Source organism: Micromonospora sp. NBC_00389, assembly GCF_036059255.1.
Classification (GTDB): domain Bacteria; phylum Actinomycetota; class Actinomycetes; order Mycobacteriales; family Micromonosporaceae; genus Micromonospora.
In genome coordinates, this window is record NZ_CP107947.1 from 5019195 (window position 1) to 5076865 (window position 57671).

General features: G+C 71.5%; 51 protein-coding genes (2 of these 51 cut by a window edge). 38 read left to right on the top strand and 13 right to left on the bottom strand.

Going from position 1 to position 57671, the window contains the following annotated elements; genetic code table 11:
• Positions 1–542, bottom strand: partial view of a glycoside hydrolase family protein gene (locus OG470_RS23790; RefSeq protein ID WP_328415590.1) — the 5' end (the start) only. 556 nt of this gene lie to the left of the window's left edge; 542 of the gene's 1098 nt are visible here — the first part of the coding sequence; its start codon is at positions 540–542; its stop codon lies off the left edge, out of view.
• Positions 543–790: 248 nt separating this feature from the next.
• On the opposite strand from OG470_RS23790, the gene OG470_RS23795 reads away from it, so the two are divergent.
• Together OG470_RS23795 and OG470_RS23800 are read left to right on the top strand one after the other, a co-directional pair.
• The gene (locus OG470_RS23795) at positions 791–3547 is read left to right on the top strand and encodes a family 78 glycoside hydrolase catalytic domain (RefSeq protein ID WP_328415592.1); all 2757 of its coding nucleotides are present in this window, start codon (positions 791–793) and stop codon (positions 3545–3547) included.
• A gap of 65 nt (positions 3548–3612) precedes the next feature.
• Positions 3613–8253, top strand: a complete 4641-nt coding sequence (locus tag OG470_RS23800) for a family 78 glycoside hydrolase catalytic domain (RefSeq protein WP_328415594.1) — start codon at positions 3613–3615, stop codon at positions 8251–8253.
• A gap of 70 nt (positions 8254–8323) precedes the next feature.
• Here the strand turns inward: OG470_RS23800 and OG470_RS23805 are convergent, their stop codons facing one another.
• The 3 genes from OG470_RS23805 to OG470_RS23815 all read right to left on the bottom strand — a co-directional run bounded on the left by OG470_RS23805 (position 8324) and on the right by OG470_RS23815 (position 11199).
• Positions 8324–9355, bottom strand: coding sequence for a LacI family DNA-binding transcriptional regulator (locus OG470_RS23805; protein WP_328415596.1), 1032 nt, complete (start codon positions 9353–9355; stop codon positions 8324–8326).
• Positions 9356–9558: 203 nt separating this feature from the next.
• Positions 9559–10782 carry an RNA polymerase sigma factor gene (locus OG470_RS23810; RefSeq protein ID WP_328415598.1) on the bottom strand — a complete coding sequence of 408 codons (1224 nt, stop codon included), beginning with the start codon at positions 10780–10782 and terminating at the stop codon, positions 9559–9561.
• Positions 10783–10788: 6 nt separating this feature from the next.
• On the bottom strand, positions 10789–11199 hold the full coding sequence (locus OG470_RS23815; RefSeq protein WP_328426566.1) for a YciI family protein: 411 nt from the start codon (positions 11197–11199) through the stop codon (positions 10789–10791).
• 256 nt (positions 11200–11455) lie between these two features.
• Between OG470_RS23815 and OG470_RS23820 the strand changes: the two genes are divergently transcribed.
• The 5 genes from OG470_RS23820 (at position 11456) to OG470_RS23840 (ending at position 16645) form a co-directional block, all read left to right on the top strand.
• Positions 11456–12979 carry a sugar ABC transporter ATP-binding protein gene (locus OG470_RS23820; RefSeq protein WP_328415599.1) on the top strand — a complete coding sequence of 508 codons (1524 nt, stop codon included), beginning with the start codon at positions 11456–11458 and terminating at the stop codon, positions 12977–12979.
• Positions 12976–14037 (top strand): ABC transporter permease, encoded by a 1062-nt coding sequence (locus OG470_RS23825; RefSeq protein WP_328415601.1) that lies wholly within the window; start codon positions 12976–12978, stop codon positions 14035–14037. The genes OG470_RS23820 and OG470_RS23825 overlap by 4 nt, the downstream gene beginning before the upstream one ends.
• Positions 14027–15082 carry an ABC transporter permease gene (locus OG470_RS23830; protein ID WP_328415603.1) on the top strand — a complete coding sequence of 352 codons (1056 nt, stop codon included), beginning with the start codon at positions 14027–14029 and terminating at the stop codon, positions 15080–15082. The genes OG470_RS23825 and OG470_RS23830 overlap by 11 nt, the downstream gene beginning before the upstream one ends.
• A 37-nt stretch (positions 15083–15119) precedes the next feature.
• Positions 15120–16205 carry a rhamnose ABC transporter substrate-binding protein gene (gene rhaS, locus OG470_RS23835; RefSeq protein ID WP_328415605.1) on the top strand — a complete coding sequence of 362 codons (1086 nt, stop codon included), beginning with the start codon at positions 15120–15122 and terminating at the stop codon, positions 16203–16205.
• 65 nt (positions 16206–16270) lie between these two features.
• Entirely contained in the window at positions 16271–16645 is a 375-nt protein-coding gene (locus tag OG470_RS23840) for an L-rhamnose mutarotase (protein ID WP_328415607.1), read from the top strand.
• 102 nt (positions 16646–16747) lie between these two features.
• Here the strand turns inward: OG470_RS23840 and OG470_RS23845 are convergent, their stop codons facing one another.
• The gene (locus tag OG470_RS23845) at positions 16748–17860 is read right to left on the bottom strand and encodes an RNA-guided endonuclease InsQ/TnpB family protein (RefSeq protein WP_328415608.1); all 1113 of its coding nucleotides are present in this window, start codon (positions 17858–17860) and stop codon (positions 16748–16750) included.
• A 100-nt stretch (positions 17861–17960) separates the two neighbouring features.
• Here OG470_RS23845 and rhaI point away from each other — a divergent pair, with 100 nt between their 5' ends.
• Genes rhaI through OG470_RS23875 form a run of 6 tightly spaced genes read left to right on the top strand, consistent with a single transcriptional unit; the run spans position 17961 to position 25517 of the window.
• Positions 17961–19142, top strand: coding sequence for an L-rhamnose isomerase (rhaI, locus tag OG470_RS23850; RefSeq protein WP_328415609.1), 1182 nt, complete (start codon positions 17961–17963; stop codon positions 19140–19142).
• A gap of 36 nt (positions 19143–19178) precedes the next feature.
• The gene (locus tag OG470_RS23855) at positions 19179–21212 is read left to right on the top strand and encodes a bifunctional aldolase/short-chain dehydrogenase (RefSeq protein WP_328426568.1); all 2034 of its coding nucleotides are present in this window, start codon (positions 19179–19181) and stop codon (positions 21210–21212) included.
• Positions 21213–21242: 30 nt separating this feature from the next.
• The gene (locus OG470_RS23860) at positions 21243–22682 is read left to right on the top strand and encodes a rhamnulokinase (protein ID WP_328415611.1); all 1440 of its coding nucleotides are present in this window, start codon (positions 21243–21245) and stop codon (positions 22680–22682) included.
• 2 nt (positions 22683–22684) lie between these two features.
• Positions 22685–23467, top strand: coding sequence for a (Fe-S)-binding protein (locus OG470_RS23865; protein ID WP_328415613.1), 783 nt, complete (start codon positions 22685–22687; stop codon positions 23465–23467).
• Between the two features lie 17 nt (positions 23468–23484).
• Positions 23485–24918: a LutB/LldF family L-lactate oxidation iron-sulfur protein gene (locus tag OG470_RS23870; protein ID WP_328426570.1), complete on the top strand. Its 1434-nt coding sequence runs from the start codon at positions 23485–23487 to the stop codon at positions 24916–24918.
• Positions 24915–25517 (top strand): LutC/YkgG family protein, encoded by a 603-nt coding sequence (locus OG470_RS23875; protein ID WP_328415615.1) that lies wholly within the window; start codon positions 24915–24917, stop codon positions 25515–25517. Before OG470_RS23870 ends, OG470_RS23875 begins: the two co-directional genes overlap by 4 nt.
• A 23-nt stretch (positions 25518–25540) precedes the next feature.
• Here the strand turns inward: OG470_RS23875 and trxA are convergent, their stop codons facing one another.
• The 3 genes from trxA to OG470_RS23890 form a co-directional block, all read right to left on the bottom strand.
• On the bottom strand, positions 25541–25885 hold the full coding sequence (trxA, locus tag OG470_RS23880; RefSeq protein WP_442930956.1) for a thioredoxin: 345 nt from the start codon (positions 25883–25885) through the stop codon (positions 25541–25543).
• Positions 25858–26247, bottom strand: a complete 390-nt coding sequence (locus OG470_RS23885; RefSeq protein WP_328415617.1) for a MerR family transcriptional regulator — start codon at positions 26245–26247, stop codon at positions 25858–25860. The genes trxA and OG470_RS23885 overlap by 28 nt, the downstream gene beginning before the upstream one ends.
• Before the next feature lie 72 nt (positions 26248–26319).
• Positions 26320–27525, bottom strand: a complete 1206-nt coding sequence (locus OG470_RS23890) for a D-alanyl-D-alanine carboxypeptidase family protein (protein WP_328415619.1) — start codon at positions 27523–27525, stop codon at positions 26320–26322.
• 257 nt (positions 27526–27782) lie between these two features.
• Here OG470_RS23890 and OG470_RS23895 point away from each other — a divergent pair, with 257 nt between their 5' ends.
• Entirely contained in the window at positions 27783–28241 is a 459-nt protein-coding gene (locus tag OG470_RS23895; RefSeq protein ID WP_328415621.1) for a YdeI/OmpD-associated family protein, read from the top strand.
• Positions 28242–28279: 38 nt separating this feature from the next.
• On the opposite strand, the gene OG470_RS23900 is transcribed toward OG470_RS23895, so the two are convergent.
• Both OG470_RS23900 and shbA read right to left on the bottom strand, forming a co-directional pair.
• Positions 28280–29158: a hypothetical protein gene (locus OG470_RS23900; RefSeq protein WP_328415623.1), complete on the bottom strand. Its 879-nt coding sequence runs from the start codon at positions 29156–29158 to the stop codon at positions 28280–28282.
• Complete coding sequence (gene shbA / locus OG470_RS23905) at positions 29155–29733, bottom strand: RNA polymerase sigma factor ShbA (RefSeq protein WP_328415625.1); 579 nt, start codon at positions 29731–29733, stop codon at positions 29155–29157. The genes OG470_RS23900 and shbA overlap by 4 nt, the downstream gene beginning before the upstream one ends.
• Positions 29734–29898: 165 nt before the next feature.
• Between shbA and OG470_RS23910 the strand changes: the two genes are divergently transcribed.
• The 13 genes from OG470_RS23910 to OG470_RS23970 all read left to right on the top strand — a co-directional run bounded on the left by OG470_RS23910 (position 29899) and on the right by OG470_RS23970 (position 43376).
• Positions 29899–30915 carry an ABC transporter ATP-binding protein gene (locus tag OG470_RS23910; RefSeq protein ID WP_328415627.1) on the top strand — a complete coding sequence of 339 codons (1017 nt, stop codon included), beginning with the start codon at positions 29899–29901 and terminating at the stop codon, positions 30913–30915.
• Positions 30912–31682 carry an MlaE family ABC transporter permease gene (locus OG470_RS23915; RefSeq protein ID WP_328415629.1) on the top strand — a complete coding sequence of 257 codons (771 nt, stop codon included), beginning with the start codon at positions 30912–30914 and terminating at the stop codon, positions 31680–31682. The genes OG470_RS23910 and OG470_RS23915 overlap by 4 nt, the downstream gene beginning before the upstream one ends.
• 1 nt (position 31683) lies before the next feature.
• A complete protein-coding gene (locus tag OG470_RS23920; RefSeq protein WP_328415631.1) occupies positions 31684–32487 on the top strand; it encodes an MlaE family ABC transporter permease in 804 nt (267 codons plus the stop codon).
• Between the two features lie 2 nt (positions 32488–32489).
• The gene (locus OG470_RS23925) at positions 32490–33773 is read left to right on the top strand and encodes an MCE family protein (protein ID WP_328415633.1); all 1284 of its coding nucleotides are present in this window, start codon (positions 32490–32492) and stop codon (positions 33771–33773) included.
• Positions 33770–34801, top strand: coding sequence for an MCE family protein (locus OG470_RS23930; RefSeq protein WP_328415634.1), 1032 nt, complete (start codon positions 33770–33772; stop codon positions 34799–34801). Before OG470_RS23925 ends, OG470_RS23930 begins: the two co-directional genes overlap by 4 nt.
• Entirely contained in the window at positions 34798–35781 is a 984-nt protein-coding gene (locus OG470_RS23935) for an MlaD family protein (RefSeq protein WP_328415635.1), read from the top strand. The genes OG470_RS23930 and OG470_RS23935 overlap by 4 nt, the downstream gene beginning before the upstream one ends.
• On the top strand, positions 35781–37031 hold the full coding sequence (locus tag OG470_RS23940; RefSeq protein ID WP_328415637.1) for an MCE family protein: 1251 nt from the start codon (positions 35781–35783) through the stop codon (positions 37029–37031). Before OG470_RS23935 ends, OG470_RS23940 begins: the two co-directional genes overlap by 1 nt.
• On the top strand, positions 37028–38446 hold the full coding sequence (locus OG470_RS23945; protein WP_328415638.1) for an MCE family protein: 1419 nt from the start codon (positions 37028–37030) through the stop codon (positions 38444–38446). Before OG470_RS23940 ends, OG470_RS23945 begins: the two co-directional genes overlap by 4 nt.
• A complete protein-coding gene (locus OG470_RS23950) occupies positions 38443–39699 on the top strand; it encodes an MlaD family protein (protein WP_328415640.1) in 1257 nt (418 codons plus the stop codon). The genes OG470_RS23945 and OG470_RS23950 overlap by 4 nt, the downstream gene beginning before the upstream one ends.
• On the top strand, positions 39696–40484 hold the full coding sequence (locus OG470_RS23955; RefSeq protein ID WP_328415642.1) for a hypothetical protein: 789 nt from the start codon (positions 39696–39698) through the stop codon (positions 40482–40484). Before OG470_RS23950 ends, OG470_RS23955 begins: the two co-directional genes overlap by 4 nt.
• A gap of 35 nt (positions 40485–40519) precedes the next feature.
• Entirely contained in the window at positions 40520–41026 is a 507-nt protein-coding gene (locus OG470_RS23960) for a hypothetical protein (protein WP_328415643.1), read from the top strand.
• Between the two features lie 282 nt (positions 41027–41308).
• Positions 41309–42400, top strand: coding sequence for a PP2C family protein-serine/threonine phosphatase (locus OG470_RS23965; protein WP_328426574.1), 1092 nt, complete (start codon positions 41309–41311; stop codon positions 42398–42400).
• A gap of 34 nt (positions 42401–42434) precedes the next feature.
• Complete coding sequence (locus OG470_RS23970; RefSeq protein WP_328415644.1) at positions 42435–43376, top strand: sensor histidine kinase; 942 nt, start codon at positions 42435–42437, stop codon at positions 43374–43376.
• An 810-nt stretch (positions 43377–44186) separates the two neighbouring features.
• On the opposite strand, the gene OG470_RS23975 is transcribed toward OG470_RS23970, so the two are convergent.
• Positions 44187–45149 (bottom strand): AraC family transcriptional regulator, encoded by a 963-nt coding sequence (locus OG470_RS23975; protein WP_328415645.1) that lies wholly within the window; start codon positions 45147–45149, stop codon positions 44187–44189.
• Between the two features lie 224 nt (positions 45150–45373).
• On the opposite strand from OG470_RS23975, the gene OG470_RS23980 reads away from it, so the two are divergent.
• From OG470_RS23980 to OG470_RS23995, 4 genes are all read left to right on the top strand, one after another.
• Positions 45374–46912, top strand: a complete 1539-nt coding sequence (locus OG470_RS23980) for a flavin-containing monooxygenase (RefSeq protein ID WP_328415646.1) — start codon at positions 45374–45376, stop codon at positions 46910–46912.
• Between the two features lie 431 nt (positions 46913–47343).
• A complete protein-coding gene (locus OG470_RS23985) occupies positions 47344–47517 on the top strand; it encodes a hypothetical protein (protein WP_328415648.1) in 174 nt (57 codons plus the stop codon).
• Positions 47518–47530: 13 nt separating this feature from the next.
• Positions 47531–48730 (top strand): low temperature requirement protein A, encoded by a 1200-nt coding sequence (locus tag OG470_RS23990; protein WP_328415650.1) that lies wholly within the window; start codon positions 47531–47533, stop codon positions 48728–48730.
• Between the two features lie 200 nt (positions 48731–48930).
• A complete protein-coding gene (locus tag OG470_RS23995; protein WP_328415652.1) occupies positions 48931–49881 on the top strand; it encodes an acetyltransferase in 951 nt (316 codons plus the stop codon).
• Positions 49882–50026: 145 nt separating this feature from the next.
• Here the strand turns inward: OG470_RS23995 and OG470_RS24000 are convergent, their stop codons facing one another.
• On the bottom strand, positions 50027–50701 hold the full coding sequence (locus OG470_RS24000; protein ID WP_328415654.1) for a TetR/AcrR family transcriptional regulator: 675 nt from the start codon (positions 50699–50701) through the stop codon (positions 50027–50029).
• 122 nt (positions 50702–50823) lie between these two features.
• Here OG470_RS24000 and OG470_RS24005 point away from each other — a divergent pair, with 122 nt between their 5' ends.
• Complete coding sequence (locus OG470_RS24005; protein WP_328415656.1) at positions 50824–51342, top strand: hypothetical protein; 519 nt, start codon at positions 50824–50826, stop codon at positions 51340–51342.
• Positions 51343–51360: 18 nt separating this feature from the next.
• Here OG470_RS24005 and OG470_RS24010 read toward each other — a convergent pair whose 3' ends face one another.
• Positions 51361–52464 (bottom strand): aldo/keto reductase, encoded by a 1104-nt coding sequence (locus tag OG470_RS24010; RefSeq protein ID WP_328415658.1) that lies wholly within the window; start codon positions 52462–52464, stop codon positions 51361–51363.
• A gap of 156 nt (positions 52465–52620) precedes the next feature.
• On the opposite strand from OG470_RS24010, the gene OG470_RS24015 reads away from it, so the two are divergent.
• The 6 genes from OG470_RS24015 to OG470_RS24040 form a co-directional block, all read left to right on the top strand.
• On the top strand, positions 52621–53226 hold the full coding sequence (locus OG470_RS24015; protein WP_328415660.1) for a TetR/AcrR family transcriptional regulator: 606 nt from the start codon (positions 52621–52623) through the stop codon (positions 53224–53226).
• 83 nt (positions 53227–53309) lie between these two features.
• Positions 53310–53465: a hypothetical protein gene (locus OG470_RS24020; protein WP_328415662.1), complete on the top strand. Its 156-nt coding sequence runs from the start codon at positions 53310–53312 to the stop codon at positions 53463–53465.
• Between the two features lie 235 nt (positions 53466–53700).
• Positions 53701–55353, top strand: a complete 1653-nt coding sequence (locus OG470_RS24025) for an ABC-F family ATP-binding cassette domain-containing protein (RefSeq protein ID WP_328415664.1) — start codon at positions 53701–53703, stop codon at positions 55351–55353.
• A gap of 76 nt (positions 55354–55429) precedes the next feature.
• Positions 55430–56521 carry a LacI family DNA-binding transcriptional regulator gene (locus OG470_RS24030; protein WP_328415665.1) on the top strand — a complete coding sequence of 364 codons (1092 nt, stop codon included), beginning with the start codon at positions 55430–55432 and terminating at the stop codon, positions 56519–56521.
• The gene (locus OG470_RS24035; protein ID WP_328415667.1) at positions 56518–57453 is read left to right on the top strand and encodes a carbohydrate ABC transporter permease; all 936 of its coding nucleotides are present in this window, start codon (positions 56518–56520) and stop codon (positions 57451–57453) included. The genes OG470_RS24030 and OG470_RS24035 overlap by 4 nt, the downstream gene beginning before the upstream one ends.
• Before the next feature lie 58 nt (positions 57454–57511).
• Positions 57512–57671, top strand: the 5' end (the start) of a protein-coding gene (locus tag OG470_RS24040; protein WP_328415669.1) for a carbohydrate ABC transporter permease. The gene runs 680 nt beyond the window's last position; 160 of the gene's 840 nt are visible here — the first part of the coding sequence; it begins with the start codon at positions 57512–57514; its stop codon lies off the right edge, out of view.

The following is a 57671-nucleotide window of genomic DNA, read 5'->3' on the forward strand; positions in this document are numbered from 1 at the left end:
AGATTGCTGGCAGTGACGCTCTTCGCCCCCCAGATCATCGGGACGAACTCGCTGCCCTTCGGGGTGGTGACGCCCTGGTGGCCCACGTTCCACGTGTAGTACCAACTGGCCGTCGAGTTGGCCAGTGCCTGGCTGACGCCGTCGAACGTCCAGACGCCGACGCCCTTCTTCTTCGAGGTCACCCCGGGCGCCGCCGGGGCGGCCGGGCGCGCGGTCGTCGGCTTCGGCGTCGGGGTGGTCGGGGTCGCCGTCGGGGTCGCAGGGCCGGCGGGGGAGGTGGCGGTGGGTGGGCTGGCCGGCGGGGTCGTCGATGCCCTGGCATCGACCGCCTGCGTCGCGGCCGGGGCGGGTGCGGATCCGGTCGGTTGGACCACGACGAGCACCCCGATCACCAGTACGGCGACCACGGCGGCCACGGAGATCGGCCACAGCACACGCGTCGCGCCGAGCGGGAGGCGGCTGCGCAGCCCGCGTCGACGTTTCGCGTGGTTGCCCCTGGTCACCGCTCCGGTGTCGGCTCCACCCTGACCGGGTCCGCGCATCGTCTCGTCTCCTTCACGTGGTCGTGTCTGGGAGCCGGTGAGGGCAAGCCCGCCATCGCCTCCCTTCAGGAGACTGGCCGGCCGGACCGGGATAACAGTTTCCGGCGCGGCTGGAACCGACCGCAGTGAACATCTTCACTTGACCACAACGAGCGCGTAGCCTGCCTGAAACGATTCATTGAGCGGAGGCCCGCGTGACTCGTCATATTCTCGGATTTCAGCCAGCGGCTCGACGGCGCCGAACAGCGGTGCTCCTGGCAGCGACGACGGTCGTGGCGGTCGTCCTCACCGGAGCCCCACCTGCGCTGGCATCCCGCGGCCACGCGCCGGGCGCACCGGTCTCGCTGACGGTCGGCGACCGAAGTCGCCCGCTCAACGTCGAGGGCGTCCCCAGGTTCGGCTGGCTGCCCCGGGACGCCGATCCCGGTGAGACGCAGACCGCGTACCGGATCACCGTTACCGCAACCGGCGGCGACCGGGTCTGGGACTCCGGCAAGGTCGCGTCCGACCAGCAGTCCTACGTGGCGTACGCGGGGCCTGCCCTGCGCCCGGGCGCGGCGTACGAGTGGACGGTCCGCACCTGGGACCGCACCGACCGGCAGTCCCCGCCCGCGACCGGCGCCTTCGAGACCGGCATCGCCGACACCCAGTGGGAGGGCGCGAGCTGGATCCGGCGCGCCACCACCGAGGCCGACGACTACACGCTGGCCCGCATCGAGGTACGCCCCAACGCCAGCCGCGTGGTCCGGGCCCGCGCCTACACGGCCGCCGACCACACCTACGAGCTCTACCTCAACGGCACGCGCGCCGACCGGGGCACCTCCTTTGCCTACCCGGGGGAGGACTACTACCAGGCCGCCGACGTCACCAGGCTGGTGAAAGCCGGCAAGCCGCTCGTGATCGGGGCGCGCTACCACTGGTACGGCAGCGGCCAGGGCCGCCCGACCGGTGCCCGTGGCCTGCTGGTGAAGCTGGTCGTCGAGCACGCCGACGGCACCCGGGAGGTGTACGGCACCGACGGCTCCTGGCGGGTCGCCCGGGACACGCAGTTCGTGGCGAACGCGGAGCGCCGCAACGGCGAGGGTGACCGGGTCGAGCGGCAGGACGCCCGCGCCGAGGTCGCCGGCTGGATGCGGCCCGGCTACGACGACAATGCCGCTGGCTTCACCGCCGCCGAGGTGCTCGGTGCACATCCGACCGCGTCGTCTCCGCACCTGATCGGGCAGGAGACCCGGCTGACCGAGACCAGCGCCGCGCCGGTCGCGCTGCGCACCGCCGCCGACGGCACGGTGGTCGCCGACTTCGGCGTGGTCATCCCCGCCCGTCCGGTCGTCCGGTTCGACGCCGGCGTGGCCGGGCGCACCGTCGACCTACGGGCCGGCTACACCCTCACCGACACCGGCCGGGTCGCCACGTCCACCCTGGAGTCTCAGGGCACCGCCATGAGCTTCCCCTACCTCCAGAAGGACGGGTCGCAGGAGTTCCGGGCCTTCACCCACCTCGGCTTCCGCTACCTGGAGATCCCCGGCGCCGGTGAGGAAATCTCGGCGCGCGACGTCTCCGCAGTCGTGGTGCACACCGACGTCCCCGCCGGTCGGGAGGCGAGCTTCACCAGCTCGAACGCGACCCTCGACGCGGTGTGGACGATGATGAAGCGGTCCGCGATCTACTCCGTGCAGGAGGCGTTCGTCGACACTCCCACCCGGGAGAAGGGCCAGTTCCTCGGCGACGCCGCAAACATCTCGTACGCCACGATGGCCGCCTTCGGCGAGCGCGACGCCACCCAGCAGGCCATCCGCGAGTTCCTCCGCTCGGCCTCCCGCTACTGGACCGCCGAGGCCGACCGTGGCCGCTACAACGCCGTCTACCCCAACGGCGACGGCAAGCGGGACATCCCCGACTACTCGCTGATGTTCGTCGACTGGGTGTGGCGGTATTGGACCGAGACCGGCGACCGGGAGTTGCTGGCCGAGGCGTACCCGGCCATCCGCGACACCGCCGAGTACGTGCTGCGCCACATCCCGGCCACCGGCCCCACCGCCGGCCTGGTCACCGACCTGTCCGGCGGGAGCGGCGCCTACCGCTACGGCATCATCGACTGGCCCGAACCCGGCCGCTTCGGCTACGACATGACGACCGCCGCCCGGACCACCATCAACGCTCAGGGCGTCGACGTGCTGCGGACCACCGCCCGGATGGCCGAGGCCCTCGGTCGGCCCGCCGAGGAGGTGACCGCGTACGACGGGCGGGCCGCCGACCTCACCGACGCGGTCAACATCGCGCTGCGCGCCGCCGACGGCAGTTATGTCGACGGGCTGTCCGCCACCGGCGAGCGCAGCGGCCACGCCGGGCAGCACGCCACGTCGTACGCCATCGCCCATGGGCTGGCCCCTCGGGTCGACCTGCCGGCGCTGGCCGACCACGTCGCGTCGATGGGCATGAAGCAGGGGCCGATGACCGCCCACTGGCTGCTGCGGGCGCTCGCCGACGCCGACCGGCCCGACGCGGTGCTGCGGCTGCTGACCAACCCGGACGACCTGGGCTGGGCGAACATCCTCGCCCAGGGCGGCACCTTCACCTGGGAGGCCTGGACCCTCGATCCCGGCAGCAACTTCAGCCAGTCGCACGGCTGGGGCGCGCAGGCGGTGGTCGACGTGCAGGAGACCCTGCTCGGCGTTCGCACCGCCAGCCCGGGAGCCGCGGTGGTCGACGTCGTCCCGCCCGCCGTCGGGCTCGACCGGGCGAGCGGCACGGTGCCGACCCAGCGCGGCCCGGTCCGTCTCGACTGGCGACGTACCGGCGCGGGCCTCCGCGTCGACCTCGACGTGCCGGTCAACGCCACCGCCCGGGTCGCGCTGCCCGTCACCCCCGGAAAGTCCTACCGGGCCGCTGGTCCGAGCAAGGCCACCTTCGTCGGGATCGAGGACGGTCGCGCCGTCTTCCAGGTGGGCTCCGGCCGGTCCAGCTTCCACCCGGTCGCCGGTCCGGCGGCCCAGCCCCGCTGACTCCCGTTCGGGGCCGACCATCGGCCCAGCCACCACACCACCACCAAAGGATGAGGACTGGAATGATGCGCACGACGCGGCGCCGCGCCGCACTCTCCTCGCTTCTCGTGCTACTGCTCGGCCTGACGCCGATGGTGGTGCCGGGCCCGGCCACTGCCGCCCCGGCCCCGGCGCTGACGGCGACCGGCCTGACCACGGAACGGGCCACCGATCCGATCGGGCTGGACGTGGCGAAGCCCCGCCTCGGCTGGCGGATCGAAGCCACCGCCCGGGGCATGCTCCAGGAGTCGTACCAGGTGCGGGTCGCCACCAGCCCGGGCCGGCTGGGTGACGCCGACGTCTGGGACAGTGGCCGGGTCCGGTCGCGGGAAAGCACCCTCGTCCCGTACGCCGGCCCGCAGCTACGACCACGGACCCGGTACGCCTGGCAGGTCCGGGTCTGGGACGCCGCCGGCCGCGCCTCCGGGTGGAGCGCGCCAGCGTCCTGGGAGACCGGCGTACGGGGTGGCGACGGCTGGCAGGCCGACTGGATCGGAATGCCGTCGCCCACCGAGTCGTGGACCGACTACACGGTGCAGACGACGGTACGGCTGGAACGCGACGCGGCCGGGATCTACCTGCGCGCCAGCGGCCCGGCGAATGCGTACATGTGGCAGTTCTCCAGCACCGGCGGCAGTGCCAAGCTGCGCCCGCACGTACGGGTCAACGGCGCCTGGACCCTGCTCAAGGAGGTGCCGCTCGGCGGGGTCGTACCGGCCGACAAGCTGACCGCACCGCACACCCTGCGCATCACCGCGGCCGGTGACACCATCACCACCTGGGTCGACGGCACCCAGGTCGACGTCACCCAGAGCACCGCGCACCGGGCGGGTTCGGTCGGCCTGCGTACCAACGGGTTGGAGACCGGCGTGTTCTCCGACTTCTCGGTGACCAGCGGCAGCGAGACCCTCTTCGCGGCGCCGCTCACCGACGGCGCGAACCCGTTCGGCGCGGGCACGGCCACCGAGGGCGGCCTGCGGGTCAGCGGCGACACCGAGGCCATGCTCACCGCGCTGGACGCGAATCCGCTGCTGCGTCGGGGCTTCCGGGTCGACGGCAAGGTCGCCCGAGCCCGGATCTACGCCACCGCGCTCGGTGTCTACCAGTTGTCGCTCAACGGTCAGCGGGTCGGCGACCACGAACTGGCACCCGGCTGGACCGACTATGCCAAGCGGGTGCAGTACCAGACGTACGACGTGACCGGTCAGCTCCGCTCGGGCGACAACGCTCTCGGCGCGTTGCTCGGCGACGGCTGGTACGCCGGCAGCATCGCCTGGTTCGGCAGCGGCATCTACGGCTCCCGGCCGCACCTGAGCGCGCAACTGCTGATCGACTACACCGACGGGCGCAGCGCGACGATCGGCACCGACGGCTCGTGGCGTGCCACGGCCGGGCCGTTCGTGCAGAGCGACCTGATCCACGGTGAGACCTACGACGCGCGGCTGCTGCCGGCTGGCTGGGACCGGCCCGGGTTCGACGACTCCGCCTGGTCGCCCGCCACCGTCGACGACGTCGACGCCACCGACCGGATCGTCGCCCAGGTCGACCCGCCGGTGCGGGTCACGCAGGAGTTGCCGGCCCGGGCGCTGACCCAGCCCACCCCCGGCACCTGGATCTTCGACCTCGGCCAGAACATGGTGGGCAAGGTCCGGCTGAAGGTCGCCGGCGCGGCCGGCGCCACGGTACGCATCCGGCACGCCGAGGTGCTCAACCCGGACGGCACCGCCTACACGGCCAACCTGCGTTCGGCCCGGGCCACCGACCACTACACGCTGCGCGGCGGCGGGGCGGAGGTCTACGAGCCCACGTTCACCTTCCACGGCTTCCGCTACGTCGAGCTGACCGGCTATCCGGGCACCCCCGACCTGTCCTCGGTGACCGGCCTGGTCATGCACACCGACGGGGAGCTCACCAGCGAGTTCGAGACCTCCAACGCCATGGTGAACAAGCTGCACAGCAACATCACCTGGGGACAGCGCGGCAACTTCCTGTCCATCCCCACCGACACTCCGGCCCGGGATGAGCGGCTCGGCTGGACCGGAGACATCAACGTCTTCGCCAACACCGCAACGTTCAACATGGACAGCCTGACGTTCCTCACCAAGTGGTTGCAGGACCTGCGGGACGCGCAGTCGGCCAACGGCGCCTACCCCGACGTCGCCCCCCGCGCCTGCTGCGGGGACGGCGCGACCGGATGGGCCGACGCCGGGATCACCGTGCCGTACGCGCTCTGGCAGCGCTACGGTGACACCCGGGTGGTCGAGGACCACTACGCGTCGATGGTGCGGTACGCGTCCTGGTTGGAGAGCACCAGCTCGGGCAACCTGCGGACCAACGCCGGCCCGTACCTCGACTGGCTCAACCTCGACGACCCGACGCCCGCCGGTGTCGTCGGCACCGCCTACTACGCCTACAGCATCCGGCTGTTGGCCCAGATGGCCGGCGCCCTCGGCAAGGACGCCGACGCCGCTCGGTACACGGCGTTGTCCAAGGACATCGCGCAGGCGTTCGTCGATGAGTACGTCTCGGCCGACGGCACGGTGCAGGGCGACAGCCAGACCGGGTACGTGCTGGCCATTGGCATGGGCCTCCTGCCGGACCCGGTGCGGGCCAAGGCCGCCGACCGGCTGGTCGCCAACGTGCAACGGCACGACTGGCACCTCTCCACCGGCTTCCTCGGCACTCCGGACCTGCTGCCGGCGCTCAGTGACACCGGGCACCTGGACGTCGCGTACCGGCTGCTGCTCAACGACACCTATCCGTCGTGGGGTTACGAGATCGCCAAGGGCGCGACCACGATCTGGGAGCGGTGGGACTCGATCAAACCCGACGGCAGCTTCGGCGACGTGGGGATGAACTCCTTCAACCACTACGCGTACGGCGCGGTGGGCGACTGGATGTACCGGACCGTGGCCGGCATCGCCCCCGACGCCGGCAACCCCGGGTACTCGCACCTCACGTTCGCCCCCCAGCCGGGTGGTGACCTCACCTCGGCCAAGGCGACGTACCGCTCGGCGTACGGGTCGATCGGCAGCGACTGGGCCCTCGACGAGCGCGGGGACATGCGGCTGCGCCTCACCCTGCCGGCGAACACCACGGCGACGGTACGCCTGCCGGCACCCGGGCGGAACGCGGTCACCGAGGGCGGCCGGCCGGCTGAGCGGGCCGACGGTGTGCGGTTCGTCCGGATGGACGGCACGGTCGCCGTCTACGAGATCGGGTCCGGCAGCTACTCCTTCGCCATCGACCGGGTGCTCGGCGACCTGGGCGACGCCAACGACACGGCACGGGAGCTGGTGACGCTCACCGACCAGCTCGCCGGTGAGCTGGGTCGACCGACGGCCGAGTACCTGCGGGGCCGGTTCGGCCGACTGTCCGCCGAGACGACGGCGGCGCGGACGGCGTACCTGGCGGGCAACTCCCGTTCCGCCGCCGGTGACGTGCATCGGGCCCTGGCGACCGCCGCCGACACGGCCCGGTGGCTGCGGACCCAGGTCGCGGCGGGTCGCCTCGACCAGGCCGACGCCGACCGGTTCACCGTGCTGCTCACCCGGGTCGACCAGCGGCTCTCCGCGGCGTCGTCGACCCTGGTCGGCGCCGTGGTCAAGCTCGACCTGCCGGTGGGGGAGCGGCTGCCCGGCGAGGTCGTACGCGCCACCGTCGCGGTGGCCAACGGCGGGCGGGACCCGCTGACCGGGGTGACCTCCGACCTGCGGGTGCCCGACGGCTGGACGGTGACCCCGGTCGGCAAGCGGGCCACCACGGTCGCGCCGGGCGGCACCGTCAGTCACCGCTACGACCTGCGGATCCCCGCCGGTCAGGCACCGGCGACCTGGTCCGTCGACGGCTCGGCCAGCTACCGCCACCGGGGCGGCACGGCCACCCTGCCCGTCGCGGGAACGGTCGTCGTCGCGCCGACGGTGCAGATCGTGTCGGCGGCCCCGGTCCCGGCCGACGTCACGCCGGGCGCGGCGACGACGGTCGGCACGGTGCTGCGCAACCGGGCCGGCGTGCGGGTGACGGGGCAGCTCGCCGTCACCGCGCCGGACGGCTGGCGGGTGGCCCCGGCCAGCGCCGGGTACGACCTCGCCCCGGGCGCGGAGACCACCGTGTCGACCGTCCTCACCGCGCCGGTGTCGGTGACGCAGGGGCCGGTGGAGGTCACGGTGGCCACCGGCGCCACGGCGGCCGAACGGCGTGCCCTCACGGTGCCGGTCCGGTTCGACAACCCGCCGCCGGGTGCGTACGACCACGTCGACCTCGGTGACGCGGCGTCCGAGCAGGCGCACCGTCTCGCGGCCTCGACCTACTCGGCCACCAGCAGCGAGGCCGGGCTGACCCGCCGGTACACCGACACGACCCGTCCCGGCGGCTGGTTCGAGTTCGACCTCGCCGTCCGGCCCGGCGAGCCGTTCGTGCTGCGGGCGATCGAGACGTACGACGGGCCGCAGTTGAAGGACTACGAGGTGGTGGTGGACGGGGTGGTGGCGCACACCCGCTCGTGGCAGCGCACGGTGGGCGGGGCTGGCACGGTCAGCTACCAGTTCGTCGTCGACCTGCCGGAGGCCACCGGCGACGGGGCCGTGCGGGTGCGGTTCCGGGACACCGGTGTCGGCTACGACCCGTCGATCGCCGACGTCTGGGCCACGGCCGTCCCGGCGGGCTGACCCAGGCGCGCGTTGACAAGGAGCCGGGCGGGCAACCGCCCGGCTCCTCGTCGTCGAGGAGCGGCCGTCGTCAGCGCCGGGCGCGCCGGGGTTGGTCGCTGGAGCGGCGGACGACCAGCTCCGGCTGGAACACCACGTGCCGGTGCTGGTGCCTGTCGCCGGCCTCGGCCTCCTCCAGCAGCAGCTGCGCGGCGGTACGGCCGAGCTGGTCGCGGGGCTGGCGCACCGACGACAGCGGCACCGCGGCCGCGTCGGCGAACTCGATGTCGTCGTACCCGACGATGGCCACGTCGGCCGGCACCCGCAGGCCGCGCGCGGTCAGCTCCTGGAGTACGCCGAGGGCGATCAGGTCGTTGGCGCAGAAGACGGCGGTGGGGCGCTGCCGGGCCGGCAGCGTCAGCAGCTCCTCGGCGGCGCGCCGCCCGGCGGCGACGGTCAGGCTGGTGGTCACCGCCACCCGGAGTTCGGCGTCGCTGCCCCGTTCCTCCAGGGCTGCGGCGGCGCCGGCGTGCCGGTCGGCGACCTGGGCGATGGAGAGCGGGCCGCCGAGGTAGGCGATGCGGTGGTGGCCCTGGTCCAGCAGGTGGTCCATGGCGAGCCGGCCGCCGAGGACGTCGTCGACCGCCACCGAGCACCGGTTCACCCGGCCGGTGCCCCGGTCCACCAGCACCACCGGGATGCCCCGGTCGATGAGCCTGTCCAGGTTGGGTTGGGGGCCGTGGTCGACGGGGGTGATGAGCACACCACGGACCCGCTGCTCCTCCAGCAGCTCCAGGTGGCGGCGCTCGCGGGCGCCGTCCTCGCCGCTGTTGCAGACGACGAGCATGGCGCCGGCTTCCTCGATCACCTGTTCGGCGCCCCGGACAACGTCGGTGAAGAACGGGTTGGCCACGTCCAGCACGACGATGGCGACGGTGCGGCTGTGCCCGGCGCGCAGTTGACGCGCGGAGTCGTTGCGGACGTAGCCGAGGGTGGTGATGGCGTCGAGCACCCGCTGGCGGGTGGCCGGGGCGACCATGTCGGGCCGGTTGAGCACGTTGCTCACCGTGCCGAGAGAGACGCCGGCGTGCCGGGCGACCTCCTTGATGTTCGCCGTTGCCATGGCTCCCTCGACGCTCCGTACGGTGGTCGCGGCCCCACGCCCGGCGCGGGCTTCGCGGTCGCGGCGACCCCCGAACACGTCGCGCGGGACGGCTCGACCGGGTCGCCCCGGCAGTGTATAGCTGCTAAAACGTTTCATCCAGCCGAGTCGCGCCGCCGCGCAGCGGATCGCACGTCTTCATCTCGACCGCCGATCGTCCGACATCACGTTCCGCGAGCCGATCCGCTGGCGGGACAAGCTCGCGCGTGGGCGGCCTGGCGGACCAGGTGGTCGCGCTCGGCGACGTTCGTGGCCCGGCGGGCCGCCTCTGCGTACGCCGAGGCGGCGGCGGGCAGGTCGCCATCGAGCTCGTGCAGGTGCCCGCGCACGGCGTGCCACCGGTGCCGCTCGCCGATCACCTCGCGCAGCCGGTCCGTCTCGCGCAGCCCGGAGGCGGCACCGAGGACGTGGCCGACCGCGACCGCGCGGCCGAGTACCGCGGCGGGGTCCTGGCGCACGGGGTCGTCGGTCAGCGCGACGAGGTCGTCGTACCAGGCGAGGATCTGCGGCCAGTCGGTCTCCTCGGCGCTCGCCGCGTCGTCGTGCAGGGCGGCGATCGCGGCCTCGACCTGGTAGCGGCCCGGGCGCCGCTCTTCGGTCTGCATGGCGAGCGCCGACTGCAGGACGCGCACGCCCTCGGCGATCTCGCGCGTGTCCCACCGGCCGCGGTCCTGCCGGTCGAGCGTGACGATCCGGCCCTCGGGATCGAGCCGCGCCGGGAGCCGGGCGTGGTTCAGCAGCATCAGCGCGAGCAGCCCACGCGCCTCGGGCTCCTCCGTGGCCAGGGTGAGCTGACGGGCGAGCCGGATCGCCTCGCCGGCCAGGTCCACCCGGCCCGCGTGGCCGGCGGTGTAGACGAGGTAGAGCACGCGCAGCACGACGGCGAGGTCGCCGGGCTGGTCCAGGCGGCGCCCGCGCAGGGTGCGCTTGGCGCGGCTGATCCGCTGCGCCATCGTCGCCTCGGGGACGTAGAAGGCGTCGGCGATCTCCCGGGTGGTGAGGCCGCCGACGGCGCGCAGGGTCAGCGCCACCTGGGACGTGGGCGCGAGGTCCGGGTGACAGCAGCAGAAGAGCAGGAAGAGGGTGTCGTCGCCCTCCTCCGTGGCGGCCGGCCGCGGCTGCGCGTACGTCGTCTCCTCGCGGCGGTGTCGGGCGGCCTCGCTGCGGTGGGCGTCGACAAGCCGCCGCGTCGCGACCGTGGTCAGCCACGCGCGCGGGTCGCGAGGCGGATGCTCGGGCCAGACCCGGAGCGCCTCCAGCAGCGCCTCCTGGAGCGCGTCCTCGGCGGCGTCGAAGCCCTCGCCCCGGCGGACCAGGCCCGCGAGTACCCGCGGGACGAGGGCACGCAACGCGCCCTCGTCCCGTCGGTGCACCGGTTCGTCGGTCACGCCGGGTCAGTCCTCCGACGGCGTTCCGGACATGACCTCCCGGACGTCGATCCACTCGTACAGCGGCGTGCCGCCGGGGCCGGGCTCGGAGGACACGTACGCCGCGAGCTCGACCGCGCGCTCGTGGGACTCGACATCGATCATGTACCAGCCCGCAGCCAGGTCGCTGGTCTCGGGGTGCGGGCCGTCGGTGGTGACGGGCGCCGCGTCCGGACCGCCGTAGCGCACCCAGGTGCGTGCCGGCGTGAGCGCCTGCGCGTCGACGTACTCGCCGTTCTTCTCGAGCAGCTCGCTGACGTGCCGGAGGAAGGCCATGTGCGCCTCCACGTCCTCGGGCGCCCACTGGTCCATCGGGGGCACGGGACGGTGCGGCTCCGGGCCGCCGCGGTAGTGCTTGAGGAGCAGGTACTTCGGCATCGTGGTCTCCTGGTGTCGTGGGCCGCGCCCGTCGAGGCCCTTCATCTGGTGAGCGGAGCCGGCCGGCGCTTCTCGACATCATGCCGCTCGTAAAAAGCGAAGAGCTGACGAACAGTCCCGGTCGGCCGCCGCCGATGCCGGCGGAGGCACGGTGCATCAGCAACAGGGAAGAAATCACGGCGAAACTCTTGACGCTCTCGAAGGCCGGCCCCTACGGTCCATGCACGACTCATGAAACGATTCAGGAGGGGATCGGATGACCGCCGACGCACCAGGCACGGACAGCGCTCCGCTGCTGGTCCTCGACGGCGTGACGAAGTCCTTCGGGGCCGTCGCCGCGCTGCGCGGGGTGCACCTGGCGCTGCACTCCGGTGAGGCCCACGCCCTGGTCGGCGAGAACGGGGCGGGCAAGTCCACCCTGGTGAAAATTCTGGCCGGCGCGCACGCACCGGACTCCGGCGGGATGACCCTGGACGGGCAACCGCTGCGGCTGCGCGGTCCCGCCGACGCCCGGGCCGCCGGCATCGCGGTCATCTACCAGGAGCCGACGCTCTTCCCGGACCTGTCCGTGGCGGAGAACATCTTCATGGGCCGGCAACCGCTGCGCGGCCTGCGTCGCATCGACACAGCGGCGATGAACCGCGACGCCGAGCGACTGTTTCAGCGGCTGGGGGTCCGGATCGACCCGACCCGCCCCGCGCGTGGGCTCTCCATTGCCGACCAACAGCTCGTCGAGATCGCCAAGGCGATCTCGTTCGACGCGCGCGTCCTGGTCATGGACGAGCCCACCGCCGCGCTCTCCGGTGTGGAGGTCGAGCGGCTCTTCGCGGTCGCCCGGTCGCTCTGCGAGGGTGGGGCGGCGGTGCTGTTCATCTCGCACCGGTTCAACGAGGTGTTCGACCTGTGCCATCGCATCACCGTGCTGCGCGACGGCGCCTGGGTCTCCAGCGACCACGCCGCCGACCTGAGCGTCGACGAGGTGGTGCGGCGGATGGTCGGCCGGGACGTCTCCTCGCTCTACCCGAAGCAGGACGCCGAACTGCGGGACACCCTGCTCGAGGTCCGTGGGCTGACCCGCGCCGGTGTCTTCACCGACGTGTCGTTCTCCGTCCGCGGCGGGGAGATCGTCGCACTCGCCGGGCTGGTCGGCGCCGGGCGCAGCGAGGTCGCCCGCGCCGTCTTCGGCGTCGACCGCTACGACACCGGCGAGGTGCTGGTCGCCGGCCGGGCCGTCCCGGCGGGGAACCCGGGCCGGGCTATCACCGCTGGCATGGCGCTGGTCCCCGAGGACCGACGGCAGCAGGGCCTGGTCATGGAGCTGTCGGTGGAGCGCAACGCCACCCTGGCCCGCCGCCGGGCACTGAGCCGGCTGGGCCTGCTGCTCGGCGGTGCGGAGCGTGCCGAGGCCCGCCAGTGGACGCGGCGGCTACAGGTGAAGGCCTCCCGGCTCGGCGCGCCCGTGGCCACCCTCTCCGGAGGCAACCAGCAGAAGGTCGTGCTCGCCAAGTGGCTGGCCACCGAACCACGGGTCCTGATCATCGACGAACCCACCCGTGGCATCGACGTCGGCACCAAGTCCGAGGTGCACCGGCTGCTCTCGGAGCTGGCCGGCGAGGGCCTGGCGATCCTCATGATCAGCAGCGAACTGCCCGAGGTGCTCGGCATGGCCGACCGGGTCCTGGTCATGCACGAGGGACGACTGGTCCGCGAGCTGCCCCGGGCCGAGGCGGACGAGACCTCCATCATGTTCGCCGCCACCGGTCAAGGAGCGACCGCATGAGCCTCACCGACGCCGGCGCTCCCGAACGGGCCGCCGGGAACGCCCCGACCGACCCCGGTCGGCAGCGCCGTGGCCTCACCGAGCGGCTGCTCGCCGTACGCGAGCTGAGCCTGCTGATCGCGCTCGGCGTGCTGGTCCTGGTGACCACCCTGCGCAATGATCGGTTCCTGAGCGGCCAGAGCATCAAGGACCTGCTGCTGGGCTGCGCGATCCTGGTGATCCTGGCGGTCGGCCAGACCCTGGTCATCGTCACCCGCAACGTCGACCTCTCGGTCGGCTCGATCCTGGGTCTGGTCGCCTTCGCCACCGGCTCGCTGTTCCTCTCCGCACCCGGTACGCCGTGGCCCGTGGCGCTCGTCGTGGGTGTCGCGCTGGGCGCGCTGTGCGGCGCGGTCAACGGCGGCCTGATCGCGGTGGCCCGGGTGCCCGCCCTGGTGATCACGCTCGGCACCCTCTACGCCTTCCGCGGCGTCGACTACTACTGGGCGTCCGGCCGGCAGATCAACGCCGCCGACATGCCCCCGTCGTTCCTGCGGCTGGGCAACCAGACGGTGCTCGGCGTACCGGTGCTGTTCCTCGTCGCGCTGGTCGTCGTCGTCGCCGTCGGCTTCTACCTGCGCTCCTACCGCAGCGGCCGGGAGCTGTACGCGATCGGTTCCGAACCGGCCGCCGCCCGGCTCTCCGGCATCCCGGTGGGTCGACGGGTGTTCGCCGTGTTCGTCGCCAACGGCGCGCTCGCCGGGCTCGCCGGCGTGCTGTACGCGGCCCGGTTCGGCACCCTCGACGCGGCCGCCGGCACCGGCCTGGAACTCCAGGTCGTCGCCGCCGCCGTGGTCGGCGGGGTGGCGATCTTCGGCGGCAGCGGCAGCGCCTACGGCGCGGCGCTCGGCGCCGTGCTGCTGACCACGATCGGCAGCTCGCTGGCCGTCCTGCGCATCGATCCGTTCTGGCAGCAGGCCGTGGTCGGCGCACTCATCCTCGCCGCCATCGGGCTGGACCGGCTCCTGGCCCTGCGGGTGGCGGCCCGGCTCCGAGGGAGAAGCGCGCATGGCGCATGACAGCCTGTACGCCGCACCGCCCACCGCCGAGGCTGAGCCCGGCGCGGGCCGCCTCGCCAGCCTGCGCGGGCTGCTCGGCTCCTGGGACGCGGTGATCGTCGCCGCCCTCGTGGTGGCCGTGCTGGTCGCCAGCCTGACCGTGGAGAACTTCGCCACCGGCCGCAACGCCCAGTTCCTGCTGCTCGACCTGATGCCGTTGGCGCTCATCGCGCTGCCGATGACCCTGATCGTGATCACCGGCGAGATCGACCTCTCGGTGGCCAGCATGGTCGGCCTGTGCAGCACCCTGATGGGGCAGCTCTGGCTCTCCAGTGGACTGTCCCTGGAGCTGATTTGTGTCCTCGTGGTGCTGCTGGGCGCCGTGCTCGGCGCGGTGAACGGCCTCTTCGTCACCGGCTTCGGCCTGCCGTCGCTGGCGGTGACCATCGGCACGCTCGCCCTCTACCGGGGGCTGTCCTTCGTCGTGCTCGGCGACCAGGCGGTCGCGGACTTCCCGGCCGACTGGACCGCCGCCGTGGTGCGCAACATCCCCGGCACGTCGATCCCGGTCGTGGTGGTGCCGCTGCTGGTGCTCGCCGTGATCTTCGGGGTCGTGCTGCACGCCACCGCGGCCGGTCGCGCGCTCTACGCCATGGGCAACAACGACCAGGCCGCCACCTTCACCGGCGTCTCGGTGGCCCGGACGAAGTTCTGGCTCTTCGTGGTCTCCGGTGCGGTGTGCGGGCTGGTCGGCATCCTCTGGACCCTGCGGTACGCCAGCGCCCGTGGCGACAACGCCACCGGCCTGGAGTTGACCGTGGTGACCGCCGTGCTGCTCGGCGGTGTCTCGATCTTCGGCGGTCGGGGCGCGCTGCTCGGTGTGCTGGCCGGCGTGCTGCTCCTCGGCGTCCTGCGCAACGCGCTGCAACTCGCCGACGTCGACGCCAACGCGCTGACGATCGTCACCGGCAGCCTGCTCATCGCATCCGTCGTGCTGCCCAACGCCGTCGCGGACATCCGCGCCCGGCTGCACCGTCGACGACAGCGGCACCCCGTCGCTTCGTGACGTCCCCCGCGTACCAACCACCCCCGGAAGGATGACGATGTCCGCGTACCGCAGAGGCCTCCGTGTCGGGGCCACCAGCCTCACCCTCGCCGCACTGCTGCTCAGCGCCGCTGCCTGTGGCGGCACAACCCGGGACAACTCCAACAACGATGCCGGCGCTGGTAACCAGGCGAGCGGCGCCGCCAATCCCGACGCCGCCATCAAGGAAGGGCTGAAGATCGCCTTCCTGCCGAAGGCGCTGAACAACCCCTACTTCACCGTCTCGGACAACGGCGGCAAGGACGCGGTCACCGAGATCAAGGGCGAGTTCAAGGAGGTCGGCCCCTCCGAGGCCAGCGCCTCGTCCCAGGTCAGCTACGTCAACACCCTGTCCCAGCAGGGCATGGACGTGATCGTCACCTCGGCCAACGACCCGAACGCGATCTGCGGGGCGCTCAACCAGGCCAAGGCGGCCGGCGCGAAGATCGTCACCTTCGACTCCGACACCAAGCCGGAGTGCCGCCAGATCTTCGTCAACCAGGTGACCGCCGAGGGCATCGCCGAGAACCAGGTCAAGCTCATCTCGCAGCAGATCGGCGGCGAAGGCGAGATCGCCATCCTCTCCGCCACCGCCAACGCGACCAACCAGAACGCCTGGATCGCGCTCATGAAGGACGAGCTGAAGAAGCCCGAGTACAGCAAGATCAAGCTGGTCACCGTGGCGTACGGCAACGATGACGACCAGAAGTCCTTCCAGGAGACCCAGGGTCTGCTGCAGTCGTACCCCAACCTCAAGGGCATCATCTCCCCGACCACGGTCGGCGTCGCGGCGGCCGGCCGCTACCTCAGCGGGTCGCAGTACAAGGGCAAGGTCAAGCTGACCGGGCTGGGCACCCCGAACCAGATGCGCCAGTACGTCAAGGACGGCACCGTCGACGCGTTCGCCCTGTGGAGCCCGGCCGACCTCGGTTACCTCGCGGCGTACGCCGGAGCGGCACTGGCCTCCGGCCAGATCACCGGCGCCGAGGGCGACAAGTTCAAGGCCGGCAAGCTCGGCGAGTTCACCGTCGGCAAGGACGGCGTGGTCATCCTCGGCCCGCCCACCGTCTTCGACAAGAGCAACATCGACCAGTTCCAGTTCTGACCGCCCTCCCGGTCGGTGCCGGCGCACGCCGCGCCGCACCGACCGGGGGAGCCGACGGGAGAACCATGCCCCGCGTCTGCTTCACCCTCCAGGTCGACCCGGACCGACTGGACGAATACCGCGCCCGCCACTCGCGGGTCTGGCCGGAGATGCTCACCGCCCTGGCCGAGAGCGGCTGGCACGACTACTCGCTCTTCCTCCGCGAGGACGGCCTGCTCGTGGGCTACCTGGTAACCGACGACTTCGCGGCGGCCCAGGCCGCCATGCAGGAAAGCGACGTCAACGCCCGCTGGCAGGCGGAGATGGCGCCGTACTTCGTCGACCTCGACAACGGCGCCCCCGACCGCGCCATGCGGCCGTTGGACGAGGTCTTCAACCTTGAGGCGCAGCTCGCCGCGCAGAGAGACGGGAGAAACACCTTGACATCCTCCCGGCCCTAAAGAGCCGGGATTCCCCACGGTCACCCGTGAGGGTTCCTGTTTCATCGCCGACTGCCCGCGAGGAGAACTCCTTTGAGGTCTTACGTCAGCTCCACAGGCGTTTTACCTCTCCGCCAGCCCGGCGGCGAGGATGTTCTTGGCTGCGTTGACGTCCCGGTCATGAACCGCTCCGCACCCGGGGCAGGTCCACGACCGGACGGCAAGCGGCATGGTGGTGTTGATTCGGCCACACGTCGAGCAGGTCTTGGACGACGGATACCACCGGTCGATGGTGACCACCTTGCGCCCGTACCAGGCGGCCTTGTACTCCAGCATCCCGCGCAGGTCCGACCAGGCCGCGTCGGAGATGGCGCGGGCCAGGCTGTGGTTGCGGAGCATGTTGCGCACGCTGAGGTCTTCGATCACGACCGTTTGGTTCTCGCGGACGAGTCGGGTGGTCAGCTTCTGCAGGTGGTCCCGTCGCCGGTCGGCGATCCGGGCGTGCACGCGGGCGACCTTGACCCGGGCCTTAGCCCGATTCTCGGAGCCTTTGGCCTTGCGGGCCAGGCTCCGTTGGGCCTTGGCCAGCTTCTTGCGGTCGGCCCGCTCGTGCTTGGGGTTGGCAACCTTCTCCCCGGTGGACAGGGTGACCAGGGTGGCGATCCCGGCGTCCACCCCGACGGACGACCCGACCGCCGGCAGGGGCTGCACGGTGGGGTCCTCGACGAGCAAGGACACGAACCACCGGCCGGCGGCGTCGCGGGACACCGTGACCGTGGACGGCTCCGCACCATCGGGCAGCGGTCGGGACCAAACGATGGAAAGAGGCGTGTCCATCTTGGCCAGGGTGAGCTGCCCGTCGCGCCACCGCAACGCCGACCGGGTGTACTCGGCCGACGCACGGGACCTGCGCTTGGACTTGAACCGCGGGTACCGGGATCGCTTGTCCCAGAATGCGGCGAAGGCGCCCTGGAGATGCCGCAAGCTCTGCTGGAGCGGGACCGAGGACACGTCGTTGAGGAACGCCAGATCCTCGGTGCGCTTCCACTCGGTCAGCATCGCGGAAGTCTGCACGTAGGTGGTCCGTTCGCGGTCCACCGCCCATGCCCGGGTCCGCGCCTCCAGCGCAAGGTTGTAGACCTTGCGCACGCACCCGAACGTTCGGTTCAGCTGATCGGCCTGTTCGCGGCTCGGATAGAAGCGGTACTTGAACGCACGCTTCACCAGCTCACCCACGCCTCACACTGTAGCAATGCATTCTGTAAGCCGAGACTTGAGAGGGGGGAGCGGCGTTTCCTCCCGGCCCTGAACGGCCGGGCTCCACGCCGCGAACCAGATGACGCAGCCTGACGCCCAGACCTTCGAGCGGGTCAAGCAAGCCCTGCGCGGCCAGCGCATCGAAACCCCGTCCTGGGCGTACGCCAACTCCGGAACCCGGTTCAAGGTGTTCCCGCAGGAGGGCGTTCCGCGCAATCCGTACGAGAAGATCGCCGACGCGGCGGTCGTGCACCAGCTCACCGGCGTCGCGCCGACGGTGGCCCTGCACATCCCGTGGGACCGCGTCGACGACTACGCCGACCTGGCCGCGTACGCGGGGGACTACGGAGTCAGCCTGGGCGCGATCAACGCCAACGTCTTCCAGGACAACGACTACAAGCTGGGCAGTGTCACCAACCCGGATCCGGGTGTGCGCCGCAAGGCGATCGACCACCTGCTCGAGTGCGTGGACATCATGGACCGCACCGGCTCCCGTGACCTGAAGCTCTGGTTCTCCGACGGCACCAACTACCCGGGCCAGGACGACATCCGGGCCCGGCAGGACCGGCTCGCGACGGCGCTGCGCGAGACCTACGACCGGCTCGGCGACAACCAACGGCTGCTGCTGGAGTACAAGCTGTTCGAGCCGGCCTTCTACGCCACCGACGTGCCGGACTGGGGCACCGCGTACGCGCACTGCCTGGAGCTGGGCCCGAAGGCGCAGGTGGTCATCGACACCGGGCACCACGCGCCGGGCACCAACATCGAGTTCATCGTGGCGATCCTGCTGCGCGCCGGGAAGCTCGGCGCCTTCGACTTCAACTCCCGCTTCTACGCCGACGACGACCTGATGGTCGGTTCCGCAGACCCGTTCCAGCTGTTCCGGATCATGCACGAGATCATCCGCGGTGACGCGCTGGCGCCGGAGGCCGGCATCGCCTTCATGCTCGACCAGTGCCACAACATCGAGCCGAAGATCCCGGCCATCATCCGCTCGGTGCTCAACGTGCAGGAGGCGACGGCCAAGGCGCTGCTCGTCGACCCGGACGCGCTCGCCGCCGCGCAGCGGGCCGGCGACGTGCTCGGCGCCAACGCCGCGCTGATGGACGCGTACAACACCGACGTCCGGCCGCTGCTCGCCGAGCTTCGGACGGACCTGGGTCTGGACCCGGACCCGATGGCCGCGTACGCCCGCTCCGGATACTTCGACAAGATCCGCGCCGAACGCGCCGACGGCCAGCAGGCCGGCTGGGGCGCCTGACCACACCGAAGAACGCAGACTGGGGACGTGAGAAAGATGCAATCCGAGGTTCAGGCGCTGATCGCGCGCAGCAACCGGCTCGGTGCCGACCCGACGACGACGAACTACGCCGGGGGCAACACCTCTGCCAAGGGCGAGGACACCGATCCGGTTACCGGCGGCCCCGTCGAGCTGCTCTGGGTCAAGGGCTCCGGCGGTGACCTCGGCACCCTCACCCGGGCCGGTCTGGCGGCGCTGCGGCTGGACCGGCTCCGGGCCCTCGTCGACGTCTATCCCGGCATCGAGCGGGAGGACGAGATGGTCGCCGCCTTCGACTATTGCCTGCACGGTCGGGGCGGGGCGGCGCCGTCCATCGACACCGCGATGCACGGACTGGTCGACGCGGCGCACGTCGATCACCTGCACCCCGACGCCGGCATCGCGATCGCCGCGGCCGCCGACGGGCCGGAGTTGACCAAGGAGGTCTTCGGCGACCGGGTGTTGTGGGTTCCGTGGCGGCGGCCCGGCTTCCAGCTCGGCCTGGACATCGCCGCGGTGGCGCGGGCCAACCCGCAGGCGATCGGTGTGATCCTCGGCGGGCATGGCATCACCGCGTGGGGTACGACCAGCGACGAGTGCGAGCGCAACTCGCTGGAGATCATCCGGTCCGCGCAGGCGTTCCTCGACCAGCGGGGAAAGGCCGAGCCGCTCGGCCCGGTCATCAGCGGCTACGAACCGCTGCCAGCCGACGAACGACGGCGGCGGGCGGCGGCGCTGTTCCCGGTGTTGCGTGGCCTCGCGTCCACCGATCGACCGCAGGTGGGTCACTTCACCGACAGTGACGTGGTGCTGGACTTCGTGGCGCGGGAGAGGCACCCCGCGCTCGCTGCCCTCGGCACCTCCTGCCCGGACCACTTCCTGCGCACCAAGGTCCGCCCGATGGTGCTCGACCTGCCACCCGCGGCGCCGCTCGACGACGTGATCGCCCGTCTCAAGGAGCTGCACGCCTCCTACCGCGACGACTACCGCGGCTACTACGAGCGGCACGCCACCCCGGACAGCCCTCCGATGCGCGGTGCCGACCCGGCCGTCGTCCTGGTGCCGGGTGTGGGCATGTTCAGCTTCGGTGCCAACAAGCAGACCGCCCGGGTCGCCGGGGAGTTCTACGTCAACGCCATCAACGTGATGCGTGGCGCGGAATCGGTGTCGAGGTACGCGCCGATCGACGAGGCCGAGAAGTTCCGGATCGAGTACTGGGCGCTGGAGGAGGCGAAGCTCCAGCGCATGCCGAAGCCGAAGGCCCTCGCCACGCGGATCGCGTTCGTCACCGGCGGTGGCTCCGGCATCGGCCGGGCGATCGCCCACCGGCTCGCCGCCGAGGGCGCCTGCGTCGTGGTCGCCGATCGGGACGCGGGGGCGGCCGCCGCCGTCGCCGCGGAGATCGGCAGCACCGACGTGGCGGTCGCCGTCGCCGCCGACGTCAGCGACGGTGACGCCGTGGCCGCCGCCCTGCGCGAGGCGGTGCTGGCCTTCGGCGGGGTGGACCTGGTCGTGAACAATGCCGGGCTGTCGCTGTCCAAGTCGCTGCTGGAGACGACCGAGGCCGACTGGGACGTCCAGCACGACGTGATGGCGAAGGGCTCCTTCCTCGTCTCGCGGGAGGCCGCGCGGGTGCTGCTGGCGCAGGGGATGGGCGGAGACCTCGTCTACATCTCCAGCAAGAACTCCCTGTTCGCGGGCCCGAACAACGTGGCCTACGGTGCGGCCAAGGCCGATCAGGCCCACCAGGTCCGGCTGCTCGCCGCCGAACTCGGCGGCCACGGCATCCGGGTCAACGGCGTCAACCCGGACGGGGTGGTCCGCGGCTCCGGTATCTTCGCCGGTGGTTGGGGTGCGCAGCGGGCGGCCGTCTACGGCGTGCCGGAGGAGAAGCTCGGTGAGTTCTACGCCCAGCGCACGCTGCTCAAGCGGGAGGTGCTGCCCGAGCACGTCGCCAACGCGGTCTTCGTGCTCACCGGCGGGGAGTTGTCGCACACGACGGGGATGCACATCCCGGTGGACGCCGGGGTCGCCGCGGCCTTCCTCCGCTGAGTACGGTTCAGCGGAGATGAGGACGATGTGGTGAGTGCGGCCGCGCACCTCGCCGCCGTGGACGTGGGTGCGTCCAGCGGCCGGGTGATGGTCGCGCGCGTCAGCCCCGGGAAGCTGGAGCTGACCGAGGCGCACCGGTTCCGCAACGAGCCGGTGCGGGTGGCGGGCACCCTGCACTGGGACATCCTGGCGCTCTACCGCGGCGTCCTCGACGGCCTGCACGCCGCCGGTCCGGTCGCCAGCATCGGCGTCGACACCTGGGCGGTGGACTACGGGCTGCTCGACGCCACCGGTGCGCTGCTCGGCAATCCGGTGCACTACCGCGACGGGCGTACCGACGGCGTCGGCGACCGGGTGGCGAAGCAGTTGGGGCAGGAACGGCTCTACACCACGACCGGGCTGCAGCACCTGCCGTTCAACACCCTCTACCAACTCGTCGCCGCCGCCAACACGCCGCAGCTGGACATGGCGCACCGGCTGCTGCTGGTCCCGGACCTCATCGCGTACTGGCTCACCGGCGAGGTCGGCGCCGAGGTCACCAACGCCTCCACCACCCAGCTGTACGACCTGCGTCGGCGCGCCTGGGCGACCGACCTGATGGCCGACGCGGGGATTCGCAGCGAGCTGTTCCCGCCGCTGCGGGAGCCGGGCACGCGGATCGGCCCGGCCCTGCCCGCACTGGGCCTGCCCGGAGGCCCCGCCGTGGTGGCGGTGGGATCACACGACACCGCGTCCGCCGTGGTGGGCGTACCGGCCGCCGGTGAACACTTCGCCTACATCTCCTGCGGCACCTGGTCGTTGGTCGGGGTCGAGCTCGACGCCCCGGTGCTGAGCGAGCCGAGCCGGCGGGCGAACTTCACCAACGAGTCCGGCGTCGACGGCACGTTCCGCTACCTGCGCAACGTGATGGGCCTGTGGCCACTGCAGGAGTCGCTGCGCACCTGGGGCACCACCGACCTGGCCGCCCTGCTCCGGCAGGCGGCCCGGGAGCCGGCCTTCCGCTCCGTCGTGGATCCGGACGACCCCGCGTTCCTGCCGCCCGGCGACATGCCCACGCGCATCGCCGATGCCTGCCGCCGTACCGGCGAGCCGGTGCCGGTGACCCGGGCGGCCACGGTCCGGTGCATCCTCGACAGCCTCGCGTTGGCGCACCGGCGCGCCGTCCGTCAGGCGCAACTGCTCGCCGGTCGCCACGTCGACGCCGTGCACGTCGTCGGCGGCGGGGCTCGCAACGAGCTCCTGTGCCAGCTCACCGCCGACGCCTGCGGCCTGCCGGTGCTCGCCGGGCCGGTCGAGGCCACCGCGCTGGGCAATGTCCTCGTGCAGGCCCGCGCTCTCGGCATCGTCGGCGGCGACCTGTCGGCGCTGCGGGCCGTGCTGCGCGAGACCCAGCAGATCGTGCGCTACGAGCCACGAGGCGCCGAGACGACGTGGCGGGCGGCAGCCCAGCGTCTCGGATGGGAGGACTGAGGATGCGAATAGCGCTGTTCGTCACCTGCCTGGCCGACACCATGTTCCCCGAGGCGGCCAAGGCGACGGTGCGGCTCCTGGAACGGCTCGGTCACGAGGTCGTCTTTCCGCAGGACCAGACCTGCTGCGGGCAGATGCACATCAACACCGGCTATCCGGACGACGCGCTGCGGCTGGTACGCCGGCACGTGCGGACCTTCGCCCCGTACGACGTGGTGGTCGCCCCCTCCGGCTCGTGCGTCGGTTCGGTGCGGCACCAGCACGCGGTGGTGGCCCGCAGGGCCGGCGACGAGCGGTTGGCCAGTCGAGCCGAGGAGGTCGCCAGCCGCACGTACGAGCTGTCGGAGCTGCTCGTCGACGTGCTCGGGGTGACCGACGTCGGCGCCTTCTATCCGCACCGGGTGACGTACCACCCGACCTGCCACTCGCTGCGGATGATCCGGGTGGGGGACAAGCCGCTGCGGCTGCTGCGTCAGGTCCGCGGCCTGGACCTGGTGGAGCTGCCGCAGGCCGAGGAGTGCTGCGGCTTCGGCGGCACGTTCGCCGTGAAGAACGCGGACACCTCGACGGCGATGCTGGCCGACAAGATGCGCCACGTGCTGGCCACCCGGGCCGACGTGTGCACCGCCGGGGACGCGTCCTGTTTGATGCACATCGGCGGTGGACTGTCCCGCCTCCGGGCTGGAGTGCGGACCGTGCACCTCGCGGAGATCCTGGCCAGCACCGAGCCCACCGGCAACCCGGTCGAGCAGGCGCAGCGGCAGACCGGCGGGGTGCGGGCGTGACCCGGACCTTCCTCGGTATGCCCGCCACCGCGCCGCGCGGCGTCGGACACCTGCGCGGCGAGGAGCCCTTCCCGGTCGCGGCCCGGCGGAGCCTCGCCGACGCCCAACTGCGCCGCAACCTCGGCCACGCCACCGCCACCATCCGCGCCAAGTCGGCAGCGGTCATCGACGAGGTCCCCGACTGGCAGGAGCTGCGGGAGGCCGGGCGGGCCATCAAGACCGACACGATGGCCCGGCTGCCCGAGCTGCTCCAACAGTTGGAGGTGGCGGTCACCGCGGCCGGCGGCACCGTGCACTGGGCCGCCGACGCCGTCGAGGCCAACCGGATCGTGACCGACCTGGTCAGGGCCACCGGCAGCGACCGGGTCATGAAGGTCAAGTCGATGGCCACCCAGGAGATCGGCCTCAACGAGGCACTGGAGGCGGCCGGCATCGAACCGGTGGAAACCGACCTCGCCGAGCTGATCGTCCAACTCGGGCGGGACAAGCCCAGCCACATCCTGGTACCCGCGATCCACCGCAACCGCGCGGAGATCCGTGAGATCTTCCTGCGCGAGATGCCCGGCGTCGACCCGGCGTTGACCGACGACCCGGCGATCCTGGCGGCCGCGGCCCGCCGTCACCTGCGTCGTACGTTCCTCAGCACCCGCGTCGCGGTCTCCGGGGCGAACTTCGCGGTAGCCGAGACCGGCACCCTCGCGGTGGTCGAGTCCGAGGGCAACGGCCGGATGTGCCTCACCCTGCCGGACACCCTGATCACCGTGATGGGCATCGAGAAGGTCATCCCGACCTGGGCCGACCTTGAGGTGTTCCTGCAACTGCTGCCCCGGGCCTCCACCGGCGAGCGGATGAACCCGTACACCTCCATGTGGACCGGCGTCACGCCTGACGACGGGCCACAGGACTTTCACCTCGTGCTGCTGGACAACGGCCGCAGCGCGGTTCTCGCCGACGAGGTCGGTCGCCAGGCGCTGCACTGCATCCGATGCTCCGCCTGCCTCAACGTCTGTCCCGTCTACGAGCGCACCGGTGGGCACGCGTACGGCTCCGTCTACCCCGGGCCGATCGGTGCGGTGCTGTCACCGCAGCTGACCGGCGTGGAGGACAACGCCTCCCTGCCCTACGCCTCCTCGCTCTGCGGGGCGTGCTTCGACGCCTGCCCGGTGAAGATCGATATCCCGTCGATCCTGGTGCATCTCCGCGCCCAGCACGTGGCGGCCTACCGGAGTGAGCATCGCCTGCCGAGCGCCGAGGCGATCATCATGGCCGCCGCCGCGTACACCATGGACCACCCGGCGATGTACGAGGCCGCGCAGCGCGCCTCGCGGGCCGCCCGTCTCGCCGGCCGGCGAGGCCGCGGCCTGCCTCCGCCGCTGTCCGGCTGGACCATCGGCCGCGACCTGCCGCAGCCGCCGCCGCAGACGTTCCGCGAATGGTGGGCGCGACGATGACCTCCCGTGAGTTGATCCTCGGCCGCCTCCGCGCGGCTCTCGGCGCGACGCCGACCACCTCCGGCGACGTGCCGCGGGGCTACCGGCCAGCCGGCGGTGCCGTGGACCTCGACGTGCTGGTGCACCGGCTCACCGACTACCGGGCCACCGTGCACCGGTGTGCCGACGGCGAGGTGGCGCAGGCCGTCGACACGATCCTTGGTGGCCGACGCGTCGTCGTCCCGCCCGGGCTGCCCCGGCGCTGGTTGCCCGACACCGTCGACGTGCTGACCGACGACAACCTCCCGAGGGAACAGGTCGCCGCGGCCGACGGGGTGGTCACCGCGGCGGCGGTCGCCGTCGCCGAGACCGGGACGGTCATCCTCGACGCGGCCCCCGACCAGGGGCGGCGGGTCATCACGCTGCTGCCCGACGTGCACATCTGCGTCCTGCGTACCGATCAGGTCGTCGCGGGTGTGCCGGACGCCCTCGCGCGCCTCGACCCGCACCGCCCGCTCACCTGGATCAGCGGGCCGTCCGCCACCAGCGACATCGAACTCAACCGGGTCGAGGGCGTGCACGGCCCCCGGCACCTGCACGTGGTGCTCGTACCCCGCTGAACCGCACCGGCGGTGGGCACGCGTTACAACCCCGCCTGTGCGGTCAGGGTCTGTCGCAGGTAGCTCTTCGGCCTCGACCCCACGGTCGATCCGACGACCTCGCCCCGGCGGAACACCAGCAGCGTCGGCAGGGACATGACGCCGTAGTTGCGCGTGGCCGTCGGGTTCTCGTCGGAGTTGAGCTTGGCCACGACCATCCGGTCGCCGAACTCCTGGGCCAGCTCGGCGAGGCTCTTCTCGATCGCCTTGCAGGGCGGGCACCACTCCGCCCAGAAGTCGACCACCACCGGCCGGTCGCTGGCCAGCACCAGTTCGGTGAACGTGTCGTCGGTGACGGTGACTAGCGAGCGAATTTCCGTTTGGGGCATGTTTCCTCCCGGTGCGCGATGGCATGGGTGAGCTGGGTGTGTAGCTGTTGGCGTACGGCGCCGAGCCGGTCGATGACGGCGTCGACCTCGACGAGCTTGCGTCGCAGCACCAGCACCGAGTCCGGGCAGACGTCGCCGGACGTGTTGCCGGCCCGAAGACAGGCGACGAACGGACGGACGTCGTCGAGGCCGAAGCCGACAGCGAGCAGCCCTCGGATCTCACGGACGACCCGTAGCTCCGCCTCGTCGTAGACCCGGTAGCCGTTGGCGGAGCGCTGTGCCCGTACCAACCCGTGTGCCTCGTAGTAGCGCAGGGTGCGGGTACTCGTGCCGGCCCGCTCAGCCAGTTCGCCGATCAGCATCCGACCTCCTCCACCAGCCCGTCGCAAGCACGCTAAACCTTGTCGCCAGCGTCAAGGCAAGGCGGCGGCTCGCTACCGTCGGGCGGGTTGCTGCCGCGCAGCTCTGCGCCGCCACGGGGCGGCCAGGATCAGGACGGCCAGCAGGACGGCGGTGCCGAGGCTCAGCCCGGTGAGCAGCGGGATCGAGGATTCCTCGGCCTGAGCATGGTGCTCGCCCTTGACCGGGACCACTGGGCTGTCGTGCTTCTTCTCCTCGGGCGTGACCAGTTGTCCGACGGACGCGTGGGGAGGCAGGGCGAAGCCCCAGTTGAGCAGGGCTGCCGCCTCTCCGAGACTCCCCAGCGGAGCGGTCTCCGCTCCTAGCAGGGTCACTGCCAGCCGTCGACCGTTGCGTTCGGCCACACCGACGTACGTCTGACGAGCCAGGTCGGTGAAGCCCGTCTTCCCCCCGAGTGTCCCGGGATAGTTGCCCAGCAGCGTGTTGTCGTGAGTGATGGCGAATGCCGGGTTTCTCGGCTGTGCCGGTATCTGCGCCACCCTCGTTGCGATGTATCGCCGGAAGTCCTCCCTGGCGAAGGTGGCCCGTGCGATCAGCGCGAGGTCGTATGCGCTGGTGTACTGGCCGGGGCCGTCCAGGCCGGAAGGCGTCGCGGCGTGGGTCTGGTTCGCGCGCAGTCGACGTGCTTCGTCGTTCATCGTCTCGACTCCGCCCGGCCTACCCGCGGCGCCGCCGCCGACCCGAGCCAGTACGTTGGCCGCGTCGTTGCCCGATTTGAGCAGGAGCCCCAGCCACAGGCTCTCGACGGAGTACCGGCCACCCTCGACGACCCCCATCAGCGAGCTGGCTGGGTCGAGATCGCGCAGATCCGCCCTGGTCACTTCCACCATCTGGGCTGGATCGAGGCGGGGCATCAGGGACGCCGCCAGCAGCAGTTTCTGCACGCTGGCCGGCGTTCGGAGCTCGTGGGGGCCGCACCCACCCAGGACCTCACCACTGTTGAGGTCGGCCACGAGCCATGAGGTGGCGGTCAGTGCCGGCGTCATCGGCGCACCCGCGGGAATGGCCAGCCCTGCCGTCGCCAGCGCCTGCCCGCCGACCGCCCGGTCGGTGGGGTCGACCGGTGGTGGGGACGGTATCGCGGGCGGCGGCGCCGGCGGCTTCACGGCCGGGCACGGCACGGACGGCGCGGCCACCGCCGGTGTTGGTGGCAGGACCGCCACCGCGGGCAGGACCAGGATGGCGCTGAGCGTCACTGCGGTAAACCGATAGTCGGTCACGTTAACGAACGGTAATCGTCAACGAGGCTGGCGCGGTCCGATTGGCGAAAGCGCGTGGGGTGACCTGGGCAAAGACGTCGGCGAAGGCATCGGCCGCAGCGACGGGGCATTGCGTTCGGGCAGGCCGTCTGGGTCGTTACCGTCCGAGATGACGTCGTCTATACGTCTTTTCTGCGAGACGGTATTGGTTGTTCACAAAAGTGCCATCGCTGCTTGTAATGGGCAGCGCTTCGCGCCGTGGGCCTACTGTCGTCGACATGAGATTTCGTACGACGCTGTTCCTCGGCGGCAAGACGGCCACCGGTATGACGGTGCCGGCGGAGATCGTGCAGGCCCTCGGCTCCGGCAAGAAGCCGCGGGTGACGGTCACGATCAACGGCTACACCTACCGGAGCACGGTGGCCGTCTACGGCGGGGAGTTCATGCTCCCGGTCGCCGCCGAGGTGCGCGTCGGTGCGGGCATCGCGGCGGGGGACGAGATCGACGTCGACCTGGAGTTGGACTCTGCGCCGCGGGTTGTCGACGTTCCGGCGGATCTGGCCGCCGCGCTCGACGCGGCGCCGGGCGCCAGGCGGCAGTTCGAGGCGCTGTCGTACTCCAACAAACGCCAGCACGTGCTTTCGGTCGACGGCGCGAAGACCCCGGAGACCCGGCAGCGGCGGGTGGCCAAGGCCGTCGCGGCGCTGCTCGACCTGGATGCCCAGCGCGGCGGCTAACTGGACGAGCAGCAGGGTTGACCGGACTCGTGGTTCGGTCAGCCGAGCAGATCGCCGGTCGGCAGTGGCAGCGGCAGTCCGGGTAGCGACGGCAACACCGACGGGAGCGGCACCGACGGCAGCGGCAGTCGTGGCAGCGTCGGGTTGGCGCCGGATGTCGGCGAGTCCGTCGGCGCGGGACGCGGTGGCGCTGGTGCCGTCCCGCCCGGTGTCGCGGCGCCGGAGGGCTCGGGGGCGGCGGCCGTCGACGCCGCGGGTGGCGGCGTCGGTGCCAGCGGGGACGTCGCGCAGCGGGGCCAGCCGGGGCATCCGTGCGCGGCCAGGTCCCGCAGGACGGCATCGATGTCGGCGCGCAGGCGGGTGGCGTCGGCCGGGTCGGTGATCCTGCCCAGGTCCCGCTGGGCCTGGTCGATCAGCTGTCGGGCCTCGTCGTACCGTCCCGCCGCGACGGCCTCGCGGGCGAGGCCGGTGGTGTGTTCGACGCCGAGCACCTCCGCCCGTTCGGGATGGAGAACCTTGGTCAGCGACCACAGCGGACTGGTCGGCCCGGCGTCGCGGCTGGCGACCCCCAGCCCCGTCGCCAGCATGAGGGCGGTGACCACGGCGGCGGCCAACCCCAGGGCCCGCCGTCCGAGCGGTTGCCACCGGGGCGGGCCGGGGACGGGGCCGGTGGGGGCGCCGGCCCGGAGCTTCCGGACCCGACGGTCGGGAGGTGGCGGGTCGGCGCGGACTGCGCCGTCGACCACGGTGTCCGGCAGGTCGGCGGTGACGTCGGCGCGCCAGGCGGCCAGCATCGCCGTGAGGCCGTCGGCGTCGGCCACCTGCTCGCCGCGGCCGAGCGCGGCGAGGAGCAGGTCGTCATGGTCGATCGCGGCGAGGTCCAACTCCTCGCCACCGTCCGGTCGGGGCTCGCTCATGCCGCCACCTCGTCAAGTCCGTCGCCGGCAAGCGTACGGAGCCGGGCCAGGGCACGGGACTGGGCCACCCGTACGGCCGGCGCCGACATGCCGAGGATCGAGCCGACTTCCTCGGCGGTGAGACCGACCGCCACCCGGAGGGTGATGATCTCCCGTTGGACGTCGGGGAGGCGGTGCAGCAGCACCGAGAGTCGGCGGGCCAGATCGGTGGCGACAGCCTGCTGCTCCGGACCCGGTGTGGTGTCCGCCTGCTCAAGGTGGGTGTCGGGGACGGCGACGGCGGCGCCGCGGACCGCCGCGCGCAGAGCGTCGGCGACCTTGTTCGCGGCGATGGCAAAGACGAACGCGGAGAACGGCCTGCCCTGGTCGCGATAGCGGGGAAGGGCCTTCAACACCGCCAGGCAGACCTCCTGGGCGACGTCGTCGGCGGTGGTGTACGCCCCACCGACGCGGCCCAGCCGGGCCCGGCAGTAGCGGACCAGCCCCGGCCGCACGGTGGTGAGCAGGGCAGCGAGCGCCGCCCGGTCACCGTGGGCGGCCAGGTGGACGAGCTCTGGCTCGATCGCTGTGGTCATGGGGACGCGAGACACCTTCGTTACCGGCCGGTTAACCGCACGCTATCGAGACGTACGCCACTTTGCCTAGTTCACCTTCGGTGTTGGTGACGTAGCGCAAAGAAGTTGTTGCGCCCGGCCGGATCGCCGCGATGTCTCAGGTAGCGACCCGGGAAGGGAGGGCGGATGGGCGTCGAGGTGGCGGTGCAGGGGCTGACCAAGTCCTTCGGTGGCCAGCCGGTCTGGTCGGACGTCAGCCTGACCCTGCCGGCCGGCGAGATATCCGTGCTGCTAGGCCCGTCCGGCACCGGCAAGTCGGTGTTCCTCAAGACCCTGGTGGGGCTGCTACGCCCCGACGCCGGGTCGATCTGGATCGAGGGCAAGGACCTGCCCCGGCTCTCGGAGCGGGCGTTGTACGAGGTGCGCAAGCTGTTCGGAGTGCTGTTCCAGGATGGCGCGCTGTTCGGCTCGATGACGATCTACGACAACGTGGCCTTCCCGCTGCGGGAGCACACCCGCAAGTCCGAGTCCCAGATCCGCGAGGTGGTCACCGAGAAGCTCGACATGGTCGGCCTGGTCGGCGCCGAGAAGAAACTGCCGGGGGAGATCTCCGGTGGGATGCGCAAGCGGGCCGGCCTTGCCCGCGCGCTCGTGCTTGACCCCCGCATCGTCCTGTTCGACGAGCCCGACTCCGGATTGGACCCGGTTCGCACCGCGTACCTGAACCAGCTGATCATCGATCTGAACCAGCGGACCGGGGCGACCTTTCTGATCGTCACGCACGACATCAACACCGCGCGCACGGTGCCCGACAACATCGGCCTGATCTACCACGGGCACCTGGCCATGTTCGGGTCGCGGGAGATGCTGCTGTCCAGCACCGAGCCGGTGGTGCGGCAGTTCCTCAACGCCCAGCGGATCGGACCGATCGGCATGGCTGAGGAGAAGGACGCCGAGGAGCTGCGAGCCGAGGCGGACGCCGGCGTGGAACTGCCGCCGCTGCCGCCCATCCCGCTGCAGCTGCCGCCGTCGGACGGACTGCCCCGCGCCGCCGAGCGGCCACCGGGGCAGTGGTGCCGGGAGCACGGCGTCACCCCGCCACCCGGCTCCTTCGCCGGGCTACGCGACGCCGAACAGCCCACCGTCGCGCTGAACGGACCGCCGGCCGGGGACGGGCGGCAGGGAGCGGGGGTCCCCGGATGAGCGGCCCCGTCACCGCCGTACGGCACATCGGGGAGTTCTTCGCGTTCTGCCTGGACACACTGCGCGGCCTCGGCCGGCGACCGGTGCAGGTCCGCGAGTTCCTCCAGCAGGCCTGGTTCATCAGCTCGGTGTCGATCCTGCCCGCCGCGCTCGTCTCCATCCCCTTTGGCGCGGTCATCGCGTTGCAGCTCGGCTCGCTGGTCCGTCAGCTCGGGGCGCAGTCGTTCACCGGCGCGGCGTCGGTGCTCGCGGTGGTCCGTGAGGCGGGGCCGATCGTCACCGCGCTGATCATCGCTGGCGCGGGTGGCTCGGCGATCTGCGCCGATCTCGGCTCTCGGAAGATCCGCGAGGAGCTCGACGCGATGCAGGTGTTGGGCATCGATCCCATCCACCGCCTCGTGGTACCCCGGGTGCTCGCCTCGATGCTGGTCGCCGTGCTGCTCAACGGCCTGGTCAGCGTGGTCGGGGTGGCGGGTGGCTACCTGTTCAACGTGGTCCTGCAGGGCGGCACACCCGGCGCGTACCTGGCCAGCTTCCAGGCCCTGGGGCAACTGCCCGACCTGCTGGTGGGTGAGGTCAAGGCGCTGCTGTTCGGCGCTGCCGCCGCGCTGGTCGCCTCGTACAAGGGGATGACCGCCAAGGGCGGCCCGAAGGGGGTCGGCGACGCGGTCAACCAGAGCGTGGTGATCACCTTCATGCTGCTGTTCGCGCTGAACTTCATCGTCACGGCCGTGTACTTCCAGGTCGTACCGCAGAAGGGAAGCTGACGTGCTGGTGCTGCGGTACCTCGACAACCTGGGCGGACAGCTCGCCTTCTACCTGCGGGCGTTCGCCTGGGCGCCGCGAACGGTGCGCCGCTACAAGCGTGAGGTGATACGGCTGCTGGCGGAGGTGAGCTTCGGCTCCGGCGCGCTCGCCGTGCTCGGCGGCACCGTCGGTGTCATCTGCTTCCTGACGTTCTTCACCGGCACCGAGGTCGGACTGCAGGGCTACCAGGCGCTCAACCAGCTCGGCAGCAGCGCCTTCACCGGTTTCGTCTCGGCGTACTTCAACACTCGGGAGATCTCCCCGCTGGTCGCGGCGCTGGCCCTGTCGGCCACCGTGGGCTGCGGGTTCACCGCCCAGCTCGGGGCGATGCGGATCTCCGAGGAGGTGGACGCACTCGAGGTGATGGGGGTGCCCTCGCTGCCGTTCCTGGTCACCACCCGCATGATCGCCGGATTCCTCGCGGTCATCCCGCTGTACGTGGTGGGGCTGCTCGCCAGCTACCTGGCCACCCGCACCATCGCCGTGCACTACTACGGCCAGTCGGCCGGCACCTACGACTACTACTTCCACCTGTTCCTGCCACCCGAGGACGTGCTCTGGTCCTTCGGCAAGGTGCTCGTGTTCAGCGTGATCGTGGTGCTGGTGCACTGCTACTACGGCTACACCGCCAGCGGCGGGCCCGCCGGCGTCGGCGTCGCGGTCGGACGGGCCGTCCGGCTCGCCATCGTCGCGGTCAACATCGTCGATTTCTTCCTGTCGCTGGCCATCTGGGGCGCGACCACCACCGTCCGGATCGCGGGGTGAGCATGAGACATCGCATTCTCGGCATCGTCTTCATCGCCGTACTGACCGCGGCGTTGACCGCCTCCGTGCTGCAGTACCGCAAGGCGTTCACCCCCGTCGACTGGGTCACCCTGCAGGCCGGTCGATCCGGACTGCAGCTGAGCCCGGGCGCCGACGTCAAGGTCCGCGGGGTCGTCGTCGGCGAGGTGCGCTCGGTCGGCAGCGAGGGCGCCGGCGCGACCATCCGGCTGGCCCTGGACCCGACCTCGACGCCGCGGATCCCCGCCGACGTCAGCGCGCGGTTGCTGCCCAAGACGCTCTTCGGCGAGCGGTACGTCGAGCTGGTCCCGCCGGTCGGCGGCAACGCCGTACCGATCCGCGACGGCGCCGTCATCATCCAGGACCGCAGCAGCACCGCCGTCGAGCTGGAACGGGTTCTCGACGAGGCGCTGCCGCTGCTGCAGGCGGTGCGGCCCGACCAGCTCGCCGCGACGCTGGGCGCGATCGCCGCCGCACTCGAAGGTCGCGGCGAGCAACTCGGCGCCAACGTCGAGCGGCTCGATGCGTACCTGCGGCAGCTCAACCCGGCGATGCCGACCATCGCCGAGGACGTCCGGAAGCTCGCCGTCGTGCTGGACAGCTACGACGCCGCCCTACCCGATCTGCTGGCCCTGCTGCGGGACGTCACCGTCACCGCCCGTACGGTCACCGACCAGCGCGCACAGCTGGCGGCGTTCCTCGCCGACACCACCGACACCGCCGACGCCACCCGCAGCTTCCTCGACCGGCACGGTGACCAGCTCATCGAGCTCGGCCAGGTGAGTCGCCCGGTGCTGCAACTGCTCGCCACGTACGCCCCCGAGTATCCGTGCCTGATGAGCGGCCTGGTCGCCCTGCAACCCCGCGTCGAGGAGGTCTTCTCCGGCGGGCGGATGCACATCACCCTCGAGGTCACCCGCGACGGCGGCAAGTACGAGAAGGGACGCGACGAGCCCGTCTACGGCGCGCACGGCGGGCCGCAGTGCCGCGGCCTGCCCCAACCAGGGCAGCCGGCGCCCGACGTGCCCGTCAACGACGGTTACGACCGCGGGGGTGCTCGCCCGCGTACCCCGTTGCCCGTCGGCCTGCCGGCGACCGCGCCCGCCGGCGCTTCCCCGGCGATGGGCCGGGCCGCCACCGGCGAGGAGCGCGCATTGGTCAAGCCCCTGGTCGGCGCCGTCACCGGCATCCTGCCCGCGGAGGTTCCCGACATCGCGGTCCTGCTGTGGGGGCCGTTGCTGAGGGGAGGGGTGGTGAACGCGCGATGAGCAACCGGATGATGGTGCCCCTGCTGAAGCTGGTGGTCTTCGCCGCCGTGACCCTGCTGCTGACGGCGCTGCTCGCGCAGACCCTCGGCGCCTTCCCGCCGGGTGGCGTCACCTACCGCGCCCGGTTCACCGACGTCACCGGACTGCTTACCGGAGACGACGTCCGCGTCGCCGGCGTGAAGGTCGGCCGCGTCCGCGGCATCAAGGTGGTCGACGACACCGCCGCCGAGGTGGCCTTCACCGTCACCACCGACGTCCCGGTGGCCACCAGCGTCCGCGCCAAGATTCGCTACCGCAACCTGGTGGGCCAGCGGTACGTGGCGCTGAGCGAGGGCCCGGGGGAGGGGCGACCACTGCGGCCCGACGGCCTGATCCCGCTCGGCCAGACCACCCCGGCGCTCGACCTAACAGTGTTGTTCAGCGGGTTCCGGCCCCTGTTCACGGCGCTCGACCCGGACGACGTCAACAAGCTCGCCTACGAGATCATCCAGGTGCTGCAGGGCGAGGGCGGCACGGTCAGCAGCCTGCTGCAACGCACCGCGTCGCTCACCAACACCCTCGCCGACCGGGACGCCGTCATCGGGCGGGTCATCACCAACCTCAACGGCGTCCTGGGCACCCTGGCCGAACGGGACCAGAACCTCGACCAGAGCATCAGCCAGCTGCAGCAGTTCGTCTCCGGGCTGTCCGCCGACCGCACGGCCATCGGCGAGTCGCTGGTCAGCATCGGCGAGCTCACGACCGCCACGTCGTCGCTGCTGCGCGATGTCCGACCACCGCTCGCCGCGGACGTGCGCGCCCTGGGCGAACTCTCCGGCACCCTCAACCGCAACGCGGCCGTTATCGACAGCACCCTCGGGCGGATGCCCGAGCGGTACCAGTCCCTGACCCGCGTCGCGTCCTACGGCTCGTGGTTCAACTTCTACCTCTGCGACTTCGACGGCAACGTGGCGGTGTCGGGCCGGGCACCGCTCGACCTGCCCACCTTCAGCGCCCCGGCCGCCCGATGCACTGGCGGCAGCCAGTGACACCGTTTCGGGAACGCAACCCCGTGGTCGTCGGCACGCTCGGGCTGGCGCTGATCGTCGCCGTGCTGCTGGGTGCCTTCCAGCTCGACCGGCTGGCCGACCTCACCGGACGCAGGTACCAGGCGGCCTTCCACGACGCCAGCGGCCTCGTCACCGGCAACGAGGTGCGGGTCGCCGGGGTGCGGGTGGGCAAGGTGACCGCCGTGGAACTCGCCCGCGACGGCGCGCCCTACGTGCGGGTCCGGTTCCGGGTGGACGACGACAGCGTCCGGCTCGGCACCGACACCGGCGCCACGATCAGGATCAAGACGGTGCTCGGCCAGAAGTACCTGGCCCTCTCGCCGGCCGGGCCGGGTCGACTGCGCGAGGGCGGGCAGATCCCCCTCGCCCGCACCGCGGCGCCGTTCGACGTGGTGCAGGCGGTCACCGGACTCGCCGACACCCTCGACAAGGTCGACACCGACCAGCTCGCCGCCGCCTTCACCACCCTGTCCGAGACCTTCGCCGACACGCCCGAGAGCGTCAACGCCTCCCTGGTCGGACTCTCCCGGCTCTCCCGGACCGTCGCCGGACGCGACGCCGAACTGCGGGCGCTGCTCGACCGCGCCCGTCAGGTGACCGCCGTGCTCGCCACCCGGGACGAGGAGTTCCGCAAACTGGTCACCGACGGCGAGGCGCTGCTGAGCGAGGTGAGCCGGCGTCGGGACGCCATCCACAAGCTGCTCGTCGGCACCGACGAGCTCGCCACCCAGCTGTCCGGACTGGTCACCGACAACCGCGCCCAGCTCGCTCCCGCGCTGCGCGAGCTGCGTGAGGTGGTCGCCATCCTGCAGCGCAACCGGGACGACCTGGAGAAGACCATCCAGCGGATGGGGCCGTTCGTCACCGCGTTCGCCAACGTGGTGGGCAACGGCCGCTGGTTCGACTCGTACGTCTCCGGTCTGCTCCAGCCGTACCAGCCCACGACGGGAGGCCGCTGATGCCCGGTCCCATCCAGCGGTGGCGACGACCGATCGCCGTCACCACCGTCCTCCTGGTAGCCGTCGCCGCCGGCGTGGTCGTTCTCCGCGGCGGCACACCCCCGCGGCGGGTGGTCGCCCACTTCACCCGCGCCGTCGGGGTGTACCCCGGATCGGACGTGCGGATGCTGGGCGTCCGCGTCGGCGAGGTGGTCGCCGTGACCCCGCAGGGCCGCAACGTCCAGGTGACCATGTCCTACGACCCCGGGATCGCCGTTCCCGCCGACGCGCAGGCGCTCATCGTGCCGCCCAGCGTGGTCAGCGACCGCTACGTCCAGCTCACCCCCGCCTACGCTGGCGGAGCCGCGCTCGCCGACGGGGCCGAGATACCGCTGGAGCGGACCGCTGCTCCGATGGAGATCGACGACATCTACCAGGCGCTCGACGACTTCAACCGCACCCTCGGCCCGGAGGGCGCCAACCGCGATGGTGCCCTGTCCGACCTGGTCGCCACCGGACGCGCCAACCTGGAGGGCAACGGCCAGAACCTGCACGAGACCCTCGACGGCCTGTCCCAGGCACTGGCCACCCTCTCCGCCGGGCGGCAGGACCTCTTCGGGTCGGTGGTCAACCTGCAACGCTTCACCACCGCGCTGGCCCGCAGCGACCGGGAGGTGCGCGCCTTCAACCAGCAGTTGGCCGACGTCGCCGAACAACTCGCCGGGGAACGCGACGAACTGGCCGCCGCGCTGCGCAACCTCTCCACCGCGCTGGCCGACGTGACCACGTTCGTGCGGCAGAACCGGGACGCGTTGACCTCCAACGTCGCCGCGCTGGCGGACATCACCGGCATCCTGGTCCGCCAGCAGCAGGCCGTCATCGACATCCTCGACGTCGCCCCGCTCGCCCTTGGCAACCTCAGCCTCGCCTACAACCCGCGATCCGGCACCCTGGACACCCGCGACAACGTAATGGGTCCCTACGACCCTGCTGGCTTCGCCTGCTCACTGATAGTGGACCAGCTGCCCGCGGCCCAGGTGCCCGCCAAGTGCCTGGCACTCGCGCAGACCCTGCACTCCCGCGGGCTGCCCATGACCGACCAGCTGCGCAAGCTCCTCAAGCTGCCGCCCGGCGCCCCGGCCACCGGCGGGTCCTCACCGGGAAATCCTCCCCTCGATTCCCCCGGTGCGCCGATCCCCGACCAGGCGCCGGGCGGCCCCGGCATCACCAGCGACCCCACCCTCGGCGGCATCCTGCGGGGTTTGTCATGACCGCCCGCACACTGCGGACCCTGGCGTGCGCGATCGTAGTGGCGATGCTGCCGGCCGGATGCGGCCTGCCCGACCTCACCGACCTGCCGCTGCCCGGCGGCGCCCCGAAGGGCGACGGGTACGCCGTCACCGCCGAGTTCAGCGACGTGCTCGACCTTGTGCCGCACGCCGCTGTGAAGGTCGACGACGTGACGGTCGGCAGCGTGGAGAAGATCTCCCTGGCCGGCTGGACCGCCCAGGTAACCCTGCGCATCGGCGCAGAGGTACGGCTGCCGTCCAACGCAACGGCCGCCGTCCGACAGAGCAGCCTGCTGGGCGAGAAGTACGTGACCGTCGCGCCGCCGCCCACCGGCGCCGCCAGCGGTCGACTCGCCGACGGCGACCTCATCCCGCTGTCCCGGACCGCTCGCGGCGCCGAGGTGGAAGAGGTCCTCGCCGCCCTCGGGCTGCTGCTCAACGGGGGCGGTCTGGCGCAACTGAGGACCATCAACCAGGAGCTCGGCACCGCACTCGACGGACGAGAACCCGCGGTCCGGGACGCGCTGCGCCAGCTCGACACGTTCATCGGCGGGCTGGACAAGCAGAAGGCCGATCTGGTCCGCGCCCTCGACGCCCTGGACCGGCTCAGCGGCCGGCTTGACCGGCAGAAGCAGGTGCTCGGCGAGGCCGTGGACTCCCTCGCCCCCGGCCTGACCGTGCTGGCCGGCCAGCGCGCCCAACTGACCCGGGCGCTGACCGCTCTGGACCAGCTGGGCGACGTCGGCACCCAGGTCGTCAACCGGAGCCGCGACGACACCCTGGCCGACGTCCGGGCGCTGCAACCGATCCTGGAGCAGTTGGCGCGGGCCGGGGACGACCTGCCGAAGTCGCTGGACTTCATGCTGTCCTACCCGTTCCCACCGAACGTCACCGGCGCGATCGTCGGCGACTTCGTCAACCTCTCCGTCACCGCCGACCTCGACTCGGCGTCGATCCTGGCGAACCTGGTCGCCGCGGCCCCCGCCGCCCCGGCCCGTCCGGCCACGCCGTCACCGGGGGCTAGCCGCGGCGGGGCGCCAGCGGCGGGTGGCCCCGCACCTGCCACCCCGCGACCTCGCGGCGGGTCCCGTCCGCTGCCCGACCTGCCGATCCTGAAGTGCCTGCCCGACCCGCGCAACTTCCCCGCGACCTGGACGCCGCCGAAGGACTGTCTGCTGCCGGAGGGCTGCGTCCTGCTCAAGCCCGGCTCGACGGTGCCCATCGGCGGACTGATCCTGCCGAAGGGCCTCGTACCACCGGGCACGGTCTTTCCCGTCGAGACCGAACTGCCCGCGGGCACGGTCATGTCGGCGCAGTGCATCCTGCCGTTGACCGGCGCGGTGATCGGACAGATCGGCAGCCTGCCGGACGTCCTGGGAGGGGGGCTGAAGCCATGATCGGACGTACCGCGAAGGTGCAGGTTCTGGCGTTCCTGCTGGTGAGCGTCCTCGGCGTCAGCTACGTCGGCATCCGCTACGTCGGGCTGGGCGACCGGTTGCTCGGCGGAAGCTACGTCGTCCACATGGACCTGGCCCGGGCCGGCGGCATCTTCCCCAACGCCCCGGTCACCTACCGCGGGGTGCCCGTCGGCCGCGTCGCCGCAGTCGCCCTGCGCGGTGACGGGGTCCGCGCCGACCTGCGGTTGCAGCGCGACGTCCGGGTACCGGACGACCTGCGGGCCGTGGTGGCGCAACGCTCCGCCGTCGGCGAGCAGTACGTGGACCTGCGTCCGGAGCGCGACAGCGGGCCGTACCTCGCTGACGGCGCGGTGATCCCGGCCGACCGGACCGGTGTCCCGCTGGCGCCGGAGGTGCTGCTGAGCAACCTCGACGCCCTGGTCCGCTCCGTCGACCCGGAGGATCTCACCGTCCTGATCACCGAACTCGGCACCGCGTTCGAGGGCAACGAGCTGGCCCTGGCCCGGATCCTCGACCACGGGGACGCGCTGCTGACCGAGGCGACCACCCGCCTGCCGGAGACACTCGCGCTGATCAACGACGGACGAGCCGTGCTCATCACCCAGGCCGAGTCGGCCGAGGCGCTGCGCCGGTGGGCGGCAGGACTGGCCCAGCTGGCGGCCACCGTCCGCGACGCCGACCCGGACCTGCGGCGGCTGCTCGCCGCCGGGCCTCCCGCCGGGCGGGAACTGGTCGCGTTGCTGCGCGGGCTGGAACCGACGGTCGGCACCCTGCTCGGCAACCTGGTGACCGTCAACGGCATCGCCGCCCGGCGGCTGCCCGGCATCGAGCACCTGCTGGTGGTGTACCCGATCGCCGTCGCCGGCGGTTTCACCGTCACGCCGGGCGACGGCACCGCCCACCTCGGCCTGGTCCTCAACGTCAACGATCCGCCGTCCTGCGTGTACCGCGGCGGCGGAACCACGTGCGGAGCAGGGGATCGCGCGGGCGGCGCCAGCGTGCGCGGCGCCGCCAACGCCCCCCGACCGGGCGGCCGGGAACCGGCCCCCGACCCGGGGCCGTCAGCCGCCGCCCCGCCCGCCGGGACCGGGACCGGCGGGTACGACCCCGCGACCGGCCTGGTGCTCGGCTCGGACGGCCGGCCATTGCAGTTCGGCGGAACCGGGGGTCAGTCCCGGATGGCCGGGGACCAGTCGTGGAAGCAGCTGCTGCTCGCCGGGGTGACCCGGTGACCGGCGCGAAGAAGGAGGTGGCGATGCAGGCCCGCAGGGACCACACGCTGAAAGTCATCAAGGGGGCGAAGGCTGGGGCTCCGGGCCGGGCGTCGCAGCGCCGGATCGTCCCCCGCCAGCTTCCCCGACCGACGGAGCCGATCGAGGACCTGCTGCGGCGGCTCGACCAGGAACCGGTCGAGGACCCGACGGAGTTCGAGGATCCGGTGGGCGGGGACGACCCGGCGAGCGCGGACGGTCCGCTGGAGAAGCCCTCCGGTGAGCGTTCCGAGGGCGAGCCGGCCAGGGCCGTGCCGGCGGGACGGCGACGGATGTCCATCGTCGTGCTCGTGGTACTCCTCGCTGCGACGCTCACCGCCGCCGGCGTGACCGGGCGCCGGTGGTACGTCGACCGGGCGACGGAGCAGGCCCGGCAGGCGGCCGTCGCGGCAGCCAAACAGGCCAGCGTCAACTTCGTCTCGGTCAGCGCGGCCAGCGTCGACCGGGACATCCAGCGGATCACGACCGGGGCCACCGGCGACTTCCGGGATGAGTTCACCCGGGGGCAGTCGCAGGTGCGCGCTGCGGTCGTGGAGAACAAGGTCGACTCGCGCGGGTCGGTGCTGCGGGCCGGGCTGGTCTCCGGCGACCGCCGCCGGGCGGTCGTGCTGGTGGCCGTCGACGCCACCGTCAAGAACGTCAAGGCACCCGAGGGGCGGCCGTCGCACTACCGGATCCAGCTGGACCTGGTCCGCGACAACGAATCGGGCCTTTGGCTCGTGTCCCGCCTGCAGTTCGTCGGCTGAGAGAGGGAGGACCTGTGGGTACTTTGGTCGAATTCGTGCGACGGCCGCGCGTCCTCTGGCGGCGCCCGGCCCGGATCCGGCTCGTCCCGGCCCTGGCCGTCGCGATCGTGCTCGCGGCCGCCGTCGCCGGTCTCGGCTGGTGGGGCGACCACCGCGCCGGGCAGCGGGATGCGGCCGTACGACAGGCCTTGGCCACCGCCCCCGCCGCCGCCAAGGCGATCTTCTCCTACGACTACCGCACCTTCGACGACAGCGTCGCCAACGGCCGCACCTTCGCGACCGGCCCGTTCGGCAAGGAGTACGAGCAGACCACAGCGGCGTTGAAGCAGACCGCGGCCACGCAGCAGGCGGTCGTTGCGGCGGAGGTGTCCGCGACGGGCGTGGTGACCGCGACCGCCCAACGGGTCGAGCTGCTCGTGTACCTCAACCAGTACCGGCGCAACGTGAACACGGCGGGGGAGAAGGTCGACCAGAACCGGGTGGTGCTCACACTGGTCCCGGTCGACGGGGAATGGAAGGTGGCCAAGGCGGAGGCCATCTGACGCTCACCGCGTGGGCCGACAGCCTCGCGCAGATCGGGACGGAAACACCAAACAGGCGAAATGCATCTTCTAGGTGGTGTCATCGACGACGGTCTGGACCGATAGAGGAAGTGCTCCTGGCCTGCCCTGAGCTCGGGAAGAGTTAGGCTCCTGCACGTGATTGACGTGCAGGGTAGCGGGAGCGACGAGCGGCTGCGTCGCATCGAGGCGGTAACGGACGCCGCGCTGTCCCAGCTCGACGTCAAGGACCTTCTGGCCGAGCTCCTCGATCGTGTCCGAGAGGTGCTGGGGGTTGAAACCGCGTCCATCCTGCTGCTGGACGTACACGCCCAGCAGTTCGTCTCCACTGCGACGAAGGGGTTGAGAGAAAAAGTCCGGCACGGTGCTCGAGTCCCCGTCGGCCATGGCTTCGCGGGCCGGATCGCTCAGGAGAAGCAGCCCGTCAGACTGGACAACCTCGCCGCGGACGACGACGCGGCCCTGTTCGACCAGGGAGTCCGCTCGCTGTTGGGCGTGCCCATGCTCGCCGGCGGCGACGTGATCGGCGTCATACATGTCGGCTGCCTGCGACCGCACCGATTCACCGACGCCGACGTGCAGTTGCTGCAACTCGCCGCCGACCGGGCAGGCCTTGCCACCCGCGCGCAGGCCAGCGGCCTCGACCGCACCGCGGCCCTCGCGCTGCAACGCAGCCTGTTGCCCACCCACCTACCTGACGCGCCCGGTGTGGACATGGCCGCGCGCTACGTACCCGGTCACGACGTCGGCGTCGGCGGCGACTGGTACGACGTGTTCACCCTGCCCTCCGGCTGGCTGGGCGTCGTCATCGGTGACGTTTCCGGACACGGACTGCGGTCGGCGGTCGTGATGGGGCGCCTCCGCAGCGCGCTGCGCGCCTACACGCTGGTCTGCGACGACCCCGCGGAGGCGCTGACGCTCCTCGATCGTAAGGTCCACCATTTCGAGACCGGAAACCTCGCCACGGTCCTGTACGCCATGATCTCCCCGGACCGGACCACGATCCAGGTGTCCCTTGCCGGGCACCTGCAACCCATCCTGGCCACACCAGGGCGCCCGGCCGACATGCTGACCATTCCAGTCGATCTTCCGCTGGGTATCGGCCCGCGTCAGCCGGCCCGCCGGTACACCGAGGTCGAGTTCCCTTCCAATGCGGTACTGATCTGCTACACCGACGGGCTCGTCGAACGCCGCGGCGAGGTCATCGACGTGGGCATCGAACGGCTCCGCGCGGCCGTCGAACCGGGCACCGCCGAAATGGTCTGCGCCCGCATCATGACCAAACTCGCCGGCGAACAGGCAACCGACGACATCGCCCTGCTCGCCATCCACGCGGCCGACAGAACTCTCCCTTGAACGACTCCGGATCACCCACCCCGCAGGCCGCAGCATGAGTCCGTCCGTCGCCACCAGGGCTGGCGGTTTCGCGCACCCCGCCCTCTTCTACGGCGATCACGAGGAGTACCTGGCCGGCACGGTGCCGTTCATCCACGCCGGGCTCGCCGCCGGTGAGCCGGTCATGGTCGCCGTACCGGGGGACAACCTCGACCACATCCGCACCACGCTCGGCAGCGACGCGGACCGGGTCCAGCTGCACGACATGAGCGTGGCCGGGCGCAACCCCGGGCGAATCCTTCCGGGCGTCCTGCTGGCCTTCGCCGCCGCCCACCCCGGCAAGCGGGTACGCATCATCGGTGAGCCCATCTGGGCCGGCCGTACCGCGACGGAATACCCCGCCTGCGCCCAACACGAGGCCCTCATCAACGCGGCGTTCGCCGGCCGACCGGCAACCATCCTCTGCCCCTACGACACCAGCAGCTTGGCCCGCAGCTGGCTTGACGACGCCTACCGCACCCATCCGACGGTGCAGATGGGCGGTGCGGTGTGGGAGAGCCCGCACTACGCCGACCCAGTCGTGGTGGCCGCTGGGTTCAACCTGCCGCTGCGGGACCCGCCCGGCCACGCGGCCACCATCATCGTCGACCTACCTGCCCTTCCGGCCATCCGCCGGTTGGTGACCGCCGAGGCCATCGCGGCCGGACTGGCCCCGGACCGGGTCTCCGACCTGACCCTGGCGGTCAACGAACTGGCCACGAACACGGTCAGACACACCGCCGCCGGCGGCACCCTCGCGGTGTGGACCGACCGCACGCGACTGATCTGTCAGTTCAGCGACACCGGGCACATCACGAATCCGCTCGCCGGCCGGATTCCGGTGCCGCCGCGGCAGCCCGGCAGCCGAGGGCTCATCCTGGTCAACCAACTCTGCGATCTCGTACGCGTCCACACCAGGCCCGGTGCCACCACGATCCGCCTGCACATGCACCGCTGACGCCCACCGGACGACAGGGCAGCCGCGGTTGAGCGCGGCAACCAGAATGGCTGGGTGAGCCTCGACATCGATCACATCTACGTGCCCCCACTGGCTGGTCCACGGTGGCCGTACTGCACGATGGGGTCGAGGGCGGCCCGGCGGCCGTCCGAATGGTTCAGGACATGTACGGGCAGATCCATGCTCAGTGGTTCTTCTGCCAACTCTGGGTGGGGGTGGATCCGAATGACCGCGACGAACTCGTCGGGCCGGGGCACTCACTCGGCGCCCGCATCACCCAGTTGGCACGGGTGCAACTGCAACTGAGCCGGGGGCTGGCCGAGGTTGGCAACGTGGATCTGATGTACCGGGATCCGATGCGGATAACGGTGGCCACGTTCCTGATCGAGGGCCTGCGGGTGCCCCGGCACCTTCAGGCCGCCCGGCAGCGCCTGGAACTGCTCCGCAGCAACCTGAGCCAGCTCTTCGGGTTGCAGACGGCGCTGTTCCAGCAGCGGCTCCAGTGGCTGTTCTCGATCACCGCGGTTGCCGGCGTCGCCGCGCTGGTGCCGGAGGTGTTGCAGGTCGAGAGCATGCGCTGGCGGATCGTGACGGGTGTCCTGTTCGGCATGCTGGCGGTGTTCTGCTGGCTGCTGATTCGGCTGCTTGGACGCGCCGGCCTGAAAGCGGGCCGTGCGGTCCGCCCGGTCCGGAGGGCCGGCCGGCGTCCGGGCAGGACGCCGCGAGGCCGGCTCGGCTGGGTCCGGCGGCTCCGCCGGCGGACCGGTGACCCTGGCGCGAGCCGCCGGAGCCCGGGCAGGGCCGCAGTCGTCAGCGACGCAGGGTCGTGGACGGCGCCTCGCCGAAGCGGGCCCGGTAGTCGCTGGCGAAGCGGCCGAGGTGGACGAACCCGTGTTGCAGGGCAGCGGTCGTCACGGACATGCCCCGGTCGCTCGTGCGCAGTGTGCGGTGCACCGCGTCGAGCCGGCAGGCGCGCAGGTACGCCGTGGGCGTGGTCTGCAACTCGCGTCGGAAGCAGTCCTGCAGCGTTCGTACGCTCACCCGCAGCGCCTCCGCGACATCCCCAACCGTCAGTGCCTCGCCGTGGTGGTCGCTGATCAGGGCGCAGGCCTGGCGGACGAGGCGCCCGGGGGCCGGGTGGCGCGCCGGCTCGGCGAGCAGGTCGGAATAGGTGTGCCGGTGGGCCAGTAGCAGCTTGCCGATGAGCCCCTGCTCGAACCGAGCGGCGACCTGTGGGTGGTCGAGGAGGGACGCGTCCGTCGGCTGCGACAGTTCCGCGGCGAGGAAGTCCACCCCGCGCGCCCACGCCCTCGCGGTCGGCGTGGTCATGGCCATGCCGATGTCGAAGCGGATCGGGCCGTCCACCGGGCGGCCCAGCAGGCGGGCGAGCTCCCGGTCGATGGCGCGCCGGTCGGCGTAGAAGATCCGGTGCGGCGACCCCTCGGACCAGTGCATGTCCGAGGCGTCGTACGGCGACAGGACGGAGGCGACGTCGGGCGTCGAGGTCACCGCATGGCCGGCGTGCCGGACCACCGTGCCACCGCTGCGCGGAATTTGTACGAGGTAGAAGGTCTCCAGCGGGGTGGGCTGGATCCGCACCGCCTGGCCGTAGTCGAGGTCGATGATGCCCACGCCGCCCACCCGGCGGGCCGCCATCCGTAGCCGCACGCTGTGGACGCCCGGCTGCGGAGTGAGCCGGTGTGGACAGAGCACGCGACCCACCTCGGCACGCGCGTGCTCGACGTCGTGTGTCCGGACCGTCACGGCATCCATCCGACACCTCCCACGGCGTCCTGATGCGCTGACCCTAGGACGCGATCGGGGTGCGGGGGCGGGAAAGGCGACGACCCGACAGGGAGCGGTTCGACTGCGCACCGCGGACACACTCCGCGTGCAGCGGATAGCGGCCCTTGCGCCGCGCTCGTTAGCGTATGGACACCGCCGGCGCCCCTGCCGCCGCCGTTCCCGCCAGCGGGTCACACCTTCCGGAGGCTGCTATGAGGATTGCCGTCGTCGGCGCTGGATTCGCCGGCCTGAGCGCAGCGAAGATGCTGCGGCAGAGTGGCTTCGACGTCACAGTGTTCGAGAAGGCGCCCGACGTCGGTGGGGTGTGGAGTCGTACCCGGCGCTACCCCGGCCTCCGCACCCAGAACGACAAGGGCACCTACCACCTCTCCGACCTGCCCATGCCGGCCCACTACCCGCAGTGGCCGACGGGCGAGCAGGTCCAGCAGTACCTCGAAAGCTACGTGGACATGTTCGGGCTCGGCGTCGCCCTGCGGCTCGCCACGGAGGTCGTCTCCGCCGAACTCGTGGACGACGAGACCGGGTGGCTGCTCACGTCGCGACCGGCCGGCGCCCAGGCCCCGATGACCCTGGAGAGGTACGACCACCTCGTCGTCGCCAACGGCATCTTCTCCGATCCCCTCGTCCCGTCCTTCGAAGGCCGCGCGGACTTCACCGCCGCCGGCGGACACGTCCTGGCCGCGGGGGCGTTGCACGACCTCGCGGCGGCCCGCGGAAAGAACGTCCTCGTCGTCGGGTACGGCAAGTCGTCCTGCGACGTGGCGGTCCCGCTGAGCGACGTCGCCACCCAGACCCACGTCGTCGCTCGCGAACTGCTCTGGAAGATGCCCAGGAAGCTCGGTGGTGCGCTCAACTACAAGTACCTCCTGCTCACCCGGATGGGCGAGGCGCTGTTCCGGTACCTCAACCTGAAGGGCTTCGAGCGGTTCCTGCACGGTCCGGGAGACGGCCTGCGCCGCACCCTGCTCGACAGCGTCGGGTCGGTCGCGACCAGGCAGCTCAAGCTGCGCGAGCTGGGTCTCGTGCCGAACGGAACCTTTCAGGACATCGCCCGCAGCACCGTCAGCCTCGCGACGGAGGGCTTCTTCGAGCGCGTCGCCGACGGTCGGATCACCGTCCATCGGGACCAGACGATCACCGAGCTCCTGGTCGACGATGGTCGACCGGCCGCCCGCCTCGTCGACGGCACGGTGCTCGCCGCGGACCTGGTGATCTGTGGCACCGGCTTCCGGCAGCACGTCCCGTTCTTCGACGACGCGCTGCACGCCCGGCTGCAGGACGACGCGGGCAACTTCATGCTGTACCGCCAGATCCTGCCGATCGACGTGCCACGCCTGACCTTCGCCGGCTACAACTCCTCGTTCTTCAGCCCGCTCAGCGCGGAGATGGCAGCCGTCTGGACCGCCGCCCACCTGCGGGGAGGGATCACGCTGCCATCCAGGGACCGGATGCGCGCGGAGGTGCACGCGCGCCTGGCCTGGATGGCGGCGCGGACCAGCGGGCGGCACGCCCGGGGCACGAACGTCATTCCGTTCTCGATGCACAACGTCGACGAGGTGCTCGACGAACTCGGGCTCAACCTCGGACGGCTGACCCGGGCACGTCAGTGGTTGCTGCCCGTCGACCCGCGCTCCTACCGGAGGGTGACGGCACGCATGATCCGGCGTACCGCCGATGTGGGCGCGACGGGCCGGGTCGAACCGACCCGGGCCCGTCGCGCGGCGCGGTGAGAGCGACAGGGCTACGGACGTACGCAGCCCGGAAGCGGGGGACGCTCGGGCGCTGTCTGGGCCGCTCCGACCGTCCATACGCCACGGCCGGGCTCGTACACGCCCGCCGGGATGCGCCGCTTGGACCTCACCACCGTCGTCCTTCTCACCTCGCTCGGGGTGGTCCTTCACCCCGACGTCGTCCAGCACATCCCATCCGCTCGACCCGGACAAGGATCTTCACGCGTTCTGGACAGCCGACGCACCTGTTTTCACACCGCCGATACGCCGCGAGGGCCTGAACCCGGCCGCAGGCGGCTCAGTCGGGCGGCAGGAGCAGGGTCGAATCCCAACCGTCGACGTATCCGGCATAACCTCCAGGAGTACGAAAGATCAGGATAAAATTCGCCGGCAGGGATGAGGTGGGCCGGTCGGCGAGGAGACCCAGGGCGATGGCAGCGGGGCAGGTCACCGAACACCGTTACCAGGCCCGGCGGCTGGACGTCCCGGTCACGTACCCGTTCGCGTATTGCCGGCGGCGGTACGGCCGCGACGACATCGCCCAGACGGGGCTCGACGGCGCCGCGCTCCTCGGCGTGCCGGCGCCGGCAGCCCTGGCCGGCTGAGCGGACGCCCCTCGTGCTGACGCGTGCCGGGTTGCGTGGGCTGGGGGACAGCAGCAGCCCGCGCGGGTCGACCGTCCTGGAACTGCTGTTCGACATCGTCTACGTCTTCGCGCTCGCCCGCCTCGCCGGGCGGGTCGCGGACGACCTGACCATCGTCCGGCAGTCGCTGCTGTCGGAGGCGGGTCAGACGCTGCTGTTCTTCGCGGCGATGTGGATGATCTGGTCGCTCAACGCCCTGATGTCGAGCACCTTTGACCCCCGGCGCACGGATATCCAGATCCTGCTGCTGGCGACGATGTTCGGCACGCTGGTGCTGGCCGTCTCGTTGCCGCAGGCGTTCGGCCAGCGGGGTGCGATCTTCGCCTGCACGTACGTCCTCGTCCAGGTCGGCCGCCCGCTCTACCTGACGCTGGCCCTGCGGGGCCATCCGATGCAGGGCGTCTCGTCCCGGGTGCTGAGCTGGCACGCGGTGTCCGGTGTGCTCTGGATCGCCGGTGCCATCAGCGGGGGGCTCGGCCGCGGTGTCTTCTGGACCCTCGCCCTCGCCATCGAGGTCGGCGGAGCGGCCACCAACTGGCCCGTCCCCGGAGTGGGCGGGGACCGGCGCAGCACCTGGGCCAAGGTCTCCTACGTTCACCTCGCCGACCGGTACAACCAGTTCTTCATGATCGCGCTCGCCGAGGTGGTGCTCGAAGCCGGCGCCGCCATCAGCTTCCCGGGCTTCTCGACCGAGCGGACGATCACCCTCGTCGCCGCGTTCGTGGCGGTGGTGTCGTTCTGGCGAATCTACTTCTACCACCTGGGGCCGGGCCGGGCCTCGACCGGCAGTCTGGCCGCGGAAGGGCTGCAACTGTCCTGGTGGGCGAGCTTCAGCCTGCTGCTCATCGTCGGTGGCATCATCTGCACCGCGGTCGGCTTCGGGCAGGTCATCGAGGACCCGAACCCGCCGATCGACTGGGCGCTGGTGGTCATCATCTTCGGCGGTCCAGTGCTGTTCCTGATCGGGCGGACCTACCTGGAACGGCCGTCCGAGACCGGGCCGCGTTGCCGGGTGCTGATGGTCGGTGCGCTGGTGCTGGCCGTGGCGGCACCGCCCATGGTGTTCCTTCCGCCAGTCGCGGCGACTGTCAGTGCCGGGCTGATCCTGGCCGGGATCGCCATCTACGACGGGCTGTCACACCGGAGTGGACCGGAGACCAATCCGGCGTTGTAGCCGTCGCTCGGCCCGACTCCGCCGCCGTGTGCTGGCGACCCGCGCGCGGTCTTGCGGGCCGGCGAGCGCGTCGAGTACGTTTTCGGCACGCCATCGAGCCGGGAGGAGGTCAGAACAATGTCCGATGTTCTGCGCCCCCTCCGCGCCCCGGCGTCCACGCGGATCTGACCCGGGGCGCTCGCTCTCCGGAGGATCAACCCATGACCGATCTGGTCATCCGCCCGCTCGTCGCGGGCGAGGAAAAACTGTTCGACTCCATGCCCGATCCGCTGCCCCAACTGCGCCAGGTCGGCTACGCCGACGGGATCGCCGGCGGCGGTTACCGGCCCGAGAACACCTGGGTCGCCCTTCGCGCCGGCCGGGTGGTCGGCCGGGCGGCCTGGCTCCTCCCGCCGGGTGCCGTCGGTGCGCCCTGGCTGGACCGGTTCGACCTGGACGCCGAGCCGGAGGTGGGTGCCGCGTTGCTGCGCGCCGCCCACGAGGCGCTGGGCGGTCCCGGTTTGTACTACGCCGCCATGCCGGCACACTGGCGGCGCCGGCCGGAGGTGCTGGCGGTGATGAAGGCGCCGATGGCGGCGGCCCGGCTCGCCGGGCTGGTCGAGCGCGGGGAGCGGCTCCGATGCTCCTGGACGGGCACGCCGCTGCCGGCCACCTCCGGGCGGTACGTCTTCCGCCCGGCCGCCGACTCGACGGAGATCAACGAACTGGTCGCACGAGTCACCGAGCCGGACGTGCTGACCGGCGTGGAGATAGCGCGGGCGGTCGGCGGCGTCGACCTGGCCACCGACCCACTGGCCTGGCTGGGCGGTCCGGCCGGCGACTGGCGGGTCGCGTTGGCCGACGGCGAGCCGGTCGGACTGGTCGGGACGGCCGGGGACGCCTGCTTCCCGCTCATCGCCTACCTCGGTCTGCTCGACGACGCCGTCCGGGCTGAGCTGCTGGCCGAGGCGGTCCGGGTGCTGGCCGCCGGCGGCGCCCGGGAGGTGATCGCCGACGTGGACGCCCACCGGGTGGCGGTGCTGGCGGAGCTGGAGCGAACCGGGTTCCGGCAGCTGCGCTCCCGGGTCGCCTTCGCACCGGCAGCCGCCACGCCGTCCGGCTCCGTCGGCACGCCCGGTTCGCTGGTCGCCGCCGACGATCGTCAGGTCTGACTGATCGGGGTGCGCCCTGGTGCTACCAGGGCGTACCCGCCGACACCAGGGGCCATCACCGGCAAACGCGCGTGAACAACCGGCCGGCGAGGTCGTTCCCGGCCGCGCCTCGGGTGGCGCGGGCCGAACCAGCTCGGCGGCCGGGCTAGGCGGCGAGCTGCCGCTCCAGGCCGTCGAGGAGAGCCTGGAGCCCGAACTCGAAGGCGTCGTCGGGCGCGGCGGCGTAGTCGGTCGCCGCTGGGGTCTCCAGGCGGGTACGCAGGCGCGGGTAGCGCATGGCGATCTCCTTGGCCTTGCCCATGGCGTCCTGGAACTGTTCGTCGGCGGTGGTGTCGTCCCGCGTGAGTTTCCGGGTGAGTGAGGCGGTCGCGGCGGCGCCTGCCGCGTTGCCGAGAACGTAGGTGAAAACGGCGGAGGCGGCCTGGTCGGCCTGGGTGCCGGTGAATCCGGCGGCCTCGTGGACGGCGAGGCTGTGGTCGTCGTGGCGGGCCTTGCTCTCGCCGTAGAGGACGTGCGCGGCGAATGCCTGCACCAGCCAGGGGTGTCGGGTGAACATCTCGTACAGGTCGACGGCCATGGCGGTGGTCGCGGTACGCCAGTCGACGGCGTCCAGGTCGGGCAGCTTGAGCTCGTCCCACACCTGGTCGGTGGCGAGCAGGACGAGGTTGTCCTTGTTCTTGACGTGCCAGTACATGGCGGTGGCGGCGGAGTCGAGTCGCTTGCCCAGGGCGCGCATGTTCAGGCCTTCGAGGCCCTCGGCGTCGAGGAGTTCGACGGCGGTGCGGACGATCTGCTCTCGGGTGAGGGTGTCGCGTGGCATGCCCCTCACGGTACGCAGTCGCTTGCACATAGTTCAAGCTTGGTCTTGCACAACGTTCAAGTCGCCGGCTAACGTCGTCTCCGCCAGCCATTTGAACTAAGTGCAAATCCAAGGAGAATTTCGTGAACACCCTCGCCGCCGTCATGCAGTTGCTCGTCGCCGCCGCGTTTGTCAGCATCCCGGTGGTCCGTCACCGCTTCGGCCCTGTCGCGAAGGCCGCCGCCGAGGCCGAGCTTCGCCGCCAGAACGTCCGCCCCGAGGTGTTGGCGGAGAACAAGCTCCGGTTCGACGCCAGCGGCCACGAGACCGCGGCCCCGGTGGCCGTCGCCGCGGTGATGACCACCATCGCCGCCCTGCACCTCGCCGGCTCCGACCTGGCCCAGCCGCTGACCTGGATCTTCTCCTCGCTGGTCGTGCTGATGAACGTGGTGATCGTCTACAGCAACCTCACCGCCGTGAAGTCCGTCGAGGCTGCCTTCCGCCGTAACGGCGACCCGGAGTTGACCCGCGTCGAGGTCAAGCCCTTCCTCCAGGCCGCCGAGAACGCCTTCCCTCGCTGGGTGCGCGCCCAGACCTACCTCCGCAACACGGTGGTCTTCGCCGGTTCCGCCGTCGCCCTGGTCGCCGTGTCCCTCGCCTGACCGGCAGGTCGGGTTCCGTCAGGTGGAGGGCTGGGTGGCGCCGTTGAACACCGGCGGCGCGTACCCCGCTGGCTTGTCGCCGATGCCGAGGCCGGGGCTCACCACCCAGGACTGGTACTCCGGGGTGAACATCACGTGGGGCATTCCGACGTGCGGCGCGCTGGCCTCCTCGAGCCGACGACGGGCGTCCGCCGGGATCTCGAAGTCGAGCGCGGCGAGGTTGCTGTCCAGTTGCTCGGGGCTGCTCGCCCCGATGATCACCGATGCGACGGCAGGCTGGGTGACCGCCCAGTTGATGGCGACCTGGGCCATGCTCCGATCCAGGTCGGCGGCCACGCTCTCCAGTGCCTCGATCACCTGCCAGTCCCGAGCGTTGATCTCCCGACCCGGGGCAGCCGGATTGGTCAACCGGCCGTTCCCGCTCAGGCCGTCGCCGGTGCGTCGGTACTTGCCGCTGAGCAGGCCGCCGCCGATCGGGCTCCACGCGGTGAGGCCCATGCCGAGGGACTGGCCCATCGGCACGTACTCCGCCTCGATGTCGCGCGCGACCAGGGAGTACGGAAGTTGCAGCGTCACCATCGGGGTCAGCGCGTGCGCTTCGGCGTAGCTCTGCGCCCGAGCCGCGTACCAGGCCGGTACGTCGGAGAGGCCGGCGTACCGGATCTTGCCGACGCGCACCAGGTCGTCGAAGGCCTGCACGACCTCCTCGACCGGGGTGATCCGGTCCCAGGTGTGCAGCAGGTACAGGTCGATGTAGTCGGTGCCGAGCCGGCGCAGCGAGGCGTCCAGGGCCCGCACGATGTGTTTGCGCCCGTTGCCGCTGGCGTTCGGATCGCTCCGGTCGACGGTGTTGGTGAACTTGCTGGTGAGTACGAGCCGATCCCGGACACCGGCCCGGTCGATCAGGCGGCCGAGGATCCGTTCGCTCTCCCCGGCGGTGTAGAAGTCCGCCGTGTCGATGAAGTTGCCGCCCGCCTCCAGGTACCGCCGGAAGATCGGCTCGGCCTCCTCCTCGGTCTTGCCGTACGCGGCGTGGAACCCGTCGACGCCGAAGTTCATCGTGCCCAGAGCCAGCCGGCTCACCCGCAGACCGGATCGCCCGAGCAGGTAGTAGTGGTTCATCGTCGCGTCCTTCCGATCGCTTGTCCGGCCCGGAGCGGGCCGCGTGGTCCAGACTCTTGCTCGGCAAAAATGGACCTGCAAGTCCAAAAACCGAGCTACGGTTGGACTAGCAGGTCCAGACGAGAATCGGCGCCGCAGGCGCCATCGGGAGGTCGCATGACTCGCGCGTTGACCCGCAAGGGCGAGGCGACCCGGGCGCGGATCGTCGCCGGGGCGGCCGCCGAGATCCGCGAGCGCGGTGTCGACGAGGTACGTCTCGAGGACGTCATGGCCCGCACCGGCACCAGCAAGGGCCAGCTCTTCCACTACTTCCCCGACGGCAAGGATGAGCTGCTGCTCGCGGTGGCCGAGCACGAGGCCGATCAGGTGCTCATCGACCAGGAGCCGATGCTCAGCAACCTGACGTCCTGGCCAGCCTGGCTGGCGTGGCGCGATCGGCTGATCGAGCGCTACCTCGCGCAGGGCGTGAAGTGCCCGCTCAACGGTCTACTCGGTCAGGCCGGCCGGCGCGCGCCGGGCGCGCAGGCGGTGGTGACCGGGCTCATGTGGCGCTGGCAGAAGGCGATCACCGAGGGCATCCGGCACATGCAGTCGACCGGGGACATCGCCCCCGAGGTGGACGCCGACCGCGCCGCCGCGGCCCTGCTGGCCGGCATCCAGGGCGGCGTACTCCTGTTGCTCTCCACCGGAAGGATCGACCACCTTGAGGCTGCCCTCGACCTGACCATCGACTCCCTCCGGGCAGGTGCCCGCGCCGCCTGATCGTGTCAGGATCTGCTCACCCGGCCGGAAGGGTCGGGGCCGGAGAGGGGCGGTCGCGCATGTCGGTTGGAACGATCGCTGCGATGCTGGGCGGTTCGATCCTGCTCTTCGCCCTGGTGCTGCTGCTGATCACCAGCATGCTGGGGCGTCGTGCGCGGGCTGGGCGACGGGCGGGCCGATACACCTCGCGGCCGGGGAACTCGTCGGACAACAGCTCGTCGAGCATGGGCGGAAGCTGAGGCCGGAGGGCCGCCGAGAACGCAGTGCCGGCCCCTGTCGGGTGAGTTATCCTTTCGCCCGAGTTGTTGGAGATCGGAGCAAGCGTGGCAGGTGACGACGACATCTCCGGGTGAGAGCCCGGACCGGCCGCCGACGGGCGCGTGATCGCGCCGCCGTCGCCGTGGCCTCTGTCGTCATGCCCTGCTCCCGCCGGGCCACCCGCGTGCGCCCGGATCTCCCTTCTCCGAGGTCCTCATGTCTGTTCGACCCGCGCTCATCGCCCACGACCTCCTGCGTATCCGAGGCAACCGCCGGGTGCTCGACGGTGTCTCCCTGACCGCCGCGCCCGGCCACCGGATCGGCCTGATCGGCGAGAACGGCACCGGCAAAACGACCCTGTTGCGGGTCCTGGCCGGCGTCGACGAACCCGACTCCGGCACGGTGGCACGCCCTCCAGATCTCGGCTTCCTGCACCAGGAGATGCCCCACACCCCGTCCGCGACCGTCGCCGCGGTCCTCGACGACGCGCTGCGTGAGGCCCGGGCGGACCTCGCCGAGCTGGATCGGCTCGGTGCCGCGCTGGCCCACGCGCCGGAGGACACCGAGCGGCACGTCGAGCTGCTGGCGGCGTACGGCGAGACCCTGGAGCGGGCGCAGGACCGCGACGCCTGGGACGCCGACCGTCGCGCCATGACAGTGCTCGCCGGCCTCGGCCTCGGCGAGATGCCCCACGAGCGGAGGCTCGCCGCACTGTCCGGCGGTCAGCGTGGCCGACTCGCGCTGGCCGCGATGCTGATCCGCCGGCCGGACGCGTTGCTGCTCGACGAACCCACCAACCACCTGGACGACGCGGCGGCGGCGTTCTGCGAGGCCCAGCTCCGCGAGATGCGCGGGGCGGTCGTGGTGGCGAGTCACGACCGCGCGTTCCTGGACGCGGTGTGCACCGACGTCATCGATCTGGACCCGGCGGTCGAGGGTCCCGTCCGCTACGGCGGCGGCTACACCGCCTATCTGACGCAGAAGCGCGCCGAGGCCGAGCGTTGGCGTCGGCGCTACGACGACGAGCAGGTGCAGCTCGCCGAGCTGCGCGATGCCACCGCCGTGACCGGGCATCACGTCGCCCACGGCCGCGGCCCCCGCGACAGCGAGAAGATGGGGTACGGGCACACTGCCGGCCGGGTGCAGAACCAGATCTCCCGCCGCGTGCGCGACGCCGCCCGGCGGCTGGAGGCGCTGGAGCGCCATCAGGTCGCCGCCCCGCCGGAGCCGTTGCGCTTCCACGCACCCGTTCTCGCCACCGGTGCCGGCGACGACGCCATCGTCACGATGCACCAGGTGGAGGTCCCCGGCCGGCTGCGGGTGGAGCACCTTGCTGTCATGGCCAGCGACCGGCTGGTGGTGAGTGGCCCGAACGGTGCGGGCAAGTCCACCCTGCTCGCCGTTCTCGCCGGCCGCCTGACCTCCGCCGGAGCCGTCTGGCGTCGGCCTGACCTGCGCGTCGGCCTGCTGACCCAGGACAGCGTCTTCGCCGATCCACACCGGACCGCCCGGGAGATCTTCGCGACAACCGTCGGTGTGGAACGGGCCGAGGCGGTGCCATTGTCATCGCTCGGACTGCTCGCACCCACAGACCTCGACCGACCGGCGGGCGAGTTGTCGGCCGGCCAGCGCCGCCGGCTCGGCCTCGCGGTGCTCGTCGCCGATCCGCCGGAGCTGCTCCTGCTGGACGAGCCGACCAATCATCTCTCGCCGCGGCTCTGCGACGAACTGGAGGAGGCGTTGGGCACCGGACCGGGCGCCATCGTCGTCGCCAGTCACGACCGGCGACTCAGGTCCCGGTGGCCGGGCCGGGAGGTCACCCTCGCCGTCGGGCCGTCGGGCCGTCGGCCGTTGGAAACGTTTTCGTAACGAGCCCTTGACCTCTCCGCCGTAGGCGGCGCAGACTCCCGGAAACGTTTACAGCTATCGGGTGGAGGTGCCAGACGTGGGTCGTAAACGTTTACAGGAACCGGCTGACGGCCGGCCCACGGTGCACACGGTCGCCGCCCGAGCCGGTGTCTCCATCGCGTCCGCCTCGCGGGTGCTCAACGGGATCGGCGGCAGCCCGGAGACGATCCGCAAGGTACGCGCCGCGGCCGCCGAGGTGGGCTACGTGCCGAACGCGATCGCACGGTCGCTGCAGTCCCAGCGCACCGGCCTGGTCGCGCTCGCCGTCGAGGACATCGGCAACCCGGTCTACGTGGAGATGATGCGCGCCATCGAGGCGGTGGTCGCCTCCTCCGGGCGGCAGCTGCTGGTGCACGCCACCGGCGGGCGGATCGACAACGAGACCGCCCTGCTGCGCCGACTGGCCAACCGCTACGTGGACGGGATGATCGTCTCGCCGATCCGGGTCACCGACGACCACCTGACCGCGCTGGTGGACAGCCCGGTGCCGGTGGTGGTGGTCGGCCAGCTCGGCGCGGACGCAGCGGTGGACAACGTGCGTACCGACTCCCGGCACGGTGTGGCGCTGGCCGTGGACCACCTCGTCGCCGCCGGCCGGCGCCGGATCGGCTTCGTCAACGGCCCGCTCGACACCGTCCCGGGCATCGCGCGTGACGCCGGCTTCCGGACCGCCCTGCTCCGGCACGGCATCCCGCTCAACGAGGACCTGATCGAGGTCGGCGACTTCCAGTACGCCGCCGGCCGGACCGCCACCGAGCGGCTGCTCGCCCGCACCGACCCGGACGCCCTGTTCTGTGCCAACGACCTGATCGCGGTCGGCGCGTTGCACGCCTTGCTGGCTGCCGGACGCCGGGTGCCGCAGGACGTCGCCCTGGTCGGCATGGACGACACCGAGCTGGCCCGGATGATGTTTCCCCAGCTCTCCAGCGTCTCGCTCGGCTCGGCCGAGCGCGGTCGCCGAGCCGCCGAACTGCTCCTGCAACGCATTGCCGACCCGACCCTGCCGCCGCGGCGCGAGCAGGTGCCCCCGAGCCTCGCCGTCCGCGCGTCCAGTGGCACGACGCTGCCGACCCCTCGGCCGGCCGGCCCACCGACCACCCACCCGTCCAGCGAAGGGGTGACCTCATGACCACGCTGGCCGAGCAGCCGGACGTCGAGCGGGCCGAGCCGGCCCGTCGGCCGAACCGGTTCCGCTCCGACCGCACCACCATCTACCTGCTGCTGCTGCCGTCGCTGCTGCCGATTCTGGTGCTGTCGGTGTTCCCACTGCTGCGCGGCATCTACCTCGGCTTCACCGATGCCCGGGCCGGGCGCAACGTCGAGGTGAGCTTCACCGGCCTGGCCAACTACCGGGAACTCCTCGGCGACGAGCTGTTCTGGAACTCGTTCAAGATCGGGCTGCTCTGGGCGGTCGGGGTGACCGTGCTCCAGTTCCTGCTCGCCCTCGGGCTGGCCCTGCTGCTCAACCAGCAGCTGCGGTTCCGGGGCGTGGCCCGGGTGCTGGCCGTGGTGCCGTGGGCGATGCCGCCGGTCGTGGTCGGCATCCTCTGGAAGCTCGTCTACCACCCGGACGCCGGACTGATCAACGAGTTCTTCCACCAGATCGGCGCCGACGGGCTGCGGACCAACTGGCTCGGCGACTTCAGCACCGCGCTGCCCGCCGTGATCCTCGTCGGGGTCTGGGCCGGCATGCCGCAGACCACCGTCGTTCTGCTCGCCGGTCTGCAGGGGGTGGGCCGCGAGCTGCACGAGGCGGCGGCGGTGGACGGCGCGAGCACCTGGCACCGGTTCCGGCACGTCACGCTGCCCGCCCTGGCCCCGGTGATCGTGGCGATCACGTCGCTGGACTTCATCTGGAACTTCAACTCGTTCGGCCTGGTCTACGTGCTGACCGCGGGCGGGCCGGGCGGCAAGACGATGCTGCCGATGCTCTTCGCCTACGAGGAGGCGTTCCGCTACGGCAACTACGGCTACGCGGCGGCGCTCGGCAACGTGATGGTCGTGATCATCATCGCGCTGCTCGCCGTCTATCTCCGCCGCCGGCTGAGGGAGGCGAACTAGTCGTGCTCAGTGCGAGGAGTGAGCTTGCGAGCCCCACAGTCCTGATCGGAGGGCATTGATGTTCGGAAAACCGAGCCGCACCGGGCGTGTGTTGCAGTACCTGGCGCTCGCCGGCTACCTGATCTTCCTCGGCTTCCCGCTGGTCTGGCTGCTCTCGACGGCGTTCAAACCGCCGCGGGAGCTGGTGCGACTGCACCCGACGTTGATCCCGGACAACC

What these genes read in the sequence shown, in the direction of transcription:
- OG470_RS23800 (WP_328415594.1), top strand. Translation starts at nt 3,613, where the DNA reads ATGCGCACGACGCGGCGCCGCGCCGCACTCTCCTCGCTTCTCGTGCTA.
- OG470_RS23805 (WP_328415596.1), bottom strand. Translation starts at nt 9,355, where the DNA reads ATGGCAACGGCGAACATCAAGGAGGTCGCCCGGCACGCCGGCGTCTCT.
- OG470_RS23815 (WP_328426566.1), bottom strand. Translation starts at nt 11,199, where the DNA reads ATGCCGAAGTACCTGCTCCTCAAGCACTACCGCGGCGGCCCGGAGCCG.
- OG470_RS23820 (WP_328415599.1), top strand. Translation starts at nt 11,456, where the DNA reads ATGACCGCCGACGCACCAGGCACGGACAGCGCTCCGCTGCTGGTCCTC.
- OG470_RS23825 (WP_328415601.1), top strand. Translation starts at nt 12,976, where the DNA reads ATGAGCCTCACCGACGCCGGCGCTCCCGAACGGGCCGCCGGGAACGCC.
- OG470_RS23830 (WP_328415603.1), top strand. Translation starts at nt 14,027, where the DNA reads ATGGCGCATGACAGCCTGTACGCCGCACCGCCCACCGCCGAGGCTGAG.
- rhaS (WP_328415605.1), top strand. Translation starts at nt 15,120, where the DNA reads ATGTCCGCGTACCGCAGAGGCCTCCGTGTCGGGGCCACCAGCCTCACC.
- OG470_RS23840 (WP_328415607.1), top strand. Translation starts at nt 16,271, where the DNA reads ATGCCCCGCGTCTGCTTCACCCTCCAGGTCGACCCGGACCGACTGGAC.
- rhaI (WP_328415609.1), top strand. Translation starts at nt 17,961, where the DNA reads ATGACGCAGCCTGACGCCCAGACCTTCGAGCGGGTCAAGCAAGCCCTG.
- OG470_RS23855 (WP_328426568.1), top strand. Translation starts at nt 19,179, where the DNA reads ATGCAATCCGAGGTTCAGGCGCTGATCGCGCGCAGCAACCGGCTCGGT.
- OG470_RS23865 (WP_328415613.1), top strand. Translation starts at nt 22,685, where the DNA reads ATGCGAATAGCGCTGTTCGTCACCTGCCTGGCCGACACCATGTTCCCC.
- OG470_RS23870 (WP_328426570.1), top strand. Translation starts at nt 23,485, where the DNA reads ATGCCCGCCACCGCGCCGCGCGGCGTCGGACACCTGCGCGGCGAGGAG.
- OG470_RS23875 (WP_328415615.1), top strand. Translation starts at nt 24,915, where the DNA reads ATGACCTCCCGTGAGTTGATCCTCGGCCGCCTCCGCGCGGCTCTCGGC.
- trxA (WP_442930956.1), bottom strand. Translation starts at nt 25,885, where the DNA reads ATGCCCCAAACGGAAATTCGCTCGCTAGTCACCGTCACCGACGACACG.
- OG470_RS23885 (WP_328415617.1), bottom strand. Translation starts at nt 26,247, where the DNA reads ATGCTGATCGGCGAACTGGCTGAGCGGGCCGGCACGAGTACCCGCACC.
- OG470_RS23895 (WP_328415621.1), top strand. Translation starts at nt 27,783, where the DNA reads ATGAGATTTCGTACGACGCTGTTCCTCGGCGGCAAGACGGCCACCGGT.
- OG470_RS23900 (WP_328415623.1), bottom strand. Translation starts at nt 29,158, where the DNA reads ATGAGCGAGCCCCGACCGGACGGTGGCGAGGAGTTGGACCTCGCCGCG.
- shbA (WP_328415625.1), bottom strand. Translation starts at nt 29,733, where the DNA reads ATGACCACAGCGATCGAGCCAGAGCTCGTCCACCTGGCCGCCCACGGT.
- OG470_RS23910 (WP_328415627.1), top strand. Translation starts at nt 29,899, where the DNA reads ATGGGCGTCGAGGTGGCGGTGCAGGGGCTGACCAAGTCCTTCGGTGGC.
- OG470_RS23915 (WP_328415629.1), top strand. Translation starts at nt 30,912, where the DNA reads ATGAGCGGCCCCGTCACCGCCGTACGGCACATCGGGGAGTTCTTCGCG.
- OG470_RS23925 (WP_328415633.1), top strand. Translation starts at nt 32,490, where the DNA reads ATGAGACATCGCATTCTCGGCATCGTCTTCATCGCCGTACTGACCGCG.
- OG470_RS23930 (WP_328415634.1), top strand. Translation starts at nt 33,770, where the DNA reads ATGAGCAACCGGATGATGGTGCCCCTGCTGAAGCTGGTGGTCTTCGCC.
- OG470_RS23940 (WP_328415637.1), top strand. Translation starts at nt 35,781, where the DNA reads ATGCCCGGTCCCATCCAGCGGTGGCGACGACCGATCGCCGTCACCACC.
- OG470_RS23945 (WP_328415638.1), top strand. Translation starts at nt 37,028, where the DNA reads ATGACCGCCCGCACACTGCGGACCCTGGCGTGCGCGATCGTAGTGGCG.
- OG470_RS23950 (WP_328415640.1), top strand. Translation starts at nt 38,443, where the DNA reads ATGATCGGACGTACCGCGAAGGTGCAGGTTCTGGCGTTCCTGCTGGTG.
- OG470_RS23970 (WP_328415644.1), top strand. Translation starts at nt 42,435, where the DNA reads ATGAGTCCGTCCGTCGCCACCAGGGCTGGCGGTTTCGCGCACCCCGCC.
- OG470_RS23975 (WP_328415645.1), bottom strand. Translation starts at nt 45,149, where the DNA reads ATGGATGCCGTGACGGTCCGGACACACGACGTCGAGCACGCGCGTGCC.
- OG470_RS23980 (WP_328415646.1), top strand. Translation starts at nt 45,374, where the DNA reads ATGAGGATTGCCGTCGTCGGCGCTGGATTCGCCGGCCTGAGCGCAGCG.
- OG470_RS23985 (WP_328415648.1), top strand. Translation starts at nt 47,344, where the DNA reads ATGGCAGCGGGGCAGGTCACCGAACACCGTTACCAGGCCCGGCGGCTG.
- OG470_RS23995 (WP_328415652.1), top strand. Translation starts at nt 48,931, where the DNA reads ATGACCGATCTGGTCATCCGCCCGCTCGTCGCGGGCGAGGAAAAACTG.
- OG470_RS24000 (WP_328415654.1), bottom strand. Translation starts at nt 50,701, where the DNA reads ATGCCACGCGACACCCTCACCCGAGAGCAGATCGTCCGCACCGCCGTC.
- OG470_RS24010 (WP_328415658.1), bottom strand. Translation starts at nt 52,464, where the DNA reads ATGAACCACTACTACCTGCTCGGGCGATCCGGTCTGCGGGTGAGCCGG.
- OG470_RS24015 (WP_328415660.1), top strand. Translation starts at nt 52,621, where the DNA reads ATGACTCGCGCGTTGACCCGCAAGGGCGAGGCGACCCGGGCGCGGATC.
- OG470_RS24020 (WP_328415662.1), top strand. Translation starts at nt 53,310, where the DNA reads ATGCTGGGCGGTTCGATCCTGCTCTTCGCCCTGGTGCTGCTGCTGATC.
- OG470_RS24025 (WP_328415664.1), top strand. Translation starts at nt 53,701, where the DNA reads ATGTCTGTTCGACCCGCGCTCATCGCCCACGACCTCCTGCGTATCCGA.
- OG470_RS24035 (WP_328415667.1), top strand. Translation starts at nt 56,518, where the DNA reads ATGACCACGCTGGCCGAGCAGCCGGACGTCGAGCGGGCCGAGCCGGCC.